Origin of the sequence: Micromonospora sp. NPDC005298 (genome assembly GCF_040607375.1) — a bacterium.
Classification (GTDB): domain Bacteria; phylum Actinomycetota; class Actinomycetes; order Mycobacteriales; family Micromonosporaceae; genus Micromonospora.
Genome location: NZ_JBEXGP010000023.1, coordinates 1 through 54,849 on the forward strand (window position 1 = coordinate 1; position 54,849 = coordinate 54,849).

Consider the following 54,849-nt stretch of genomic DNA (forward strand, 5'->3'; position numbering starts at 1 on the left):
AGGCGGCGCCTGGGGGGTCTGCAACGACCGGGCCGGGCTTCCCATTCCCACCCGTGCAGGGTGGGCCGAGCGGCCGTGGTCCTGCGATCGTCAGGATGTGTAACGACCCCCGGCCAGCCATGATTCCGCCGCACGGATGCCCCCGGTCACAACCCAGACAGCCCACAACCGGACACGACACCCAGCCTTGGCACCGTCGGACGGGATCAAAGCGGGTGATCACCCCGGTTGGCCGATCTGGGGGCATGCGGGACGGCGGGACACCGCCACGTCGATTCGATCATCGTCCGGGCAGACGGAAGGGTCTCACCCCGCGAGGCGGGAGCGGACCTTCTCGGCGGAGGCGTCCATGATCGTCCGCGCGTCGAGCCCCAGGCTCTCGATCGCGACGAACGCGGTGAACGCCACGTCGGCCAACTCCGCCGCCACGTCCTCGCGGGTGTGGGTGACGCCCTTGCGCGGATTCTGCCCGAGCAGCCCGATCCAGGCGGCGGACGCCTCCCCCGCCTCCTCGGTCAGTTTGAGGATGCGGCAGGTCAGTTCCGTCTGTCCGGTGCCGTTCGCCGCGTCCAGCCAGCCGCGCGCGGCTCGGGCCGCGTCCCAGATCGAGTCGTCCACGGCGACCAGTCAACCCGACCGCACTGCCCGCCGCCTGCCCGGGTCGTGCCGCCACACGGCCCGGCCCGACCGGCCGGACAGTCACGTCTGAGCGGTCGGTCAGCGCACCCATTGACTCCGGTCGACGGTCGGTCCTAGGTTCAGGGCGCTACCGGCCGGTAGGCAACCGTCCCGCCTGGTCGCCCCCGCGGGCGACATCCGTCCGATGGGGAGCATCGATGCTGTCCACACCCGTTCGTACCCTGCGCCGCCTGGTTGCGGCCACCGCGACCCTGATCCTGGCCGTCGGGTTGGTCGGCGCCGCGCCGGCCGCCGGCACCGGCCGAGACCCCGGGGGCGGCCAGCCGTTGCCCGGGTACACCATCGAGAATCCGCCTCTGGCCCCACTGGTCGTGGGCGGCAAACCGACGACCGTACGCCAGGGTGTGCACCGCCACGCCGGGTACATCATCGAGGTCCCCGCCCGGTGGAACGGCGACCTGGTGCTGTGGGCGCACGGCTACCGCGGTCAGGGCACGGTGCTCTCGCCGGAGCCTCCCGCGTTCGAGCTGCGCCAGCGCCTGCTGGAGCAGGGGTACGCGTGGGCGTCGTCGTCGTACGACCGCAACGGCTTCGACATCCGCTCCGGAGTGCTGGGCACCAGGGACCTGGCCGACCACTTCGGACGGACCGTCCGCAAACCGCACCGCACCTACCTGGCCGGCGTGTCGATGGGCGGGTATGTCATCGGTCGTTCCCTGGAGCAGTACCCCGGCCTCTACGACGGGGCGCTGCCCATGTGCGGGGTGCTCGGCGACCAGACGCTGCTCGACTTCTTCCTGGACTACAACCTGGTCGCGCAGTCCCTGGCCGGGGTGCCGGCCTATCCCACGCCGGCCGACTACCTGAGCAACGCGGTCCCGCGCATCCAGGTGGCCCTCGGCCTGGCCGGCCTGACCCCCACCGGGCCGGACACCACCACCGACCGGGGCAAGCAGTTGCGGGCGATCACGGTGAACCGTTCGGGCGGGCCGCGTCCCGGTGCCGACGCCGCGTTCGCGGTCTGGAAGGACTTCCTGTTCTCCATCAGCGTGACCAGCGGTGGCGACTCCCCCGCCCAGCGGCCCGGTCAGCTCTCCACCAACCTGCTCACCCGCTACACCCCGAACAGTCCCGTCGACGTCAACGCCACCGTGCGGCGGGTCGCCCCGGAGAACGTTGTGCAGCGACTCCTGCCGACGCTGACCGAGGTGCCGCGGATCGCGGGCCGGCCCACCGCGCCGGTGCTCAGCCTGCACGGCCTCGGTGACATGTTCGTGCCGTTCAGCATGGAGCAGGCGTACGCCACCGACGTGGCGCGCAACGGTCGCGGCCGGCTGGTGGTGCAGCGGGCCATCCGGACCACGCAGCACTGCGAGTTCAGCCCGGCCGAGGCGGGCGCCGCCTGGGACGACCTGGTGTCCTGGGTACGCACCGGCAGGCGCCCGGCCGGCGACACCGTGACCGATCCGGCGGTGGTGGCCCGACCCGACTACGGCTGCCGGTTCAGCGACCGGGCCGCGTACGCCGCCGGGGTCGGCACCCGTCGCCTCTACCCCGCCTGCTGAGGACAGCGAGAACCGGCCGGCTCCCGTGGGGGAGCCGGCCGGTCTCGTGTGCGGGTGTCACCAGAGCTGCTGGACGATGTCCGCCGCCTGCTCCTCCCACTGCGCGTACGCGTACGGGAAGGCGGAGACCTGCACGGTCTGCGCGGCGGTGGTCAGCGGCAGGTCCTGCCAGCCGCCCACGTTCTTGAGGGCGGTGAAGAACGCCGTGGCGGAGTACTCCGGGTCGGTGATCTGCTCGGGCGTGCCCCAACCGGACGACGGGCGCTGCTGGAACAGGCCCTGCGAGTCGTGGTCGTTGTACGCGCCGAGGTGGCCGAGGTTGTACAGCTTCGACTCCTGCAACGAGGTGGCGACGCCGACCACGGCGCCCCGGTCACCGACGCCTGTCTTCTTGGCGGCGTCGACGATCGCCCGAGCGTTGGCCAGCTGCGCGTCGTCGAGCGGGATGCGCGACTGGGCGCCCTCGATGCCGTGCGGGATCAACTGGTCGCGGCTGGGCTTGCCGGCCGGCGGCTTGCCGGTGGCGGAGCCGGTGGTGAGGCCCGACTCGACGGGCTGGTCCTCCTGGCGCGCCGAGGTGGCGTCCTTGCCGGTGGCGAGGTCGATGGCGGCGACGGCGCCCTGGTGCGGTCCGGAGGTGACCGGGGCGGCGGCCGCGGTGGGCGCGAGTGCGAGGCCGCCGAGGGCAGCCACACCCACCACGCTCAGCGCGGTCTTGCGGTACGAGTCCTTAGCGATGGCGGGGAGCCATCGAGTGAAGTCGACCTTCACGATGGTTGCCCTTTCGATCGTGCGGAGCGCTCCGGGGTGAACACTCCTCGGGAGATGACCGCGGAAAAGGGTTTGGGCTCCGGCGGTACGGGGGACACAACCAGCTTGACGTGTCGGGCATTCCGGAAATGCCCGAGCCAGCGCAGGCTGCGGCCCCGATCACCCCGGCGAACCGGACGATCGGCGCGGGCGGTACCGGACCTGGTCAGCCGGCGTACGGCGTGCCGAACCGGACGAGAACGTGCCAGAGCTGCTTGAGGTGCTGAAGGGTGTCCGCGATCGGGCCCCGGTCCGCCCAGCGGGCCGGCTCGGTGACCGCCGACACCGCTCCCCGACCGATCAGCGCCGCGTCCACCGGCGCCCCCGGCCGGGCGAACTCACGGTGCAGGCGGGCCGCCAGCACCGGGATCGCGGGGCCCCGGAAGTCCGGGTCGACCCGGTCGACCGCGAGCGTGAAACCTGCGTGCCACCGCAGCGGGAAACCGTACCGCCCGGCGATCTGTTCCAGCGCGACGCCGGTCGGGGTGCCGGCGAAGGACGGATCGGCCACCAGTTCCTCCACGTCCGTGGCGAGGTCCAGGGTGCCGTGGACCTGCGCCTCCACGTAGTCGTCGAGCGCGCGACCCATCGTGGCCGGTGTGCCGGGCGCGTCCAGCACCGTCCGGACCAGGGTGCCGACGTCCGTCGCGGAGCGTCCCAGGCAGACGCCGGTGGCGGCGGTGGCCGTCAGCAGCCCGGCGAGCACCGCCTCGAACGCGTCGGCGGTGCCCACCACCCCCGGGCCGAGGTGGCTGTCGCCGAGGCAGAACGTGGCCCGGGACAGCACCGCCGGACGCAGCCGCAGGTGGCAGGAGCCGAAGCGGGGGCATGCGCCGTCCGGGTGGTCGAGCAGGTTCAGCCCGCCGTAGGTGGGCCGGTCCGCCGGTGTCACCCCGGGCCGCTGGTACGCCCCGCCGAACATCCGGCGTTCCCAGCGGTCCCGGTCACCGCCGGGGTACGGGCTGAGCCCGCCGTTGGAGATCCCGGTGACGAACTGACTGCGGTACACCCCGTCGTCGGCGAGGGCGGCGGCGACCGTCCGCCCGTCCGCGCCCAGCCGGTCCGGATGGAAGTTCACCGTGAGCCGGCCATGCCTGACGACCGAGGTGAGCACCTGCTCGGGCCGATGGTGGACGTCGGCGGCGGCGAACTCCCGCACGATCGTGGCGAGCGCGGCGGGACGCTCGGCCACGGCCAGCGACCGCACGTACGCGACGGCGGCCGCCTGCGCGGTCGTGGCGTGCACCCCGCCGGCGTCAGTCGTCGCCGTCATCCGGCGCCCCCAGCTCCTCGAAGACCGTGATGTGCAGGTCCGCCGGGGCGTCCAGGCGGGAGTTGAGTGACCGCCAGGGGGTACGCGTCGGCGGCGCGACCTCGCTCGCCCCGGCGGCGACCAGCCGGGCGGTGGTCGCCGCTGCGTCGTCCACCTCGAAGGCGACCCGGATGCGCGGGGAGACCTGCCGGCCCACCTCGACCTCGTCGATCAGGCGTTTCTGCGCCGGGTTGGCGATCTCCAGGGTGGCCCGACCGGCGTCCAGGATCACCACCCGGGCGTCCCCCTCGCCGCTGAACGCGGCCTCCTCGCGCATGCGGAGCGCGTCGCGGAAGAACGCCACGGCGGCGTCGTGGTCGGCCGCCTCGACCACGAGACGCAACTGACGGACAACGGGTACGGGCTGCTCGGCGGGCATGCGCGCGATCATATCGCCGTAGGTTCACACCGTCGGGAAAGGAGCGACGATGGTCGACGAGGCGTACCAGCTGCATCCGGTCGGTCGGGTCTCCTCGCCGCTGACCGACGCGGCGAGCGCACCACGGCAGGGCGACGAGGGCGCGCCGCAGGCGTGGCTGGTCTTCGACCCGCAGGTCGAGCGTGCCCTACGCGACGTCCGGGTCGGCGCGGAGCTGCTGGTGCTGACCTGGCTGGACCGGGCGCGGCGGGACGTGCTGGCGGTGCGTCCACGCGGCGACCAGAGCCGCCCGGAGACCGGCGTGTTCAGCACCCGCTCGCCGCACCGACCCAACCCGATCGGCCTGCACCGGGTGCGGGTGCTGGCCGTGGACGGGCTGCGCCTGCGGGTGGCCGACCTGGAGGCGCTCGACGGCACCCCGCTGCTGGACGTCAAGCCGGTGCTGGGGGCGGCCGACGAGCGTTGAGCCCGCCAGCCGCCGCCAGGGCCGTCCCGGACCGCTCAGTGGCCCCGGGCCAGCCACTCCGGCAGGTGCGGGGCCTCCGCGCCGATCGTGGTGTCGTCACCGTGCCCGGGGTGCACCACCGTCTCCGGCGGCAGCGTCAGCAGGCGGGTACGGATCGACCGGACGATGGTGTCGAAGTCGCTGTACGAGCGGCCGGTCGCGCCCGGTCCACCCTTGAACAGGGTGTCGCCGGTGAACACCGCACCCAGGTCCGGGGCGTGGAAGCTGCACGCGCCGGGGCTGTGCCCGGGGGTGTGCAGCACCCGCAGCACGGTGCCGGCCACCTCGATGCCCTGCCCGTCGTGCAGCTCGCCGTGCGGCGGCAGGTACGGGTGGACCATGTCCCACAGCACCCGGTCGGCGGCGTGCAGCAGCACCGGCGCGCCGGTGGCCTCGGCCAGCTCGGGCGCCACCCGGACGTGGTCGTCGTGGGCGTGGGTGGCGAGGATCGCCCGGACCCGACGATGCCCCACCAGGGCGAGGATCGCCGCCACGTCGTGCGGCGCGTCGAGCACGACGCACTCGCTGTCGTCACCGACCACCCACACGTTGTTGTCCACGTCGAACGTCTGGCCGTCGAGGGAGAACGTGCCGGCCGTGACCGTGCGGTCGACCCGGGCGGTCATCAGAACACCACCACCGAACGCAGCACGTCACCGCCGTGCATCCGGTCGAACGCGTTCTCGACCTGGTCCAGCGCGATCTCCTCGGTGACGAAGGCGTCCAGGTCGAGTCGGCCCTGGCGGTACAGCTCGGTGAGCATCGGGAAGTCGCGGCTGGGCAGGCAGTCGCCGTACCAGCTGGACTTGAGGGCGCCGCCCCGGCCGAAGACGTCGAGCAGCGGCACCTCGACCTGCATCTGCGGGGTCGGCACGCCGACGAGCACCACCGTGCCGGCCAGGTCCCGGGCGTAGAAGGCCTGCTTCCAGGTCTCCGGGCGGCCCACCGCGTCGATCACCACGTCGGCGCCGAAGCCACCGGTGGCGGCGCGGATCGCCTCGACCGGGTCGGTCTCGGAGGCGTTGACCGTGTGCGTGGCGCCGAACTTGCGGGCCCAGTCGAGCTTGCGGCTGTCGGTGTCCACCGCGACGATCGTCGTGGCGCCCGCGAGGGCCGCGCCGGCGACCGCCGCGTCCCCGACGCCACCGCAGCCGATCACCGCGACGGAGTCGCCACGGGTGACGTTGCCGGTGTTCATGGCCGCGCCCAGCCCGGCCATGACCCCGCAGCCGAGCAGGCCCACGGCCGCCGGCCGCGCGGCCGGGTCCACCTTCGTGCACTGGCCGGCGTGCACCAGGGTCTTCTCGGCGAACGCCCCGATGCCCAGCGCCGGGGTCAGTTCGGTGCCGTCGGTGAGGGTCATCCGCTGCGTCGCGTTGTGGGTGTTGAAGCAGTACCACGGTCGGCCGCGCCGGCAGGCCCGGCACACCCCGCACACCGCGCGCCAGTTGAGCACCACGAAGTCACCCGGGGAGACGTCGGTGACACCGGCGCCGACCTGCTCGACGACGCCCGCGGCCTCGTGGCCCAGCAGGAACGGGTAGTCGTCGTTGATGCCACCCTCGCGGTAGTGCAGGTCGGTGTGGCAGACCCCGCAGGACTGGATCCGGACGACGGCCTCACCGGGGCCGGGATCGGGCACCACGATGGTGGTGACCTCGACCGGCGCGCCCTTGCTGCGGGAGATGACTCCCTGGACTTGCTGGCTCACTTCGCCTCCTGCTGGTGGTGTGCGGCAGGGCCGGCGCCGGGTGGGCGGGTGCGCCGGGCCCGGCGGTGGGCCCTGGGGCGAACCTACCGCGACCTGCACGACCGGCCCAGCCACCCGGCGGGTTATCGCCGGCCGTCCCGGGTACGCGGGCCGCATTCGACCACGGCCATCGGGAGTGACAATGAAGCTCGCGCACCTGCCGCTGCGGGTCAGCATCGGCGCGTACATCCTCAACTCGGGTCTGGGCAAGCGGAACCTGGAGGGGGCCGCCGCGGAGGGTATGCACGGGATGGCGGTGGCCGCCATGCCGCAGCTCGGTGAACTGGAGCCGGCGCGCTTCGCCAAGCTGCTGGCGTACTCGGAGATCGCCCTGGGGTCCGCGCTGCTCGCGCCGTTCGTCCCGGCGCCCCTGGTCGGGCTCGGGCTGACCGCGTTCGGCGCGGGGCTCGTGCAGCTCTACCTGAAGACGCCGGGGATGCGCGAGCCGGGCAGCGTCCGCCCGACCCAGCAGGGTTCGGGGCTCGCCAAGGACGTCTGGCTGGTCGGTGCGGGGCTGACCCTGGTGCTGGAGGGCTTGAGCCACGGCCGCCGGCGCTGACGCCGGTCGAGGAGCCGGGGTGACCAGATCCCCGTCGGTGCGGCCGTTCTACCGGCCGATGCGGCCCCGCCGCCGGGACGAGCCGAACCGGGCGGCCACCCCGCTGGAACTGTTCTTCGACCTGTGTTTTGTGGTGGCCGTGTCGCAGGCGGCCGGCAGGCTGCACCACGACGTCTCCGAGGGGCACCTCGCCCACGCGCTGACCAGCTATCTGATGGTCTTCTTCGCGATCTGGTGGTCGTGGATGAACTTCACCTGGTTCGCGTCTGCCTACGACACCGACGACGACGTCTACCGGATCACGACCCTGGTGCAGATCGCCGGCGCCCTGATCATCGCCGCCGGGGTGCCACGGGCGTTCACCGACGGCGACTTCACCGTCATCACGTACGGCTACGTGGTGATGCGGCTCGCCGCCGTCGTGCACTGGTCGCGGGCCGCCGCCGGTGACCCGGCGCACCGCCCGGCGGCCACGCGGTACGCCATCGGTGTCACAGTCGTCCAGCTCGGTTGGCTGCTGCGGCTGGCCCTGCCGCAGGAGTGGGGCACCACGTCGTTCCTGGTGCTGGGCGTGGCCGACCTGCTGGTGCCGGCGGTGGCCGAACGGCCCGGAATGACCCCCTGGCACCCCGGGCACATCACCGAACGGTACGGGCTGTTCACCCTCATCGTGCTCGGCGACGTGGTGCTGGCCACGTCGGTGGCCATCCAGACCGGGGTGGACGCGGGAGACCGTCAGCTCTGGTCACTCGCGGCGGCGGCCACGGTGATCGTGTTCGCACTGTGGTGGCTCTACTTCGACCGGCCCGTCGAGGCACCCGATCAGCTGCCGTACTCGCTGGTCTGGGGCTACGGCCACTACCTCGTGTTCGCGGCGGTCGCCGCCGTCGGCGCCGGCCTGGGTGTGGCGGTCGACCACGAGCGGCACCTCGCGCACATCTCCGCCACCACCGCCGGGTACGCGCTCGCCGTCCCCGTCGCCGTCTTCCTGCTCACCATCTGGGTGCTGCACGTCCGCCGGCAACAGCACGGCGCGGTGGTCGTGGCGTTCCCGCTGGTGGCACTGCTCGCGCTGCTCACGCCGCTGGGTCCGGCCCCGGCGTACGCGGTCGCGCTGCTGCTGGTGGCGCTCGTGGCGCTGACCGTGCTGCTGCGCCGCCGCGACGTGCTGCCCACCCCGACGGCCCTCGACGGCGGTTCGGGATGATCCGACCGGTATGGACCCGGACGCGCCCGGCCGGCCTGCCGACGGGCGCGTCGGCCCGGAGGTGGGCAGAATTGCGACATGCCTCGCCGCCGATGGTTGCTGGCCGATCAACTCGGGCCGCACTTCCTCGACGACCCCGATCAGCCGGTGCTGCTTGTGGAGATCCGGGACCTGTTCCGCAGCCGGCCGATGCACCGGCAGAAGGCGCACCTGATCCTCTCCGCGCTGCGCCACCGCGCGGCCGAGCTGGGTGACCGGGCGCTGGTGCTGCGGACCGACACCTTCCGGGAGGCGCTGACACAGGTCGGTGAGCCCCTCGAGGTGTGCCATCCGCACTCCCGGGCGGCGCTGCGCTTCGCCCGGTCGGTGCCGGAGCTGACCGTGCTGCCGCCGCGCGGCTTCGTCACCAGCCAGGCCGACTTCGCCGGTTGGGCCGACCGCACCCGACGCGGTCCGCTGCGGATGGCCGACTTCTACCGGCACGCCCGCCGCCGGCACGACGTGCTGACGGCCCCGGGCGGCGGCACCGCGGCGGCCCGGCGGATCCGCGCCGAGGGCCACGGCACGCCGACGCCGCCACCCGCGCCGCCGCCGATCGTCGAGGACGACATCGACGCGCAGGTGCGCCGTGACCTGGACCGGTGGGCCGCCGACGGGGTGCGCTTCGTCGGCCGCGACGGCCCCCGCCAGCACCCGGCCACGCACGCCGAGGCGCAGGCCCGCCTGGCCCACTTCCTGACCCACCGGCTACCCGGGTACGGCCGCTACGCCGACGTGATGAGCGTCGACGACCCGCTGTTGGCGCACTCCGCACTGTCGTCCTCGTTCAACCTCGGGCTGCTCGACCCGGAGCCGGCGATCCGCGCCGCCGAGGACGCCTGGCGCTCCGGCGCGGCCCCGCGCACGGCGGTGGAGCCGTTCATCCGGGGTCTGCTCGGCTGGCGGGAGTTCCTGTGGCAGCTGTACTGGTACTTCGAGCCGCCGTACCGGGGGGCGAACTGGCTCGCCGCGGCCGAGCCGCTGCCGCAGTGGTTCGCCGAGTTGGACGCCGACGCGGTGGAGGCCCGCTGCCTGGCCGACGTGCTCGCCGCCGTACGGGACCGGGCGTGGACCCACCACACCCCGCGCCTGCTGGTGCTCGGCAACTACGCGTTGCAGCGCGGCTGGCGTCCGTCCGAGCTGGCGGACTGGTTCCGTCGGTGCTTCGTCGACGGCACCGACTGGGTGATGAACGCGACTGTCGTCGGTATGAGCCAGTACGCCGACCTGGGCCGGGTCGACACCCGCCCGTACGCGGTGGGCGGCACCGACATCGACGAGATCAGTGACTACTGCGCCGGGTGCCGGTACGTGCCCGAGCGGGCGCTCGGCGACCTGGCCTGCCCGTACACCGGCGGTTTCGAGAGTTTCCTGCACCGCAACCGGGACCGGTTGGTGGCCGATCCGCGGCTCGCCGCCGAGCTGGACGGCCGCGACGACCCGGAGCACCGCGAGGCGGTGCTGGCGCAGGAGGAGAAGCGGGGCAGCACACCGCCGTGACCGGGCCGGCCGTCACACCGCGTCGCGGGCCGTGTCGGCGGAGCGCTGCGCGGGGACGGCCGGACGGGCGACGCCCCGGTTGAGGCCGTTCACCAGCAGCCTGTTGTACGAGGCCGGCAGGACCCGGGCGAGCAGGTCGGGCACCTTCGCCGACCAGCCGATCAGCACCCGGCCCCGGCGTCGCTCCACACCGCGCAGGATCACCTCGGCGGCCCGCTGCGGCGCGATGGTCAGCAGCTTCTCGAACTGGGCGCGGCCGACGGCGTACTCCTCGTGTGAGACGCCGCTGCCGATCCGGGCGTTCTCGGTGATCCTGGTACGGATGCCGCCGGGGTGCACCGACGTCACGCCGATGCCGTCGTCGACCAGCTCGTGGCGCAGCGCCTCGGTGAGGCCGCGCACCGCGAACTTGCTCGCCGCGTACGCGGTCTGCCCGGCCGGCGCGATCAGCCCGAACAGGCTGGAGATGTTCACCAGGTGCGCGCCGGGCTCCGCCTTGAGGGTGGGCAGCAGCGCGTGGGTCAGCTGCGCCACGGCCCGGAAGTTGACGTCGATCACCCAGCTGAACTCGTCGAACGTCACCTGGTCGAACCGGCCGCCGAGGCCGACGCCCGCGTTGTTGACGAGCAGCCGTACGCGGGGATGCCCGTGGCGGATCTCCTCGGCGACGGCGGCGGTGGCCGACGCGTCGGCGAGGTCCACGACGTGGGTGTGCACCCGCCGGTCCGGGTGTTCGGCGCGGATCGCGGCGGCGACCGCGTCGAGCCGTTCGGTGTCGCGGTCCAGCAGGACCAGGTCGCTGCCCCGGTGGGCGAGCGCGTGCGCCAACGCCGCGCCGATGCCGCTGGCCGCGCCGGTGACGACGGCTGTCGCGCCGGTGAACTCAAACCTCCGCACGGGTGCTCCTTTCCTGCCGGGTGGCGCGGGAGAACCGCACCCCCTCGTCGGTGAGCCGGCCGTGTCGCATCAGCAGCACGTCACGGGCGTAGTTCTGGTGGAGCCGCCACGGCGTCCGCGCGCCCTGGCGGGGCAGCGCGTCGACGCTGCGCAGCACGTAGGAGGAGCGCAGGTCGATCAGCGGCACCCGCTCGTCGTCGGGCGGCGGGAGCGGGGTGACGACCTGCTGGCCGGTGCGGTCCAGGTGTCGCAGCAGCCGGCAGACGTACCCGGCGACGAGGTCGGCCTTCAACGTCCACGACGCGTTGGTGTAGCCGAGGGTCAGCGCGAAGTTCGGCACCCCGGAGAGCATCATGCCCTTGTAGGCGACGGTGTCGGCCAGGTCGACCTCGACGCCGTCGACGCGCAGCGTCAGGCCGCCCAGGGCCAGCAGGGTGAGCCCGGTCGCGGTGACCACGACGTCGGCGGGCAGCTCGGTGCCGGAGGCCAGCCGCACGCCGTGCGGGGTGAACGTGTCGATGGTGTCGGTGACCACCGACGCCCTGCCCCCCGCCACCGCCGTGAACAGGTCACCGTCGGGCGCCACGCACAGGCGCTGGTCCCACGGGTCGTAGCGGGGCGAGAAGTGCCTGTCGACGTCGTACCCGACCGGGAGCTGGCCCGCGGCGGCCCGGCGCAGCATCCGCCTGACCAGCCGGGGCGACCGTCGGCTGAGCTGGAAGGTGAGCGTGGACATCAGCACGTTCTTCCACCGCACCACCGGGTACGCGGCCCTCGCCGGCAGCCGGCGCCGCAGCGCGTCGGCCAGCCGGTCCCGCGACGGCAACCCGAGGACGTACGTGGGTGAGCGCTGGAGCATCGTCACGTGGGCGGCCCGCTCGGCCATCGCCGGCACCAGGGTCACGGCGGTGGCGCCGCTGCCGATCACCACCACCCGTTTGCCTGTGTGGTCGAGGTCCTCGGGCCAGTGCTGCGGGTGCACCAGCCGACCGGTGTACTCCTCGACGCCGGGCAGCGGCGGGGTGTAGCCCTCGTCGTAGCGGTAGTAGCCGGTGCAGGCGAAGAGGAACGAGCAGGTCAGGACGACCGCGTCGCCGGTGTCGGTGCGCTGCGCGTGCACCGTCCAGCGGGCCGTGGCGCTGTCCCACTCGGCGCGCAGCACCCGGTGGCGCAGGCGGATGTGCCGCTGCACGTCGTACTCGCGGGCGGTGTCCAGGACGTACTCGCGGATCGTCGCGCCGTCGGCGATGGCCTTCGGCGCGGTCCACGGCCTGAACGAGTAGCCGAGGGTGAACATGTCCGAGTCGGACCGGATGCCCGGGTAGCGGAACAGGTCCCAGGTGCCGCCGATGGCGTCGCGGGCCTCCAGCACCGCGTACGTCTTGTCGGGGCAGTCGCGGCGCAGGTGGCAGGCGGCGCCGATGCCGGACAGGCCGGCACCGATGATCAGCACGTCGACGTGGTCGGAGGTCATGGGCTCTCCTCCCTCCGGGGCGGTGGACGGACACTAACACCGCGCCCACCGCCCCGTCGCCGGCCGGAGTCAGTCGGCCACCCGGCTGAACGTCATGATCCAGTTGGTTTCCCAGGTGCGCTCGCCGTCGACCGAGAACGCCTGCTCCCAGCGCGCGGTCGTCGCGCTGATGTCCGACCAGATGAACCGGCACCGGACCGGACGCCCCTCGTGCTGGTCGTCGGCGTAGAAGCGGCCCACGCCGTCGACGAAACGGCCCACCATGGGCGGCTGCTCCAGCACCCCGGCGCCGCTTGTCATCCAGTGGATCGACCACTGCCCGGTGGCCGGGTCGAAGATCCGCAGCGTCGCGCCGGCGGAGCCCTTCGTCGGGAAGGTGATCTCGTCGAAGTGACCGCCGCCGGCGAAGAAGCCGTGCGCGACCGACACCCCGGGGAACTCCTCCCACTCGTCGGACGCGACCAGCCGCTCGCGCAGCCGGCGGTTGACCACGTCCCAGGTGCCCACGAAGAAGTCGAAGTCGCCCATCAGCGGCCCACCGGCCCTTCCGCTCGGGTGTCGCACAGGTAGCCGGTCAGGTCGGGACGTTCCGGTGCCAGCATGTGCCGGACCCAGGCGGCCCGCTCGTGCTCGAACACCGCCAACTCCCAGACGCAGCCCACCGCGGGACGGTGGACCGGGACGAAACGCGTCGGGTCCCGGTCCGGGCAGTCGAGCGCGGGCTGCCCGGCCGCCGCGACGCGGACCTCGACCGCGTTGTCCCACACCCAGGTGTACGCCAGCAGGTAGGCGCCGGTGTCCGCGCCCCGGTGCAGCACCACCCACCCGGCGGACGGGGTGCCGTCGTCGGGGACGTCGGCCAGCAGCGCGGGCAGCAGGTCGTACGCGGCCTTCTCCACCTCCGGCTCGACGGGCCGTTGCGGCTGGTCGATGTGATAGCGCTTGAGCTGCCGACCGTCCACGGTGACCGGTCCGGGCGCTCGCAGATCCTTGTCGCGAAAAGCCATGCCGGGACGGTAGGACCACTCCCCTGACAGCTAGTGTCAGTGAAGTGCGGGCCAGTCGACTCCTCTCCGTCCTGCTGCTGCTCCAGGCACACGGCCGGCTCACCGCCGCGCAGCTCGCCGAGCGCCTGTCCGTCTCCCCCCGCACCATCTACCGGGACGTGGAATCGCTGCACGCCGCCGGCATCCCGCTGTACGGCGAGGCCGGGCACGCCGGCGGCTACCAGCTCGTCGACGGCTGGCGTACCCGGCTGACCGGTCTCACCGCCGAGGAGGCCGACCGGCTCTTCCTGGCCGGGCTGCCCGGCCCGGCCGACGAGCTGGGCTACGGCGACGTGGTGGCGGCACTGCGACTCAAGCTGCACGCCGCGCTGCCGGCCCCGCTGCGCGACCGGGCCACCCAGCTCCAGCAACGCTTCCACCTGGACACCCCCGGCTGGTACGCCGACGGCGACACCTCCCCCGAGCTGGCCCGTACGGCCGAGGCGGTCTGGCGCCAGCACCGCGTCGAGGTGCGCTACCGCAGCTGGAAGGGCGACGTGACACGGGTGCTGGAGCCGTACGGTCTGGTGCTCAAGGGCGGCCGGTGGTACGTGGTGGCCGACCAGCCGGGCCGAGGTCGACCGGCTACCTACCGGGTCAACCAGATCCTTGCGCTGACTCCCCTGACAGAGGGGTTCGACAGGCCCGCCGACTTCGACCTGCCGTCCTGGTGGCGGGCGCACGTGGCCCGGTTCCGGGCGGACCTGCACCGCGACGAGGCCACCGTCCGGCTCTCCCCCGCCGGCCGGCAGCGGCTGCGGGAGATCGGCAGCGATCCGGTGGTGGCCGCCGTGGACGCCAGCGCCGGTCCGCCGGACGCCCAGGGCTGGGTCACCGCGGTGCTGCCGATCGAGTCGCTCACCCACGCCCACGGCGACCTGCTGCGCCTCGGCGCGGACGTGGAGGTGCTGACGCCCGTCGCGCTCCGCGAGCGGCTGGCCGCCACGGCGGCGGGACTGGCCGCCCTCTACGCCCCCGCCGGACATTCGGACAACCGCGCCGATACGGCAGGTGATCCGCGGTGACGTGGGCCGCTCGTGGTGGCCGCTGGCACGGGTCTGGGAGAGTGTGTGCTCGTGGACGCGCTCTCGGTACGGGGACTCAGCCGTAACTTCGGCAACCTGGTGGTGCTCGACGACGTGAGCTTCACGCTCCCGCCGGGGCGGATCGCCGTGGTGCTCGGCCCCAACGGCAGCGGCAAGACCACCCTGCTGCGCTGCGTCGTCGGCGCCGACCGGCCCGACGCGGGCGAGGTGCGGGTGCACGGTTACCGGGCCGACGAGACCGACCCGCAGATCCGGGCCCTGATGGCCGCCGCCCTGGACGACATCGACTTCTTCCCCGACCTGTCGGTGGTCGAGCACCTGGAACTCGTCGCGTACGCCCACGGGGGCAGCGCCGAGCCGGTCGAGGAGGTCATCACCGAGCTGGGGCTGGGCCCGGCCCGCGACCAACTGCCGGTCACCCTGTCCAGCGGGCAACGCCGCCGGCTCGCCCTGGCGTCGTGCTTCGTCCGGCCGCGCCGGGTGCTGATCCTCGACGAGCCGGAGCAGCGCCTCGACGTCGCCGGCCGGCAGTGGCTCGCCGACCGGCTGCGCCGCGAACGCGACGCCGGCACCACTGTGCTGCTGGCCTCGCACGACCCGGAACTGATCGACGCCGTCGTCGACGAGCGGATCGAGATCGGCCGGTGACCGCCCCACCGGCCACGATCGCCGGGACGCCGGCCGGGCTGCCCACGGCCCGCCAGGTCCGTACCCACCTGCGCCGAGCCCGTCGCCGGCACCACGAGCACTCCCTCGGCGACGTGCTGGGCGACGCGTACGTCATGGTCCTGTTCGTCGGCATGTACGGCTGGTTCGCGATCAGCGCGAGCCGGGACATGCTCGACTCCCCCACGGTGGGGCGGGCCGAGCCGGGTGTGCGGTGGTGGCTGGCGGTCGCCGCGCTGCTCACCGGCGCCGGGCTGGCCTGGCGTGGCCTGCGCGCGTTCGGCCCGCTGCTGGTCACCCCGGCCACCCAGAGCTGGGTGACGAGCGCGCCCGTCGACCGGCGGGCCTGGCTGGCACCACGCCTCGCGGTCCTGCTGGCCGGCGCCACCGCCGGCAGCGCCCTGCTCGGCGTGGCCGTGGCGGCGCTCGGCGGCGTCGCCGACCCGGCCGCCCTGGGCTGGGCCGCGGGTGCCGGCGCGGGCTGGGGTGCCGCCGCGCTGGCGCTGAACGTCGTCGCCCAGAGCAGTCGGGCGGGACGACGGTGGCCGACCGTGGTCGGTGCTGCCCCCATGGTGGCCGCCGCCGTCATCACCGCCCTCGTGGTGCTCACCGGCCGCCTCGGCGACGGGCTGCCCCGACCGGCGTCGACGCCGACGATCGTCCTGGTCGCCCTCGGGGTGCCCCTCGCGGTGGCGGGCACGGTCCTCGCGGTACGGGCACTGCCCCGGGTCGACCGGGCCACCCTCACCACCGGCGCGCAGTTCGCCAACGCCGCCGCCACGGCCACCATCCTGCTCGACCCGAGCCTGCTCGCCGGCCTGGTGGAGAGCCGCCGCTGGCGACGCATCGGGCGGGTCCGCAGCAGCCGCTTCCTGCCCGGCCCAGGCTGGTGGGCGCTGCTCCAGGCCGACGTACGCCGGCTGCGCCGCCACCCCAGCGCCCTGCTCATCTGGGCGGCCCTGATCGGCGTCCAGTACGCCGCCGCGCTCGCCCTGCCCGGATTGGCCGGCGCCGCGCAGGTGGTGTTCGCGTACCTCGCCGCCGCCCGGCTGACCGGCGGGCTGCGCGCGATCAGCCGGTCGACCGGGTTGCGTCGGGCGCTCGGCGGCAGCGACGCCCTGCTGCGCGGCATCCACGTGGTGGTGCCGGCACTCGGCGCGGGCCTGTGGTGGGTGGCGACCCTGCCGACCGTGGAGCCCGGGCCGGCGTGGCTCGCGCCGACGCTGGCGCTCGGCGTGGTGGCCGCCGCGTTCCGCGCCGCCACCCGACCGCCGATCGACTACGGCGGCGCGACGGTCAACACGCCGTTCGGGATGGTCCCGGTCGACCTGCTGCGGCAGGGCGCACGTGGACCGGCGCTGCTCGCCGTGATCGTGCTCGTCCAGCTGTTCCTGGGCTGACCGGGCCGCTCGTCGCCCGAGGCGTGCCCGTCCTCGCGTCCCGGGCGTGCTCAGACGGTGTCGCCGGGAACGAGGTGGCGGTAGCCGGGGACCGTCTCGCCGAACCAGCCGGCGACGCCCGCCAGGCCACGCTCGTTGAGCTGCGCGTCGTGGATCGGGTACGCCCGTTCGGCGCCCACCGTACGGGCGAAGCGGATCGCCTCGTCGAGACGCAGCCACGACCCCTGCGCCGGGACGAGCAGGGTGTGCACCGCCCCGTCCGGCACGTGCAGCGAATCCCCCGGGTGGTACAACCCGTCGCCGATCAGGTAACCCAGGTTGGGACAATCGGGCTGACCCTCGTGGATGGGGGCGTGCCGGCCACCGTGGGCGCTGACGCTGATCCCGGCCGCCGTGAAGCGCTGCCCCGCGCGGACCCGGGTCACCGGCAGCGGGGCGAGGTCGGGCAGGCGGGCGCCCTCCGGGGCGTACACGGGGACACCGAGGCCGGCCAGCCGCAGCACGTCCACGTGGTCGGTGTGCTCGTGGGTGACCAGAACGGCGTCCGCACCGGCCAGGGCGCTCGGCTCGCTCCAGGTGCCCGGGTCGACGACGAGCACCCCGCCCTCGTGTTCGACACGCACGCACGCGTGGGTGAAGCGGGTGATTCGCATCCGGCGACGGTACGCCGCACCGGCTCGGGGTACTGCCCACCCATGCCCCAGCGATACGCGAACTACCCGAGGATCGCCCTGGTCACCGGCGCGGACTCCGGCATCGGCAAGGCCTGCGCGGTCGCCCTGGCCCGGGACGGCTTCGACGTCGGCATCACCTGGTACGGCGACCCGGACGGCGCCGAGCGGACCGCGACGGAGGTCCGCGCCACCGGTCGGCGCTGTGAGGTGGCCGAGGTGGACCTGACCGCGCTGCCGGACGCGGCCGCCGTCGTGGACGAGCTGGCCGACCGGCTGGGCGGCATCGGAGTGCTCGTCAACAACGCCGGCACGGGCGCCTCGACGCCGTTCGTCGACACGGCGTGGGAGCAGTGGCGCGAGGTGCTCGCCGTCGACCTCGACGCGCCGTTCCTGTGCGCGCAGCGGGCCGCGCGACGGATGCGGGCCGCCGGCGCCGGCGGCCGGATCGTCAACATCACGAGCGTGCACGAGCACGCTCCCAGGGTGGGCTCCGCCGCGTACTGCGCCGCGAAGGGTGGGCTGGGCCTGCTGACCCGGGTGATGGCACAGGAGCTGGCCGCCGACGGGATCACCGTCAACGCGGTCGCCCCCGGCGAGATCGCCACCCCGATGACCGGTCAGGAGGACGTCGACCCGTTCACCGAGCGGAGGCCGGGCGTACCGGTGGGACGGCCGGGTGACGCCCGGGAGGTGGCCGCCGTGGTCGCGCTGCTCGCCTCGCCCGCCGCCGCGTACGTCACCGGGGCGTCCTGGCCGGTCGACGGCGGCATGCTGCTGATGGGGCCGCAGGCCAACGCGCTCACCACCGACGACTGGCGGACGGTCTGAGCGGACGCGCGGGACGGGGCGGCGCGGCCGGTCGTGAAGGGGACAGCGGGCGGCAAAGCGGGCACGTATCCTCCGCATTCCGGTGATCGGCGGCGGCGCCGACCGACGGCGAAGGGGGACCGGATGCCCGGATGGGCTGGTCGGGGTGGCCGCCAACGGCGTGCCCTCCTCGTCGGCGGGCCGCTGCTCGCGATGGCCGTGGTGATGCTGCTGGCGGCCTGGCGCAGCACCGGCTTCCTCAGCGACCTCCTGCTCAACCTGGGCGCCAGCGTCGTGCTCGCGGCCATCTCGTACGTCATCTTCGACCCCCTGTTCGAGGAGGCCCGAAAGGCGCGGGTGCAGGAGCACCTGAGCTTCGACCAGCAGGCCTTCGTGGCGCGGCTGCACCGCTCCGCCCGCCGGGTGCGCATCCTGGACACCTGGACGATCCTGCTGGAGCAGCGGCACCGCGAGGAGACCCTGACCGCCGTCCGCGCGGCCCTCACCAACGGCGCCCAGGTGCAGTTGCTCCTGCTCGACCCGGACTGCACCGCCGCCCAGCAGCGCTCCGAGGAACTGGAGCGGCAGCGGGTGAACGTACCGCGACAGATCCGCACCAACCTGCGCCACCTGGCCGCCTTCGCCGACACCCTCGACGCCCGGCTGCGACACCGGCTGCAGGTCCGGCTCTACGACGCGTCCCCGTCGATCCAGCTCTACCAGTGGGACGGGCGGGCCCTGATCTCGTTCTTCCCGATCGGGAAGCTGTCGTTCAACGTGCCCCAGCTCGAGGTGGACATGGACAGCCCGTGGGGCGGGTTCGTGCACGCCCGGTTCGAGGAACTGTGGGAGCACCAGCAGGCCACCCTGGACCTGGAGCGGTACTGGTCGGTCACGGTCACGCTGCGCCACGACGACCTGGACGTGGTCGAGGTGCGGGTGCCCTACGTGACGGTGGACGGGCAGCACTACGTCGACTGCCGTGGTTTCCGGGTGACCGGGCCGCTGACCGTGCGGGCCGTCCTGCCGCCCCGCGCACCGGGTGCCACCCCCACGGTATTCGCCCTGGCCGAGCCGGTCGACGAGGACCGTACGCCGGTCGCCGTCGTGGCACGGCAGTTCGACCAGAAGTACGGGCACGGCGACGGGGAACGGGCGATCCGCCGACTGGTGCCCCCGCCGGGCGGTCCGCGTACCCCCTCTCCCCGCACCTCGGCCGCCGGCGACACGCACGGACGGTGACCCCGGCCCGGTCGGGCCGGTCGGCGCGCGGGACAATCGGGGTGCCGCCTCCGACCACCAGGAGCCCTTCCGTGTCATCCAGCACCGCCCCACCGCCCGGCTCGGCGCGGTTGCGCGCCGACTGCGGACGCTGCTTCGGGCTGTGCTGCGTGGTGCCCGCGTTCGCCCGCTCGGCGGACTTCGCCATCGACAAGCCCGCCGGGCGGCCCTGCCCGAACCTGGGCGCCGACCACCGCTGCGGCATCCACACCGAGCTGCGGCAGCGCGGGTTCCCCGGCTGCACGGTGTTCGACTGCTTCGGCGCCGGGCAGCAGGTCGCCCAGGTCACCTTCGGCGGGCGGGACTGGCGCGACGCGCCGGAGACGCTGCCGGCGATGGCGGAGGCGTTCACCGTGCTGCGTCCCCTGCACGAGCTGCTCTGGTACCTCACCGAGGCGGTCGCGTCACGCCCGCCGGCCGGCCTGCGCGCCGACCTGGAACGCGCCCACGCCGAGATTGAGGCGCTCACCGCGGGGGACCTCGCCCGGCTCCGTCTGGTGGACGTCGACGAGCGGCGGGAGCGGATCAACCCGCTGCTGTCACGGGCCAGCGAGGCGGCGCGCTCCCCCGGCGGCGCCGACCACCGCGGCGCCCCGCTGCTCGGGGCCGACCTGCGCCGGGTCGACCTGCGCCGGGCCAACCTGCGCGGCGCGCTGCTGGTCGGTGCCGACCTGCGCGGCGTCGACCTGGGCCTGGCCGACGTGACAGGCGCGGACCTGCGCGGCGCCGACCTGCGGGGCGCGGACCTGCGCACGACCCTCTTCCTGCACCAGGCCCAGCTCGACGCCGCGCGGGGTGATATCCGCACCGGGGTGCCGGCGGCACGTACCCGCCCGGCGCACTGGACGGCACTGGCGCTCACCCCGGTACGCCAGGCGTCGCGGACCGGCGGACGGCGGAGCCGGCCCCGCTGAGCGTGAGGTTTCGACGCTGACCACGCCGGGTAGCCACCGCCGACGCGTACGGCATCGACGGGGGGCACGGCGTGGGCTACCGAAAGCGCGACGGTGAGCTGCCGGCGGACCCGGCACATGCCGAGGACGAGGCCGGCCAGGTGCCGTTGGTGCAGGTCGAGGCGGACACCGAGGTCCCACCGCCGGACGACACCGACGTGCCACCGGACATCGTCACCGAGGACAACAGCTCGGGCATGACCGGCGGCTCGTCCGGCAGCAGCGGCGGTGGGTCGAGCATGCCGGGGCATCCGGACGCCACCCGCTGAGGGGGTTCAGCGGCCGGCCAGCGCGCCCCGCGCCTCGGTCATGCCCTTGTTGGCGAGCCGGTCGGCGCGCTCGTTCTCCGGGTGCCCGTTGTGGCCCTTGACCCACAGCCAGGTGACCTGGTGCCGCTCGCAGGCCGCCTCCAGCCGCTGCCACAGGTCGGCGTTCTTCACCGGCTGCTTCGCGGCGGTCCGCCACCCGTTGCGCTTCCACGACGCGAGCCAACTGGTGATGCCGTTGCGCACGTACGTGCTGTCGGTGTGCAGCTCCACCGTGACGGGACGGTTCAGGCTCTCCAACGCCTGGATGGCCGCCATCAGCTCCATCCGATTGTTGGTGGTCGGCGTGGCCTCGCCGCCGCACAGCTCCCGCTCGTGGTCGCCGTAGCGCAGCAGGGCACCCCAGCCACCCGGCCCCGGGTTGCCACTGCACGCCCCGTCGGTCCAGATCTGCACTCCCCTGCCGGCCGCCGCGTCCACCATGCCCGGCAACCTACCGGGCAGCGGCGCCTCCCCGGACGCTCGGGGGGCCGCCGCGCCGGGCGGGAACCACTAGGGTCGGCGGGATGGATCGGCACGTCGCGTTCGACCGCCTGCACAACTTCCGCGACCTCGGCGGCTACCGCACCGAAGACGGGCGCACGGTGCGGTGGCGCCTGCTCTACCGCTCGGACTCGCTCGGCAAGCTCGCCGACGCCGACCTGGACCGGTTCCGGGCCCTGGGTGTGCGTACGGTCATCGACCTGCGGTATCCGTGGGAGATCGCCGGGCGCGGTCGGGCACCGGACGTCCCCGGGATGGCGTGGCACAACCTCAGTGTCGAGCACCGCCCGTACGACCAGGCGACGATCGACCCGGCGCTGGACCCGTGGCGTCACCTCGCCGACCGGTACGCCGAGGTCGCCGAGGACGGGGTGGACGAGCTGCGCCAGGCACTCGAGCTGATCGCCGCCGCCGACGGTCCCCTGGTCTTCCACTGCGCCTCCGGCAAGGACCGCACCGGCCTGCTGGCGGCGCTGCTGCTGGCCCTGCTCGGGGTGGACGAGGACCAGATCGCCGCCGACTTCGCGCGCACCGAGCTGGCCACCGAACGCCTGATCGCCGACTGGCGGGCCCTGAACCCCGACCGTGAGCTGCGCTGGCCGGGGTACGGGCGGGCGCCGGAGGCGATCATCCGGCACTTCCTGGCCGACCTGACGACCGCGTACGGCTCCGTCGTCGGGTACGCCACCGACCGGCTCGGCGTGGACGAGGCGCTGACCACCCGACTACGTGAGCGTCTGCTGGACCGGTGACGCCCGGGCGGAACAGCCGATAATCACGCGCGCCGCCCGGGCCGGTCTGCCAGAGTCGATCGTCATGGACGACGGGAACTGGGACGGCCTGCGGGCCGAGGTGCGGCGACGGGTCGACGACCTGATCGCCGCCGGCAGCGAGTCGGGCGTGCAGGTGGCGGCGTACCTCGACGGCGAGCCGATCCTCGAGGTGCACGCCGGGTTGGCCGACCGGGCCACCGGCCGGGTGTTGACCGCCGACACGCCCGTCTGGAGCGCGTCGACGGGCAAGGCGTTGACCGCGACCGTAGTGCACGTCCTCGCCGAGCGCGGGGAGCTCGACTACGACCTACGGATCGCCGACGTGTGGCCGGAGTTCGCCAGGCACGGCAAGGGCGGCGTCACGCTGCGGCACGCGCTCACCCACACCGCCGGGGTCCCCGCGCTCCCGGCGGACGTGACACCGCGGGACTTCACCGACTGGGACCGGATGTGCGCCATCGTCGCCGACGCGGAGCCGATCGCCCCGCCCGGGGAGCTGAAGGCGTACCACGCGTGGACGTTCGGCTGGCTGGTCGGCGAGGTGGTCCGCCGGGTCACCGGCCGGCGCGTCTCGCAGGTGCTCGCCGAGGACGTCGCCGGGCCGCTCGGGGTGCGCGACGAGCTGTACCTCGGGGTCCCGGAGACCGAGCTGGGACGGCTGGCGCCTGTCGAGGACCGCAACCTGTCCGCGCTGTTCGCGTACGCCGCAGCGAACCTGCCGAACTTCGACCGGGTCGCCCCGTCCGGCGTGCGGCCCGGCGCGGAGATCGGCGCCCGCGTCGACGTGCTCGCCGCCGACGTGCCGGCCACCGGCACGATGACGGCCCGCGCGGCGGCCCGGATGCTCGCCGCGCTGATCGGCGAGGTGGACGGCGTGCGGCTGATCTCGCCGATCCGGCTGCGCGCCGCCACCACACCGGACCGGGCGGGTCCGGAGTGGGTGTTCGGCCAGGAGAGCACCTGGGGCCTCGGGTACGCGGTGGATGCCGACGGGTCGTTCGGCGCGGCCGGCAGCGGCGGCAGCCTCGCCTTCGCCTACCCCGGGTTGGGGCTGACCGTCGCGGCGACGAAGACACTGCTCGGCGCCGGTGACGGCGACCCGATGGAGGACCTGCGGGTGCTCGTCCGCGACGCGGTGGCCGCCCGGCGCTGACCCGCCCGGGTCAGCCGGGCGGCGCGGCGCCCACGACGGCCGCCGGGATGGCCGGCGCGGGCCGGGTGGGGCGCATCCGGTCCCGCAGGCGGTGCGCCGCGTCGCCGGCCGTGGCGGTGATCATCGGCAGCAGCCGGGTGGAGTTCATGACCGCGACCTCCTCGGCCGGGGTGGTGACCCCGTCGAGGAAACGCAGCACCCGTTCGGCGGGGTTGCGGTCGAAGAGCCGGTCGAAGAACTCCGGACCACCGACCCCACCCCGGTCCAGGGCGCGCAGCGCCACCGCGTCCATCCAGCGGTGCCGGCGCGGGTACGCGGGTGCCGGCACCGGCGGGCAGCCGGCGGCGAGCGCGCGGGCCACCTGGTCGGCCTGGCGGTACATGGCGGAGAAGGTGAACCCGGTGGACGGGCGGGTCGCGCCGCCGGCCGTGCCGAGGCGTACCACCCGGGGTGTCGGCCGGGCCGGGAACGGCGCGTCGGTCATCGGGATCACCCCGTTCTCCACCTCGCGGACCCGCAGGCCGGTCGGGTCCAACCCGAGCAGGTCCCGGTAGCCGGCGAGCGCGGTGTCGTACCCGGCGTCGGTGAGCAGGTCCGGGGAGAACTCGGTGTACTCGACCAGGGCGTAGCGGTCGCTGACCGGCAGCACGTACCCGAACGAGACGCCCCGGGGCGGCTGCGGGGTGCGGAAGTCCATCAGCACGGCCCGCGCCGGGTCGAAGACGGGCCGGTCCGCCTCCAGCCACCAGCCCCGGAAGTGCTGCAACCAGGTGGTACGACCCGCCCGTGCCGGTGGGCGGGGCCGCGAGTCCAGGACCCAGTCGGCCCGTACGACCGAGCCGTCGCCGGCGCGCACCAGCACGCGGGAGCCGTCGTCCGTCACCGTCTCGGCGGGCGCGACGATCCGGGTGGCGCGCAGGCGTCGCTCGGCCTCGGCAGCCCGGTCGTAGACCGGGCCGGAGCGGAGCATGGCGTACCGCAGCGGGGTGAGGTCCAGGACGCGGCGCCGCTCGGGCGTGGCCACCTCGACCTGCTGCCAGCTCGCGCTGAGCAGTGGGTCCAGGTCGGGGTGCGGGCTGCCCCAGAACGCCCAGGTGCGGTCCTGGCCGCGCCGGCGCACCGGGTCGACGACGGCGATCCGCAGGTCGCGCACGTCGTGCCGGTCCAGTGCGGCGAGCAGCAGCGACGCGGCGCCTCCGCCGCCGAGCAGCGCGAGGTCGACGTCGAGCGGCGCGGAGTCGGTCACCCGCACCACGCTGCCACACGGCCCGGCCGGCCCACGCGCCGCCACCCGGGCGATCAGCGGCCACCTCGGGACCCGGTGGAGACCGGCGAGCGGTGCCGGCGTGGCACGGGTCTTGGGACAGGCGACGTGATACCTCGCCATCGCCCCAGGGACGACAGCCCGACCGCAGGAGACATCGACGGAGCACCGGTGCCGGTCGGCCCGTCCGGGCCTTCGGGCAGCTCTCCCCGCCTTCGGGTGGACACGTGACGGCAACGAGGATTTCTCATTTTCACCTGATCGAGGTCCCAACCCACCTAGTGTTGGGCACACCGGTGCTAGTCACGGAGTTGGCCACCCGAACGACGTCCCACGCAGTCAGCGGACGAAAAGTGAGGGAAGACGCGTATGAAGCTCTCAACAGCACTCTGCTCAGCGGCGCTCGGCGTGGGCCTCGGCACACTCCTGCTGCCAGGCGCCGCGCTGGCCGACACCACCGTGTCACCGGCCACCACCCCGGTCGGTGGGACCGTCGTGCTCACCGCGACGACCTGCAACCCGAAGTCGGGTGACGCCCTCTTCCGCGTCACCGGCCCCGACCGCGACCAGAACGTCCGATCCACCACGGCCGCCGCCGGCGGCGGCCTCAGCGCCGAACTCTTCACCGCCGGGTTCACCCTGGGCACGTACACGGTGGCCGCCACCTGCGGCGACGGCAGCGCGGCGGGCAGCGCCACGTTCACCGTCACGCCGATCGGCGGCGCACCGGCCGGCTCCGGCGGCGACAGCCGCGACACCGGCGCCCTCGCCGCCGGCGGCACCCTGCTCGGCACCGCCGTCGCCGGCGCGGTCGTCCTGTTCCGCCGGCGCCGCCCGGTGTCCGCCGTCGCCTGACCGGCGACCCGCTCCATCCCTGAGGACGGGTGCCCGTGCCGGTGATCCCGGCGCGGGCACCCCGACGATCCCATACGGAGGTGTGCGCGTGTGGTGGCGGCGGACCCTGCCGGCGGTGGTCGCCCTGCTCGGCGTGACCGGGCTGGGACTGATCACCGTCGGCCTCACCGCCGACCCGGCGCGGCCACCACGACCGCCGGCCCACGCGCCCACCCGCACCCACCCCGCGCCGGACCTGCCACCGCTGCCGCGCGCCGCGCCGGTGCGGGTACGGATCCCCGCCATCGACGTACGCGCCGAGATCGTCCCCGTCGGCGCGGACGCCGCCGGGGTGCTGGAGGTGCCACCCCTGGACCGGCCCACCGTCGCCGGCTGGTACCGGCACGGCGTCAGCCCTGGCGAGACCGGCAACGCCGTCCTGGTCGGACACGTCGACTCACCGGCCGGCCGGGCGGTCTTCTTCGACCTCGGTCGCCTGCGCGCCGGCCAGGAGATCGAGGTCACCCGCGCCGACTCCCGGGTCACCACGTTCACTGTGGACGACGTGCGCGCGTACCCCAAGGACCGCTTCCCCAGCACGCTGGTCTACGGCCCGGCGGACGCCTCCGGACTGCGCCTCATCACCTGCGGCGGGCCCTTCGACTCCGCCACCGGCAACTACGTGGACAACATCGTCGTCTTCGCCACCCGCACCGCCTGAGCCCCGCCGCCCGCCTGTCGCACGCCCGACCCCGTTGGGCAGAATGCGGTGACACCATCGGTGATCGGGGCGGTACGCCGACGACGGGGGAACACGGTGGTGGACCAGCGGGCGGTACGGGACCGGGCCCGTCGGGGCGTACGCGCGCTGGCCCGTCGCCTGCTCGGACGGGCCGAGGACGACTCCCCCGCCCCTCGCCGATCCAATCCGGACGCCGTGGTCGACTGCGCCGTCTACGTCAACGGACGGCGGGAGCCGGGCCGCCCGCACTACGCCGACGCGTACGCCCGGACCCGACGTGGACGCGACGCCTTCGTGTGGCTGGGCCTGCACGACCCCGGCCCGGCGGTGCTCGCCGCGGTGGGCCGGACCTTCGGCCTCGACGAGCTGACCGTCGAACAGGCGCTCGCCGACGGGCACCGGCCCACCGTGCAGCGACACGGGTCGGTGACGGTGCTGGTGCTGCGCACCGCCGGGTACGTCGAACACGACGAGCTGACCGACACCTCCGAGGTGATCGACACCGGCGACGTGATGGTGCTGCTCGGCGACCGGTTCGCCCTCACCGTGCGGCACGGCGCCGCCGGGGCGCTGCGCAGCGTACGGGCCGACATCGAACGCCGCACCGCGCTGCTGGCCACCGGCCCGTGGGCGGTCGCGTACGCGGTCTGCGCCCGGATGGTCGACTCCTACCTGGAGGTGGCCGGGCACGTGGAACGTGACCTGGAACGGGTGGAGGAGGCGGTGTTCGCCCGCGACCGCTCCGCCGACATCCAGCACATCTACCAGCTCAAACGGGAGGTGGTGGAGTTCAAGCGGGCGGTCCTGCCGTTGCAGGCTCCGCTGCGGACACTGCTCGCCCCGGACGGCTCGGCCGGCCCTCCCCGTGCGTTGCACCGCTGGTTCGTCGACGTCGACGGGCGGTTGAGCCGGGCGGTGGACCGGGTGGCCGCGTACGACGACCTGCTCACCTCGATCGTCCAGTCCCGCCTGGCGCAGCTCGCGGTCGAGCAGAACAACGACATGCGCAAGATCGCGGCGTGGGCCGCCATCGCGGCGACCCAGACCGGCGTCGCCGGCATCTACGGCATGAACTTCGAGCACATGCCGGAGCTGGCCTGGCGCTACGGCTACGCCGGCGCCCTGACCCTGATGGCGGTGGCCGCCCTGGCCCTGTACCGCCTGTTCCGCCGCTCCGGCTGGCTGTGACGGCGGCGCCCCGGCACGCTCAACGGTGTCGGGAGAGGAAGGCGCGGATCCGGGCCCGGGGGTTGTCGGTCAGTTCGGGGCCATGGGTGAACGCGGCGGTGTCGTACTCCAACTCGCCGAGGACGTGGGCGGTCCGCCGGGTCATCCGGAAGTCGCTGCACAGCATCTTCGGCGAGTAGCGGACCCCGAGCACGTTGAACATGGCGTCCCCGGTGACCAGCAGGCGGGTCGGCTCGTGCAGCAGCGACACGTGACCGGGCGAGTGACCGGGGGTGTGCACCACCCGCAGGCCACCGCCGACGTCGAGCACGTCGCCGTCGGCAAGTGGCTGCGCCACCTCGACCGCCGGGAAACGGCCGCCGGCGACCCGGGAGAGGATCCGGCCGACGGTCACCGCCGGGTCGCTCGTCGGCGCGCGCCCCTTCTCGGCGTACGGCACGTCGGCGGCGTGCGCCGCGACCGGGGCACCGGTGCGGCGGGACATCTCCGCCGCGCCACCGGCGTGGTCGGGGTGCGCGTGGGTGAGCACGATCCGGGTGACGTCCGCCGGCACCTTGCCCATCGCCGCGAGCCCGCGCACGATCCGGGCCGGCGCCTTCGCCACCCCGCAGTCGACGAGCGTGACGCTGCCGTCGTCGTCGACGAAGGCGTACGAGTTGACGGCCGACCGGCCGATGGTGGGGATGCGCCAGACGTTCGGGGCGAGCGGCACCGCGGGCGAGCGCGTCATGCCGCGAGTCTAGGGACGAGCGTCAACCCGTCGGCCTGCGTCGGGGCCCGCGGACGGGTGCGGCAGGATGTGGGCGTGGGCAAGGGTGGTGCGCGGCGGCGGGCGAACGCGACGACGGGGCGGGCGTGCCCGTGCGGATCCGGGCAGGCGTACGCGCAGTGCTGCGCCCCGGTGCACGGCGGCGCGACCCAGGCGCCGACGGCCGAGGCGCTGATGCGGTCCCGGTTCAGCGCCTTCGCCCTCGGCGACAGCGGCTACCTGCTGCGCAGCTGGCACTCCTCGACGCGACCCGCCCTTCTCGACCTGGACCCGGGGCAGCGGTGGACCCGCCTGGAGATCGTCGACACCGAGCGGGGTGGTCTGCTCGACAGCGCCGGCACCGTCACGTTCCACGCCCACTACCGGGACGCTGGCCAGGCCGGCACGCTGACCGAGCGAAGCCGGTTCGTCCGTGAGGACGGGCGGTGGGTGTACCTCGACGGCGAGCAGCGCTGACGGCTGCGCCGAGCGCCCGCCCCGGCGTACGATGACGTCGGCGCCGTCCCGCGCCGCACCTCCCTCCCGGCGCTCACGCCGCCGGCCACGCGGAGGCAGAGGGGGCCCGGAGCCCTCGCGACGAGGTGCCACATGCCCCACTCCGGCGGGGTCGGCGGGAGCGTGGGTCCCGGTGACCGCGCCGTCGACCGGGAGCATGTGATGACCAACCAGCGATCGTTCAAGAACCGGGTCCGCGCCCGAATGGCGAAGACCGGCGAGAGCTACACCACCGCCCGCCGGCACCTCATCGGTCGGGCCACCGCGCCTGCCTCCGACCCGGTGCCGCCGGCCGCCGCCGCGCAGACCGAGCGGATCTCCGACGACCTCGTCCGCGAGCGGACCGGACGCGGCTGGGCGCAGTGGTTCGCCGTGCTCGACGCCGTGTCCGCCGCCACCCGGACACACACCGAGATCGCCCGCCATCTGGTGACCGAGCACGAGGTGCCGGGCTGGTGGGCGCAGAGCATCACCGTCGGGTACGAGCAGGCGCGCGGCCTACGCGCACCCGGCCAACGACGCGGGGGCGGCTTCGAGGCAAGCGCCAGCCGGACGGTGGGGGCGCCGGCACCGCGGCTGTTCGAGGCCTTCGCCGACGACGCGGCGCGCGCCCGTTGGCTGCCCGACGTCGAGGTACGCGTACGCACCGCCACCGCGCCGCGCAGCTTCCGGGCCGACTGGGCCGGTGGTCCCACCCGGATCGTGGTGGGCTTCGACGCGGTCGGCGAGTCGAAGACCCGGGTCAGCGTCCTGCACGAGAAGCTGACCGGAGCCGAGCAGGCCGCGGAGTTGACGGCGTACTGGCGGGAACGGCTCACCGCGTTGAAGGTGCTGCTCGAGTCGAACGGAGACCTCCGATGACAATGACCTTCGTCAACCTGGCGGTGCGCGACCTGACCCTCGCCGCGGAGTTCTACCGGGCGATCGGCTTCACCACCGACCAGACAGGGCCGACCGGCGACAGCATGCTGCTCACCATCTCCGACACCACCCGGCTGGTGCTGCACGTCCGCTCGGCCTTCGAGGCGTACACCGGGGTCGCCGTCACGGACACGGCGACCAGCCGCGAGGTCGTCGTGGGGTTGTCGGCGTCCAGCCGCGAGCAGGTCGACGAGCTGGTCGACCGGGTTGTCGTGGCCGGCGGGGAGTCGCTGGGTCCGGGTCTCACCAACGGTCCGATGTACATGCGCGGCTTCCGGGACCTCGACGGCCACCAGTGGTCGTTCCTGCACATGGCGGGCTGAGCGTCGGTGCCCGGCGGCGGCCCGATCCGGCCGCCGCCGGGCGCGGTCCTCACGTCGAACCGGGCACGGCGACGCCGACGGGCACGGCCGCCGGGCGCCGGCGGCGCCGCAGCAGGACCAGGGCCAGGAGGAGGTACGGCCCGGCTGTCACCGCGAAGGCCACCGCGTTGCCCACCGCCGTGGCGAGCAGTCCGTAGGCGGTGTACGTCCCGATGATCAGCAGGTCGGTGGCCATCCCGGCCAGGGACGTGACGGTGGCGCGGCTGTCGCCGGTGATCCGTGCCTGGAGCCGCGCGTCGGCCAGCACGGTGGCCAGTTGCGCGGCCCCGAAGGCCACCGCGAGCAGCACGAAACCGGCCGGATGCCGGAGCAGCGCGCCCCCGGCCAGCGCGACACCGACCAGGCCCAGCAGCGCCCCGTAGCCCCGGCCGCCCAGCCGCTCCCCCGCCGGGGCGAGCAGCCCGCCGACGGTCACCCCGGCCCAGAGCAGCAGGAGCAGCAGCGGCACGGCGCGCGCCCCGACACCGGTGTCCAGGGCCAGCAGCGGGATGTACTCGTCCAGGGCGCCCCAGTCGGCGGCGACCACGGCGACCAGCAGCACGGCGGACCGCACCGCAGGGCGGGTGTGGACCTGCGCCACCCCTGCCCGCAGCGTCTCCCACCAGCCCAGGTCGCCGTCGTCGGGTGCGGCAGACTCCCCCGCGACGGGCGCGGCGCGGTGCTCCGGGAACCGGGCGGCGACCGTGGCGGCGAGCAGGCAGGCCAGCACGCTCGCCGCGCCCACCACCGGGTACCCGCCGGCCGCGAGCACCGGGCCGGCGAGCACTCCGGAGAGCACCACGCCCAGCACACCCGCCGTCCGGGCACGCCCCAGCACCCGGGCGTACCGGCCGGCCGCGCCGAGCCGGTCCAACTCGGTCCAGACCAGCGCCTCCAGCGCGCCGGAGACCAACGCGCCACCGGCGCCCCAGAGCAGGAAACCGACCGCGAACGCCGGGTACGACGGCAGCAGCACCCAGAGCGCGTACCCGGCGGCGGTCACCAGCGGGGCGAGACACAGCAGCAGTCGGCGGGACACCACGTCGGCCCACGCGCCGGAGGGCACCTCGAACAGGATGCCGGCCGCCGACCAGAGCACGAAGAGCGACGAGATCTGCCCCACCGACAGCCCGGTGTCGGCGAAGAACACCACGTACAGCGGGTAGAGCAGGACGAGGTCACTGAGGAACGCGTACCCGTAGAGGGTGCGGGTCAGCCGGCGGAGCGCCGGGTCGGGCACGCGCGGGATCATGTGGATCATGGGGCCTTCCCGTGGGAGTGGAGACGGACACCGGACGTGCGGTGTCCGTGGCGGTCCACGGGATCGGCCTACGCCGCTGGATCAACATCGCCAGGTCATGTCGGCGATGCTAGACAAGCCTCTCGGCCTCGGCCAGCGTTTTCGGGGCGTGGCGTAACGACGAGGCGGGGCGGGATCCCGGAAGATCACGCCCCGCCGTGCCGCTGACGGTCAGCGCCGGTCGACCGGCGGGATGACAGTGGTGGCCTCGCTGTCGTCGCCGAGGCGCTGCCCGGGCACCGTGGGGTCGGTGCCACCGCGGACCACCTGCGTCGCCTCCGGGTCGGCGCTCACCACCTGCGTAGCGTCCGGGTCGGTGGGGCGGGCGACCACCTGGGTGGCCTCCGAGTCGGCGGGGCGGGCGACCACCTGGGTGGCCTCGGAGTCGGCGGAGGGTCGTACGACCTGGGTGGCGTCCGGGTCGACCGCCGGCCGGGTCACGACCTGGGTGGCGTCCGTGTCGGCCGGCCGCGTCACGATCTGGGTCTGCTCCGGATCGCTGGCGGGGGCCGACGCGCGGGCCAGTTCGGCCTCGGCGTCGCGGCGTCCCTCCCGGTAGGCGCGGGCGTGCGAGGCGATGAGCTGCGACTCCTGCTCCGCGCGGGTCAGCCACGACTCCCAGCGGCTCTGCATCGGACGGATCAGTCCACCGCCGACGCCCACGACGAGGATGCCGCCGATCGTGGCCAGCACGGCGATCAGCACGGGCGTGGTGACGGCGGTGGCCACGCCGATCTGGTTCAGCGCGGCGATGACGCCGAGGCCGAGGATGAACACCGAGGCGATGGTCGCCAGCACCCGGCCGTACGACAGGCCGCCGAGCGCGCCGCCGATCAGGTCCTTGACGGCGCTGGCGATGGCCGCGGCCACCACGACGATGACGATCGCCACGAACGCACGGGGCAGCCACGAGATGACCGCGCCGAGCAGGTCGGAGATCGGGTTGGGTCCCCAGATGCCGAAGGCGAGCTGGAGGGTGAACAGCAGCACCGCGTAGTAGACGAGTTTCGCGACGATGTCGCTGGCGTCGTACCGGGATCGGCTCAACGCGCGGCGGACGCCGCCGCGCTCGACGGCGCGGTCGAAGCCGACCCGTTCGAGGACCTTTTCCACGATCTTCAGCACGGCCTTGGCGATCAGCCATCCGGCCACCAGGATCGCCAGGAAGGCGACGGCCTTGGGCAGGAAGAGCATCACCGAGCGGAGGGCGTCGCCCACCGCGTCGCTGACGTTGTCACTCATCTGGTCATTCCTTCACGCGGGGACAGCCGGAACGGTCGGCCCCGACCTACCCCCGGTGGCCCACGGGGAAACCCGACCTGCGGTGGGCGAGGTCTAGGTAGCTGGTGTTAGACGGCGGTTGACCGGGTCCCGGTCGACCGCCGTTATCGCGTGGTGGTGTCGGTTCGGTGCGCTGGTTCGAGGGTTTCGGGTGTTGAAACCGTTGCTGGGGCGGCGATGCAGGCCCTTCGGAGCGTTTGCCGGGTGGGATCAGCCGGGGCCTGTGGTCCTCAGGCGGGGTTGAGGGCCTAGCCGTGGAGGGTGTGGGTGAGGCCGAGGGTGGCGAGTCGGGCGAGGTTGACCGCGGCGGCGAGGAGGGTGAAGTCGGCGGCGACGCGGTGCCGGCCGCGCATGAGGGCGCGTCGTCCGCCGTGGCGGCGGCGCATGAGGTGGGCGATTTTGCGTTCGACTTTAGGTCGGGTGGCGCGGTAGTCGGCTTGCCAGGCGGGATCTTGCTGGCGGGTGCGGGCGGCGGTGAGGTGGGCTTCGTGGTGGCCGATGGTGATGCTGCGGCCGGTCTTGGAGTCGGTGCACTGCCCGCGGAGGGGGCAGGTGGCGCAGGCGGTGCCGAAGTCGGCTTTGCCGGCGTGGCGGGCGTGGCCTTTGACCGGCCGGATCGGGATGGTGGTGCCGGCCGGGCAGGTCACCGTGGCATCTTGGAGGTTGATGTCGAAGCGGTCCTTGGTGAACTTCCCGGTCGGTGCGACGGGCGGCTGGACCTTGGTCTTGGCGTCGATCCCGGCGCTGTCGAGCCGCTGGAGGACCTCGCCGGCGCCGTAGGCCGCGTCACCGTAGACGGCGGCGGTGTTGGTGGCGGTGGCGGTGTCGGTGGCGGTGTCGGTGGCGACGGCCGGGTCAGTGAGGTCGGCGATGAGCCCGGCGACCGGTTCGACATCCCCAACGTTGCCAGCGGTGACCACGGTCGCGGTGACGGCCTCGACGTCCGGGGCAACGATGTGGCCCTTGTAGCCGTCGAAGCCGCGGTGGCTGGTCTTGTGCCCGTGCCGGGCCTCGGGATCGACGGTGGAGATCACCCGATCCGGGGCGACTTTCCGGGCGATCCGCAAGGTCCCGTCATCGCCTGATTCCAGGTCCTGACCCAGGACGGTGGCCAGCAGCCGCATCGCCTGACCGACCGACTCGGGTAGGTCCGTGAGCCCGTCGAGGACGGCCAGCAGGGCGTAACCGTCGCGGGCACGGGAGTCGACGAGGGCGTCGCGGGCGGTCTTGTCGTCCCAGTCAATGACCGGCTTGCCGGTCGTGGTGTAGTCATCACCGCTGGACAGCACCGCCCGCAACCGCCCGACCAGGTCACCGCCGGCGGCGGCGAGCAGACCCCGAATCGCCGAGCGGATCAACGTGATCGTGTCCATCGTCGCGACCGCGTCATACAAGGGCGTGGAGTCCAGGACCCGCCGCCGGCCCAGCAGCCCGGCGGCCCGAGCGGCATCCAACGCCACCTCGAAGATCCGGGTCCGGGCGGTCCGAACGACGCAGCCGTTCCCGCATGTCGACCAGCACCGTGTGGGCGAACCCCACCCGGCCTGCCCCGTCCCAGCCACCGACCCCCGCGGCGTAACGCCAACGAGCGTCGAACATGAGCCGGTCCACCGCCTCCCGATCCGACAACCCCTCGAGGCGTTGCAGCACCATCACCGTGGCCACCACCGACGGCGGCACCGACCGGCGACCCACCGCCGCGAACAGGTCGGTGAACAGCCCGTCCGGGAACAGCGCCTCCCGATGCTCATGCAAGAACGTGAAGATCGAGTTGGCCGGTAACGCCTCGTCGCAGAACCGGCTCACCGGATCCAGCAGGTCCAACTGCTGTGAAGCCACACCCAACGCCACACCAACAAACTACCTGAAATAGATAGAAAACGATGGCCGCCACGCCAGTGACGGCCATCGTTTAACACCAGTCGCCTAGGCGTCGTTCTTGCCCCAGTTGCCGAGTGCGACGATCGCCTCGCGCAAGGCGAACCCGCGATCGGTCAGCGCATAGGCCCGGGTGTTGTGTCGAAGGGGCAGGCGGAACAGCACGCCAGCCGCTTCGAGCTCGCGCAGGCGTGTCGCGAGCATGTTCGTCGGCACACCGAGGTCGCGCTGCAGATCGCCGTAGCGTTGTGGCCCGTCGAGCAGCCGTTCCACGATGAGCAGGGCCCACCGTGCTCCGACGATGTCGAGGGCCGCGGCGAGGTCGCTCACGCGGTCGGATCGGCGTCCGCCTTCATCCAGAACGGTGAGTAGTGGTAGCCGTCGGGGTCGTCGAATTGACGCTGGTACATGAAGGGGTAGTCGTCGGTGTCACCGATCCGCCCGCCAGCGGCGCCCGCGCGGTCGATGAGCTCGTCGACCGCCTCGCGGCTGCCCAGGTCGAACGAGACCGTGACCTTCGAGGGCGTCTGAGGTCCGCCAATCAGCTCTTCGACTCCGCCGACGCTCGCGTACATCTCGCGGCTGCCGAGCATGACGTACTGCTCGGGGGCGATCGCGAAGCACGATACGTTGTGGTCGGACATCTCGGCGTTAAGGGCCCAGCCGAGGGCGGTGTAGAAGGCGGTTGCGCGCTCAACGCTCTCGACCGGGCAGGTGATGAAGAGGCTCATGGGGCCATGCTTGCAAAATGCAAGTAGTCCGTCAAGCGGCACGCGTCCCGCACATGGGTCGGTTACTGCCTACGTCTGACATGACGGTCGGCTACCGCGTGCGGCGTCAGCGTCGGTCTGCACCGCGGTTAAGAGGTTTGCCAGGTGCCATCCAGTGTCCAGCGACGGAACCGGGAGTAGGCGCCCTTCCAAGAGCCAAGTTCGTCAGGAAGGTCCCGCCATGGTGAGCCGGTGCGGTACTTCCAGGCGATCGCCTCGATCACCTCGCGGTGGTCAGCCCATCGGTCGCCGCGTCGCGGCGACCGGTCCGGCAGATACGGCTCGATCCGAGCCCACATGTCATCAGAGATCCATCGACGAACCGGCACGCTTCGTCAACGAGCCGCCTTGATCCGAGAGACGCTCCCTAGCGCGCGGGCGAGACTTGGCAATATTCTCCGGAGTGCGTGCGGCCACTGGAGCTACTTTTCATCCCCCCCGCCGTCGGCCGCAGGAGGAGACTTTCATGCACGTCGAGCATTCCGAAATGGACCGCCGGACGCTGCTGCGCGCCGGTCTCGGCGCCGCCACGGTCGCCGTCGTCGGGAGCGAGCTCGCCTTCCCCGCCGCGGCGCAGGCCGCCCCGGGCACCGACCTGGACTGGATCATCAGCTGCGACGAGTGGGCCGCGCGGCCGCCGAAGGACCCGCTGTCGGTCAGCGCCATCCCCACCAACAAGATCATCGTGCACCACATGGCGTTCCCGAACGTCACCGACTACTCCCGCGAGCAGGCGGTGAAGCTGGCCCACGACTGCCAGGACCTGCACATGGACGGCAACGGCTGGTCCGACACCGGCCAGCACTTCACGGTCAGCCGCGGCGGTTACGTGCTGGAGGGCCGCCGGGGCAGCCTGGAGCGCCTCGAAGCCGGCGACCGGCAGATGATCTCGGCGCACTGCCCGGGAGAGAACGGCCGGGCCATCGGCATCGAGAACGAGGGCACCTACGTCACCGAGACGCCCCCGAAGGCGCTGACCGACTCGCTCGTCAAGCTCTGCGTCGCCGTCTGCCGGCAGTACGGCCTGCACGCGTACGACATCTTCGGGCACTGGGACTTCCGCACCACCGCGTGCCCGGGGGCGGCCTTCTACCGCCAGTTCCCCGAGCTGCGGCGTCAGGTGCACGCGGCCCTGGGCACCAGCGCCGGTGACGTGCCCGCGCGCCGCTGGCCGGACCTGTGGCGGTTCGTCAACTCGCCGTCGGTCCGGGTCGTGCAGCACCTGCTCGCCTTCCGGGGCTACGCGGTGACGGTCAGCGGCACGTTCGACGCCGCGACCGTCGCGGCCGTGCAGGACTGGCAGGCGCGCAACGGCATCCCCGTGGACGTGGACGCCACGCTCACCACCCCGACCTGGGAGACCCTGGCGCCGGAGCTGGACCAGCACGCCACCGGCGCGCCCGTCACCGCCGTACAGGAGATCCTCGCCACCAAGGGGTACGCGGTCACCGTCACCGGCGCGTACGACCACGCCACCCGGGCGGCCGTTCAGGACCTCCAGGTGCTGCACGGCCTGCCGCGCAACGGCAAGCTCAGCACGAGCACGTGGTGCGCGATCGTCGGCGGCACGGTCCGTCAGAGTCTGCGGCACCGCTGAGCCGAACGGCGGCGGTGCGGGGCGCACCCGCACCGCCGTCGAGGTGAGCTGCCGTCCCGTCGACCGGATCGTCGCCGGCACCCGGTCCCGGCGCTGACCAGCGCCGTTTCACCCGTGGGCCGGTTTGGGCCGCCGCCCGGCCGGAAAGAGACCCGGGCATGACATGGGCCCGTCGAGCCGTACCCGCCGTCGCCGCCGCCATGGCGGCGCTCGCCGCGCGGGACCTCATCCAGCGCGACCACGCGCTGCTGCGCACCTTCCCGGTGGTCGGTCGCGCCCGCTACCTGCTGGAGGCCATCGGGCCGGAACTCCGGCAGTACATCGTGGCCGGCAACAACGAGGAGCGTCCGTTCACCCGGGACCAGCGCCGCTGGGTGTACGCGTCGGCGAAGCAGCAGAACAACTACTTCGGGTTCGGCACCGACAACGACATCGAGTACACCCCCGGCTATCCCATCATCAAGCACCGTACGTTCGGCCGGGCCGTGCCGCCGTCCACTCCGGGCGCCGGGCACGACGTACGGCTGCCGTGCGCGAAGGTGCTCGGCGCCGCCCGGGGACGGGCCCACGCGTTCCGGCCGGAGTCGGTGGTGAACATCTCCGGGATGAGCTTCGGCTCGCTGTCGGGCAACGCGGTCACCGCGCTCAACAAGGGGGCGGCGCTCGCCGGCTGCCTCCAGAACACCGGCGAGGGTGGCCTGTCGCCGTACCACCGCAACGGCGGTGAGCTGGTCTTCCAGCTCGGTACGGCGTACTTCGGCTGCCGTGACGAGCACGGCCGGTTCAGCCTGGACCGGCTCAAGGACCTGGTCGCGGGCGCGCCGGTGCGGGCGCTGGAGATCAAGCTCAGCCAGGGGGCCAAGCCCAGCCTCGGCGGGCTGCTGCCCGGGGCGAAGGTGTCCGCCGAGATCGCCGCGACCCGGGGTATCCCGGCCGGCCAGGACTGCGTCAGCCCGTCCCGGCACGCCGAGTTCTCCGACTGCGACAGCCTGCTCGACTGGGTGGAGTTGCTGGCCGCCGAGACGGGCCTGCCGGTCGGCATCAAGTCGGCGGTCGGTGACCTCGGCTTCTGGCAGGAGCTGGCCACCCTGATGCGCGACACGGGCCGGGGCGTCGACTTCGTGACGATCGACGGCGGCGAGGGCGGCACCGGCGCCGCGCCGCTGATCTTCACCGACTCGGTGTCGCTCCCGTTCCAGCAGGGCTTCTCCCGGGTGTACAAGGTCTTCGCCGAGCACGACCTGCACGAGCGGGTGGTGTTCGTCGGCGCCGGCAAGCTCGGCCTGCCGGACAACGCCGTCGTGGCCTTCGCGCTCGGCTGCGACATGGTCAACGTGGGTCGCGAGGCGATGCTCTCGATCGGCTGCATCCAGGCGCAGAAGTGCCACACCGACACCTGCCCCACCGGGGTCGCGACGCAGAACGCCTGGCTGGCCCGGGGCCTCGACCCGACCCTGAAATCGGTCCGGGCGGCCAACTACCTCGGCACGCTGCGCCGCGACCTGGTCAAGGTCGCCGAGGCGTGCGGCGTCGAACACCCCGGCCTGATCGGCACCGACGCCGTGGAGATCCTGGACGGCCGCACCGGCTCCACCCCACTGCACGAGGTGTACGGCTACCGGCCCGAATGGGGACTGCCGTCGCCCGCCGACCAGGCGGAGATCATCCGACTGATGACCCCGGAGGTTCCCCAGGGCGGCAGCGCCCCGCCGTCGGCGACAGCCGTCGGCTGAGGCGTGACAAACCCGTTGAGACGCCGGTCGGGGCCTCCTAGAGTGGCGCGGTGCTGATCAGACGCGAGACACCCGCCGACGTGGACGCCGTCCGGGCGGTGCACGTCGCGGCCTTCGCCAAGGACGGTGTCGACGTACCCGTCGAGGCCACCCTCGTCGACGCGCTGCGCGCCGACGAGAGCTGGGTGTCCGCGTACTCCCTGGTGGCGGTCGATCCGGACGGCCAGGTGGTGGGGCACGTGGTGGCCACGCGCGGCCGGGTGGCCGGTGCGCCGGTGGCGGTGGGCCTCGGGCCGCTCGGCGTGCTGCCCGGCCGGCAGCGGCGCGGGGTCGGCAGCGCCCTGATGCACGCGGTGCTCGGCGCGGCCGACGCGCGGGACGAGCCCCTCGTCGTGCTGCTGGGGCACCCCGACTACTACCCGCGCTTCGGGTTCCGGCCGGCCGTGGAGCTGGGCGTCACCCCGCCGCAGCCGTGGGGTCCGCGGTACTTCATGGCCCGACCGATGCACGCGTGGCGCGACACGATCCGGGGCGAGTTCCGCTACGCCCGCCCGTTCGACGAGCTGTGATCGCGCCGCGCGTCCGCCGGCGACGCGCCACCGACCTGGACGGATGTGTCGCGGCGCTCGCCGAGGTCCACCGGGTCGACGGGTACCCGATGAACTGGCCCACCGACCCGCACCGGTGGTTGTGCGGACCACGACCGGCACGGGCCTGGGTCGCCGTCGCCGCCGACGCGGCCATCGTGGGACATGTGGCGGTGCACCGGGTGCCCGAGCCGGCCCAGGGGCCGCCCACCCGGCCGACAGCCGAGGTGGCCCGCCTCTTCGTGGCGCCCACCGCGCGCGGGCGGGCGCTGGGCGACGCGCTGCTGGCCCGCGCCCGGCAGTGGGCGCACGAACGCGCGACGGACCTGGTGCTCGAGGTCGCCGTGCGGGACGCCGCGGCGGTCGCGCTCTACGAACGCACCGGATGGCGGTGCGCCGGCAGCCGCACGGCAGAGTGGACCGCCCCGGACGGCGGCGCGGTGTCGTTGCGACGGTTCACCGTCCCGGCCCGGCCCGCCCCGGCCGAGGACTGACCGGTTCCGATCCGGCGGGTTCGGCCATCGCCGCGAGGCGGCGTGCCAGACGGGCGGCGGCGTCCCGCAGCTCCGCGGGCTCCACCACCCGCACCTCGTAGGTCAGGCGGGCGATGTGCGCGGCCAACCAGTCCAGATCGTCGCCGCCGACGACCAGCACACACCACCCGTCGCGGTCGTCCTCGACGCGGCCCACCTGCGGCGGCACCGACGCCCGCACCTCGTCGGGGTGGGCGCGTACCCGCACCCGGGCGACGTACCGGTACGGCGACCCGGTGACCGAGCGCTGCACGAAGGCCACCGGATCGGGATGCGCGCGGGGCCGGAAACGCCAGGTCGTGGCCACCGCCGTACGCATCCGGTCCAGCCGGAACGTGCGCCAGTCGGCCCGGTCGACGTCCCAGGCCATCAGGTACCACCGTCGGCCGGTGGTGACCATCCGGACCGGCTCGACCGTCCGCTCGCACTCCCCGTCCCGTCCCGGGTAGCCGAACCGCACCCGGACCGCGTCGCGGCAGGATCGCGCCAGCGTCACCAGCAGCTCGGCGTCGATCTCGACCACCGGCCCGACGAGGGTCTCGGTGGAGCCGTGCACCGCCCGTACCTCGGCGCGCAGCCGCGAGGGCATCACCTGGTCGAGCTTCGCCAACGCCCGCAGGGCGGCCTCGCCCGCACCGGCGACCGTGCCCCCGGTGGCCAACCGCAGGGACACCGCCGTCGCGATCGCCTCCCCGTCGTCGAGCAGCAGCGGCGGCAGCCGGGTGCCCGAGCCGAGCCGGTAGCCGCCACCGACGCCGGACACCGCGCGCACGGGATAGCCGAGATTCCGCAGGCGTTGGACGTCACGCCTGACGCAGCGGTCGGTGACCCGCAACCGCGCGGCGAGCTCGGCGGCCGTCCAGGACGGTCGTCGTTGCAGCAGCGCCAACAACCGCAGGACGCGCTCGGTGGTCGCCTCGACGGTCACCCGCCGATCGTTGCACAGGTTGAGGAACGATCCTGTCCGCGATTTCCGGGAGGCTGGGACCATGACCGACGAGATCAGGGGAGCTGCCATGCCACGCGACGTGCAGATCACGTTCGACTGCGCCGATCCGGCCGGGCTGGCGACGTTCTGGGCCGAGGCCCTCGGCTACCAGGTGCAGGGCCCGCCCAGCGGCTTCGAGTCGTGGGAGCAGGCACTGGACGCGATGGGCGTGCCGCCGGAGAACCGCAACGACGCCTCGGCGGTGGTCGACCCCGAGGGGTCCCGGCCACGGCTGTTCTTCCAGCGCGTACCGGAGGGCAAGCAGGTCAAGAACCGCGTCCACCTGGACGTCCGGGCGGCGCCCGGCCTCGCCGGAGACGAACGGATGGCGGCCCTCGAAGCGGAGGCCGACCGGCTCGTCGCGTACGGCGCCACCCGGCTCGGTCGGCACGAGCCCGCTCCCCCGCTCGGCGCCGGTCACCTCGTCATGGCCGACCCCGAGGGCAACGAGTTCTGCCTCGACTGATCGACTCGTGACCGCGTTCGCCCAGGTCACTGTCGCCACGACCGACGCCATGCGAACATATGTACGTGTCGCCCGGGGCCACCATCCTGCACGCCGACCTGGACGCCTTCTACGCGTCGGTCGAGCAGCGCGACGACCCGCGCCTACGGGGCCGCCCCGTGATCGTCGGCAGTGGGGTGGTCCTCGCGGCCAGCTACGAGGCGAAGGCGCGGGGCGTCCGCAGCGCGATGGGCGGTCAGCAGGCACGTCGCCTCTGCCCGGACGCGATCGTGATGCCACCGCGGATGTCGGCGTACACGGCCGCGAGCCGCGCGGTGTTCGAGATCTTCAGGCGGACCACCCCGCTGGTCGAGGGGCTCTCCATCGACGAGGCGTTCCTGGACGTGGGCGGGCTGCGCCGGCTGGTCGGGGCGCCGGCCGACATCGCGGACCGGCTGCGTCGGGAGGTCCGCGAGCAGGTCCGCCTGCCCATCACGGTGGGCGTGGCCCGCACGAAGTTCCTGGCGAAGGTCGCCAGCGGGGTGGCCAAACCGGATGGGCTGCTGGTCGTCGCACCCGACGGCGAACTGGCGTTCCTGCATCCGTTGCCGGTCGAGCGGCTCTGGGGCGTCGGCCCGATCACGGCCGAGAAGCTGCGCGAGCGTCGGATCCGTACCGTCGGCGACGTGGCCCGGCTCGGTGAGGCGGCGCTGGTCTCGCTGCTCGGCGCGGGCGCGGGCCGGCACCTGCACGCCCTGGCACACAACCGTGACCCACGGGGAGTGCAGGTGGGTCGCCGACGCGGTTCGATGGGCGCGCAGCACGCGCTGAGCCGTACCCCGCACGCGGCGGCGGAGCTGGACGCGATCCTCGCCGGCCTGGTCGACCGGGTCACCCGGCGGATGCGGGCCGCCGGGCGGGCCGGACGCACGGTGGTGCTGCGTCTGCGCTTCGGCGACTACACGCGGGCCACCCGATCGCACACCGTCCGCAAGGCGACCGCGGACACCACGCCGGTGCTCGCCGCCGCGCGGGCGCTGCTGCGGGCCACCCAGCCCGAGATCGACCGGCGGGGCGTCACCCTGATCGGCGTCTCGGTGGGCAACCTCGACGACAACCCGGTCCAGCCGGAGCTGCCGTTCCAACCCGACCCGGGCGCCGAACTGGACGCGGCGGTCGACGCGGTCCGCGACCGGTTCGGATCGGCGGCGCTCACCCGGGCGGTGCTGCTCGGCCGCGACCCCGGTGTCGAGATGCCGCTATTGCCCGACTGATGGTCGCGTTTCCTGCGATCGGTGACACATCACAGCAGGTCGGCGGTTTAGCCGACGGCCCACGGGTGACCCTTGGAGGGAACAGCCTGACGAGGGGGGCCCATGATGTCCGACGACACCAGCAACCGACCGAGCCGTCGCGTCGAGCGTCCGCACGACGTGACCGACCCGCTGCTCTGGCAGCTCGCGGTCGACGTGCTGGGCGCCCATGAGCCGGACGACGAGGGGCACTGCCGCAATCTCCAGTGCGCCGGGCAGGGGTGGCCGTGCGAGGCCCGCACCGGCGCCGAGCAGTCGCTGCGGCTGGCCCGCGGCGAATCCGCCTCGGTCGAGAAGACCGACGGGGGCAGCGACGCCGAGAGCCGCACCGGCTGGCGCGGTGAGGCGGTGCCGGCTCCGCGCTGGGGCCGCAACGCCGGGGTGGCGGCATCACAACGGGAGCAGAAGGCCTCGGCGTCGGCGGCCTGACCGCGACCCCGGGCGGCACACACGCGAACGCTCGACCGGTGAGCCGGCCGAGCGTTCGCGCGTCGTACGTCAGAGGCTGAGTCGCTGACCCGGGAAGATCAGACCCGGGTCGGCGCCGACGATCTGCCGGTTGCGCTCGTACAGCGCCTGCCAGCCACCGGTCGACCGGTGGTGGTCGGCGATCTCCGACAGGGTGTCGCCCGGCTTGACGGTGTACGTCCCGCCGCTCGACGCGGGCGCGGTGCGCTCGTGGTCGCGCGTCGCCGGCTGCTCGCCGCGCGTGGACCTGCTGGGCTTCGCGGTCGACTCGGTGGACCTGGTCGACTTGGTGGACTTCGTCGACTTGGTGGACTTCGTCGACTTGGTGGCGGAGCCGCCCGACGAGCCGCCCTTCTTGCCGCAGGTCGGCCAGGCGCCGATGCCCTGCCCGTCGAGCACCTTCTCGGCGACGGCGATCTGCTCGCCGCGGCTGGCCAGGTCGGCGCGTGCGGCGTACTTCTTGCCGCCGTAACCGGCCCAGGTGCTCTGCGAGAACTGCAAGCCGCCGTAGTAGCCGTTGCCGGTGTTGATCTTCCAGTTGCCGCCGGACTCGCACTTGGCGATCGCGTCCCAGTTGACGGCGGCCTGCGCCGGGGCGGCCGGGCCGAAGAGTGCGACAGCGCCGGTGACCGCGCCGACGGCCAGGGTGCCGACGGCGAGGCGGCGGGTGCTGACCCGTCGATGACGGGGCGTGTGAACAGACGTCATGTGAGTTTTCCTCCACGCCGGCGAGGTGAGCTGTCGGGTTCGGGCCGAGGAGCCCGGCCGCACGGTGGCGGCTTCACCCCGAGGTGACATGCACCGAGGAACCTGGGTCCCCCGCTCCCGCCCGGTTGACTGGGTTCCGACGACCGGGGGCGGGATTTGGCGTTGCCGGCCGTGGTGTCCGCAGTGGCGAACCCGACCGACGTTAGGCACGGTCGGTGACGATCGCCCACTCGCTGTGAAGTTCTTCACCGGCCCGCGCTCGGCGTTCCGGCCACCGGTTGCGGGGCATCGAACACTGTGCAGTGACCATGATGGACCGTTTACGATCAGCGGTCGGGGACGCCGTGCTCCCGGTGTCCGTAGAGCGGCGCGACGTCCGTGCCGCCGACCCGCCGAAGATCGGTGCAGCGCTCGCCGAGGGTCGCGCCGTGGGTGGCGCGAGACGGGACCTGACCGGCCGGCGGGGCCCTGCTGGGCGGACCGCCGGCCGGAGGGTGGATCCGGCTACAGGGTGCGGGCCAGCCGGTCGGCGAGCGTCCGGGTGAAGCGGGCCGGGTCGGCCAGCTCGCCACCCTCGGCGAGCACCGCCAGGCCGTACAGCAGCTCCGCCGTCTCGGTCAGGGCCGGCGAGGCGTCGCCCTGCTCGTGGGCCTTGCGGAGCCCGGCGACCAGCGGATGACCGGGGTTGATCTCCAGGATCCGCTTGGTGGACGGCACCTCGTGCCCCATCGCCCGGTACATCTTCTCCAGCGTGGGGGTGAGGTCGTGCGCGTCCCCGACGACGCAGGCGGGTGAGGTGGTCAGCCGCGACGACAGGCGGACCTCCCGGACGCTGTCGGCGAGGGTCGTGCCCAGCCATTCGACGAGCGCGGCGAACTCCTGCCGCTGCTGCTCGCGCTCGGTCTCGGCCTGCTGCTTCTCCTCGTCGGTGTCCAGGTCGACCTCGCCCTTGGCGATCGAGCGGAACTGCCGGCCGTCGTACGCGCCGACCCGCTCGACCCACACCTCGTCGACCGGGTCGGTCAGGAGCAGCACCTCGTGGCCCTTGGCCCGGAACGCCTCCAGGTGCGGCGAGTTCTCGATGGTGGCCCGGGAGTCGCCGGTGGCGTACCAGATGTCGCTCTGGCCGTCCTTCATCCGCGAGACGTAGCCGGCCAGGTCGGTGGGCTCGGCGGCGTCGTTCGTGGACGCCACCGACAGGATCTCCAGCAGGGTGTCCCGGTTGTCGGTGTCGTCGATCAGCCCTTCCTTGACGACGGTGCCGAACTCGGTCCAGAAGGTGCGGTACCGCTCGGGGTGGTTGGCCTTGAGGTCCTTGACCGTGGTGAGGACCTTCTTCACCAGGCGGCGGCGGACGATCTGGATCTGCCGGTCCTGCTGGAGGATCTCGCGGGAGATGTTCAGCGACAGGTCGTGCGCGTCGACGACGCCCTTGACGAAGCGCAGGTAGGTGGGGACCAGCGCCTCGCAGTCGTCCATGATGAACACGCGCTTGACGTAGAGCTGGACGCCTCGGCGGCCCTGCGGGGCGAACATGTCGAGCGGGGCGTGGCTGGGCAGGAACAGCAGCGCCTCGTACTCGAAGGTGCCCTCGCCCTTCATGTGCACGACCTCGAGCGGGTCGGCCCAGTCGTGGCTGACGTGCTTGTAGAACTCGTTGTACTCGGCGGCGTCGACCTCGTCGCGGGGCCGCGCCCAGAGTGCCTTCATCGAGTTGAGGGTCTGCACCTCGCTGGTGGCGTCCGCGCCGTCGACGCCGGGGCGTTCGACGGTCATCCGGATGGGCCACGCGATGAAGTCGGAGTACCGCTTGACGATCTCGCGGATGGTCCACTCGGCGGTGTAGTCGTGCAGGTTGTCCTCGGTGTCGGCGGGCTTGAGGTGCAGGGTCACCGAGGTGCCCTGCGGCGCCTCGTCGACGGCCTCGACCGAGTACGTGCCCTCGCCGGCGGACTCCCAGCGGGTGCCGCCGGTCTCGCCGGCCTTGCGGGTGAGCAGGGTGACCCGGTCGGCGACCATGAACGCGGCGTAGAAGCCGACCCCGAACTGGCCGATCAGGTCCTGCGAGGCGCGCGCGTCGGCGGACTCGCGAAGCTGGCGCAGCAGCTCGGCGGTGCCGGACTTGGCGATCGTGCCGATCAGACCGACCACCTCGTCGCGGGTCATCCCGATGCCGTTGTCCCGGACGGTGAGGGTGCGGGCGTCCCGGTCGACCTCGATGGCGACGTGCAGGTCGTCGGTGTCGGCGACGAGGTCCTTGTCGACGAGGGTGGCCAGCCGCAGCTTGTCCAGCGCGTCGGACGCGTTCGAGATGAGTTCCCGCAGGAAGACGTCCTTGTTCGAGTAGATCGAGTGGACGACCAGTTGGAGGAGCTGACGCGCCTCGGCCTGGAACTCCAACGTCTCGGCCTGGTTGCTCACACCGTCTCCCTTCTGTCACGTGCGGAGGTTCGCGCAAAGGATACGAGTCGTCACCGGGTGGGCGGTGGGGGCCTCGGGGTCGTATTCCCGATCCGGGAGGGGCATCGTCGTGACCTAGCTGACTTTGGTTAATAGAAGTCAGGTCGGCTAGCCTGACGGGCATGAAGATCTCCGGAAGCACCGCCCTCGTCACCGGCGCCAACCGTGGCTTCGGCCGCCACCTCGCCGTCGAACTCGCCGCGCGGGGCGCCACCGTCTACGCCGCCGCCCGCAACCCCGACACCGTCGACCTGCCCGGCGTGACACCCGTACGCCTCGACATCACCGACCCCGCCTCGGTGGCCGCCGCCGCCGAGCTGGCCGGCGACGTGAACCTGCTGATCAACAACGCCGGCATCGACTCGGGGACCGACCTCCTCGACGGCGACCTGGACCTCGTCCGGCTGGAGCTGGAGACCCACTACCTGGGCACCCTGTCGATGGTCCGGGCCTTCGCGCCGGTCATCGCCGGCAACGGCGGCGGCACGATCCTGAACATCCTCTCCGTGCTGTCCTGGATCAACTTCCCGAAGCACGGGGCCTACGGCGCCGCGAAGTCCGCCGAGTGGGCGATGACCAACGCGCTGCGCGTCCAGCTCGCCGACCGGGGCGTCCGCGTCGCCGGACTGCACGTCGGTTACATGGACACCGACATGACCGCCGCTATCACCGACCCGAAGTCCGACCCCGAGACGGTCGCCCGGATCGCCGTGGACGGCATCGAGACCGACGCGTACGAGATCCTCGCCGACGACGTCAGCCGCCAGGTGCGGGCCGGCCTGGCCGGCGGCGCCACCGCGCTCTACCCGCAGCTCCCCTGACCCTCGACGCGGCGGGCCGCCGCCGGGTGTCCCGGCGACGGCCCGCCTCTCGTCGGGTACGCGGTCAGCTCGCCTGCAACGTCACGTCGTCGATCACGAAGCTGGTCTGCAGCGAGGCGTCCTCGGTGCCGGTGAACGTCAGCGTCACCGTCTGCCCGGCGTACGCGGCCACGTTCAGCGTGCGCTGGACGTAGCTGGTGGAGGCGTTCAGGTTCGAGTACGTCGCGAGCGTCGTCGAACCCACCTTCACGGTCAGCTTGTCGTACGCCGTCGAGGTAGTCGTCTCGGCGGTGTCGATGCGCGTCCAGAACGACAGCGTGTAGCTGGCGCATCCGGCCGGCACGGTCACCGCCTGGGACAGAGTCTCGGTACGGGTGCTGCCGTACCCGTTGAGCCACGCCTTGTACGACCCGGTCCGGGCCGGCTTGCTGCTGGAGTTGGTGATTACCCCGGAGGACGCGGTCCACGGCGTGGTGCCGTTCTCGAAGCCGCCGTTGCCGATCACCTGGCCGCCCGCGCATCCGCCGGTGCCGGTCACCGTGAGGGTGAGGGTGGCGCTGCGGGTGACCGAGCCGGTGCCGGTGACCGTCACGGTGAAGGTGCCGGTCGCCGCGCTCGACGACGCCGTCAGGGTCATCGTCGACGAGCCCCCGGAGGTCACCGAGGTCGGGCTGAACGACACGCTCACCCCGCTGGGCGCGCCGGAGGCGGAGAGGCTCACCGACTGCGCGGAGCCGGCAGTGGTCGCCGTGGAGACCGTGGCGGTGGTGCTGGCGCCCTGGGCCACGGTGCGGGTCGTGGGGCTGACCGCCACGGAGAAGTCGTTGGTCGGGGTGCCGCCGCCCACCGCGAGCTGCCACAGCGCGTACGCGACGCCGTCGGCCGCCCGGTTCAGCACCGTGGCGCTGACGTTGGCCGTGGTGTCACACGAGCGGTGGTAGCAGGGGTCGTACGCCGAGTTGGCCGTGCCGCCCCACTTGGACGCCTGGGCGCTGGTCTTGCGGGCGCTGGCGCCGGCCGCGTAGCCGGAGGTGGGGATGCCGGCCTGCTGGAAGTAGTAGTCGTCGGAGCGACCCTGCCCCTCGACGTTCTCCTCCGGCGCAAGACCCAACGAGTCCCAGTACGCCTTCAGCGGCGCCGCCGTGGTCGAGGTGACCCGGTTGATGAAGTAGCCCCCGTTGGTCGAGCCGACCATGTCGAAGTTGTAGTAGCCCTTGATGTAGCCGCGCTGGGTGGTGTTGAGCGAGTTGACGTAGAACCGGGAGCCGTTGAGCCCCTGCTCCTCGTCGGTCCACCAGGCGAACCGGACCTTCTTCGTCATGGTCGGGTTCTGCGCGGCCAGGACCAGCGCGTTCTCCAGCAGGGTGGCCGAGCCGGTGCCGTTGTCGTTGATGCCCGGGCCGGCCGAGACGCCGTCGAGGTGGGCGCCGAACATGACCACCTGGTCGGCCGGGCCGCCCGGCCACTCCGCGATCAGGTTGTTCGAGGGGTACGTGCAGCTGGAGCAGTACTGCTCGCTGACTGTGTAGCCGGCCGACTGGAGCCTGCTCTTGACGTAGTTGAGCGAGGCGGTGTAGCCGGCCGAGCCGGCCCTCCGGTTGCCGCCGTTGCTGGTGGCGATGGAGTTGAACTGGGTCAGATGGGCCTGGACGTTCGTGACGGAGATGTCCGGTGCGGCCAGGGCGGCGGCGGACGCGGCGATCGGCCGGGCCAGCGTCGTCGTCGTGGTGGGCGACGCGGTCGCCGGCTGGGCGGCCACGGTCACCGTCATGGCGAACACGGCGAGCGCGGTTCCCGCGCTCAGCGTTCTGCCTCTCATGGGGGCTCCTCGGGGGTTGGAGAGATAACCGCGACACTGACAGATATCGATGTTGCGGGCATCGGTCGTTCGTCCGGAACCACCACCGCTTCGACGGTAGGTGCCGGCGTCGGCACAGGTGAGTAGAGATGCCAGGATGGGTAGGTAACACCAGCGGGGTCGACGGGCCCGGAACGGGGGGCTTGCGATGGGGCCGGGTCGCACGTGACACGACCCAGCACGGATCTGTTCACCGACGGCGGCGACACGGGCCGGCTGATGGCGGCCCTGGACTGGGCCGGTACGCCCCTCGGTCCGGTCGGCGACTGGTCGCAGAGTCTGCGCGCCGCGGTCCGGGTGGTGCTCTCCTCCCGCTACCCGATGCTGCTGCTCTGGGGCGAGCGCTTCTCCCAGCTCTACAACGACGCGTACTCGGCGTTGATCGGCGACAAACACCCCGCCGCGCTCGGCGGTGACGTGCGCGTCACCCTGGCCGAGGGCTGGGACGTCCTCGCCCCGCTGATCGAGCGGGCCATGGCCACCGGCGTCGCCAGCTGGGTGCCCGCCCTGCAGCTGCTGCTGGAGAGGGCCGGCTACCGCGAGGAGGCGTACTTCAGCGTCTCGCACGCCCCGGCGCGCGACGACGACGGCCGCACCGTCGGCGTGCTGACCGTGTGCAGCGAGGTCACCGAGCAGGTGGTCGGCGAACGGCGGCTGCGGCTGCTGCGCGACCTGTCCGTACGCGGCGACGGGCGCACCGTCGACGTGGACGACACCTGCGCGCGCCTGATCTCCGCGGTCGGCGGTCACCCGCTGGACGTGCCGTTCGCCGCGATCTACCTGCGCGACGGCGCGGTCCTGCGGCGGGTCGCCTGCGTCGGCGGGAAACCGGACGACGCCACGGTGCCGCGTCGGCTGCCCGACGCCGTGCACCTGGACGACCCCGGCCGGATCGGACACGCGTGGGGTCTGCCGGACGCCGCCGAGGGCCGACCGACCGAGGTGAGTGGTGTCGCCGAGCAACTGGCGCTGCCCGGCGGCCCGTGGGACGACCCGGTACGCGCCGCGCTAGCGCTGCCGCTGCCCTCGGCCGACCAGCAGCAGCCACTCGGCGTCCTGCTCGCCGGGGTCAGCCCCAACCGTGGGCTGAACGAGGCGTACCGGTCCTTCTACCAACTGCTCGCCCAGCAGGTGTCCATCGCGCTGCGCAACGCGCGGGAGTACGAGCAGGAGCGCCGCCGGGCCGAGGCGCTCGCCGAACTGGACCGGGTCAAGACCAACTTCTTCACCAACGTCAGCCACGAGTTCCGTACCCCGCTGACCCTCATGCTCGGCCCGCTCGGTGACGCGCTCACCGACGCCGCCGCGCCGCTCGCGCCGGTGCAGCGGGAGCGGGTGGAGACCGCTTGGCGGAACGCCACCCGGCTGTTGACCCTGGTCAACAGCCTGCTGACCTTCTCCAGCCTGGAGGCCGGGCGGGCGTCCAGCGACGCCCGCGTGATCGATCTCGCGGCACTCACCACCGAGCTGGCCGGCGTGTTCCGGGCGGCCGTCGAACGGGCCGGGCTGGTGCTGGAGGTCGACTGCCCGCCGCTGCCCGGCCCCGTCACGGTGGATCCGGTCAACTGGGAACGCATCGTCACCAACCTGCTCTCCAACGCGCTGAAGTACACGTTCATCGGGCGGATCCGGGTCGCGCTGGACGCCGATGAGGAGGAGGTCCGGCTCACCGTCACGGACACCGGCATCGGCATCGCCGAACAGGACCTGCCGAAGCTCTTCGAACGGTTCCACCGGGTGCAGGGCACCCGCTCCCGCAGCCACGAGGGCACCGGGATCGGCCTGGCCCTGGTCCACGAGTTGACCCGCCTGGAGGGCGGGCAGGTCCGGGTGTCCAGCCAGATCGGCGTCGGCACCACCTTCACGGTGGCGCTGCCCCGGTCGGCGTCGCGCCACGCCACGGCGACCGGACCAGCGCCGGACGGGCGGGGTGACGCGGCCCGCGCCGCCGCCGCCGAGGCCATGGGCTGGCTGGCCGACCCGGCCGGCGACGTACCGCGGACCGCCGCGGCGTCCGGTCCGGGCGCCGACGAACTGGCCGGCGCGGACATCCTGCTGGCCGACGACAACAGCGACATGCGGGCGTACCTGAGCCGGCTGCTCACCGCGCAGGGCTGGCGCGTGCGGGCGGTCAACGACGGCCGGCAGGCCCTGGACGCGATCCGCAGCGATCCGCCGGACGTGGTCCTGACCGATGTGATGATGCCGGTGCTCGACGGGTTCGACCTGGTCCGGCAGCTGCGCGCGGACCCGTCGACCCGGACACTGCCGGTGCTGGTGCTCTCCGCCCGGGCCGGCGAGGAGGCCAGCGTGGCCGGCCTGAGCCTGGGCGCCGACGACTACCTGGTCAAGCCGTTCGCCGCCGCCGAACTGATCGCGCGGGTGCGGGTCGCCATCCGCCGGGCCTGGTCCGGCACGCCGACCGACCCGTCGCCGGTCGGCGGCACCGCGCCGACAGGCGACGGCGCGCCCCCGGCCGCAGTCGCCACCGAACCTCCCGCGCCGACCGTCGACGCCCCGGCGGCCGGGCCGGACGACCCCGACCCGTCCCGCACCGCCGCCGAGCCGGTCACCGGAGCGCCGACCGGACCGGCCGGCGAGGACCTGGACGCCGCCTGGACGTACCCCTCGGAGCCCACCTCGGCCGCCGCGCTGCGCCGGGACGTACGGGTGGCGCTGGCCGATCTGGACGTCGGCGCGGACCTGCTGGAGGATCTGCTGCTCGCCGCCTCCGAGGCCATGAACAACGCCGTCGAGCACGCGCAGCGACCCAGCCGCCCGGAGGTGCGGGTCCGGCTCCAGGTCGGCGGCGGCCTGATCCGGATCTCGGTCCGCGACTTCGGCACCTGGCGGGACCGCCGGCCGGCGATGGACCGGGGGCGCGGCGCGCTGCTGATGAACGCGTACGGCGACGTGCGGCTGGTCTCCACCGCCGAGGGGACGACGGTGACCATCGAGCGTCGGCTCGCCGACCCGGCCTGAGTCGACCGGCGTTCCTCTAGAGGCGGCGACCGGTGGCGTCACGGGCGACGATGCCGTCCAGCCGCCGCCCCGGGGTCAGCTCGGCCGGCTCGAACCAGAAGATCACCACCTGCGGGTCGACGCTCCACCGGGCGAGGCGGGCCTCGACCTGCTGGCCGTCCACGGTGCCGACGATCCGCGTGGCGGGGCCGACGAAGTACCCGAAGGCGGGCACCGGCGCGGCGGACGACCGCTCGTCGTAGCCGATCTGGTGGAACCCCGGGCTACGGTCGGACCCCTGAACGTCGTTGACCAGGATGTCCGTGGTCAGGGCGCCGTCCGGGGCGCGGCGGCCGGCGGCCAACCCGATGGACACCTGCGGCTGGCCGGGCACCGACACACCGACGACGTAGTACACCCGCTGGTCGGCGCCGTGCCGGACCCCGCTGTCGACGATCCGGCCCAACGGCTCCGGCGGTGGTGTCGACGGCGGCGGCGTCGGTTTCTCCGATGTCGGCGTCGTCGGGACGGCGACCGGCGTCGGGGCGACGGCCACCGGCGGCGGACGGTCGACCGGCGGCGGGTCCCCCGGCCGCGCGCCGACCGCCACCATCACGAGGACGGATGCCAGGGCGGCGGCCAGCGTCGCCGCTCCGGCTCCGGCGACCCGTCGACGGGTCCGCAACCGTCGCCCCTCGCGCATGACGGCGGCCAGGTCGAGGGGGGCGGCCGTGTGCTCGATCGCCCGCATGGCGTCGCGGAGCCGGTCCAGCTCGGTCATCGCCGCGCCTCCTTGTTGTCGACCGCGAGCGGGCCGGCGGCGCGCAGCTTCTCCAGGGCCCGGGAGCTGGTGCTCTTGACCGTGCCCACGGAGATGGCGAGTTCCCTCGCCACCTGCGCCTCCGGAAGGTCGAAGTAGTAGCGGAGCACGACGATGGCCCGTTCGCGAGGGCTCAGCGCGCCGAGGATGGCGGTCAGCCAGCGGCGCGTGACCACCTCGTCGGCCACGTCGTCGCCCCGCCGCTCCGGGACGTCCTCGGTCGGATACTCCCGCAACGGGCGCCGCCACCCGTCCACCAGATGGTTGACCAGGATGCGGCGGGCGTAGCCGTACGCATCGTCGTCGCGGATCCGGGACCAGGAGGCGTACGTGCGCACCAGCGCGGTCTGCGCGGCGTCCTCGGCCCGGTGGTGGTCCCCGGTCATCAGGTACGCGGCGTGCACCAGGCGCGCGCTCGCCCCCTGCGCGAACTCGACGAACTCCGCGTCACCCCGCGCCACCGCGTGCCCTCCCCGTGCCACACCGGTACCGACGGGCGGGGCCGGCGAAAGGTTGAGTCCGAGACGCATCAACTTTTCGCCGCGATCACCCGTCTTCTCCCCCGCGTCGCCACCGCGCGACGCGCGAGGGGAGAGACATGTCGACGAAGGCTACCCGCCGCGGCTACGCCACCTCTGCGGCGTTGCTGGTGGTGGCACTGCTCACCGGGTGTGACCTGCCGGTGGCCGGTGCGAACGACCCGGGCCCGGCCAGCCCTGCCACGGCCGGCCCGACGCTCGGCGGGCAGCCCGCGGCGGGGCAGGTGCCGACCGACCGGCCCGCAGTCGCCGGGACGGCTGGCGCCGCGCCCCCGCCCGTCGTGGTCAGCTACCCCGCCAGCGGCGGCAACCGCTGGACGACGGCGGCCGCCCAGGCGACCGCCGGCTCCGGCACCCGCGGGCGCCTGCTGCGCTACCGGGTCCTGGTGGAGCGCGACATCCGCGGGCTGCCGGCGGCCGAGATCGCGGCGGAGGTGTCGGCGACGCTCGACGACCCGCGCGGGTGGACGGCCGGCGGGAGGTGGCGCCTGCGCCGGGTGGGAGCGGGCACCCCTGCCGACTTCACCATCTACCTAGCCACCCCCGGCACCCGCGACACACTCTGCCAGGACGTGCCGGACGGCTACACGTCGTGCCGCAACGGCGACCGGGTGGTGCTCAACGTGGCCCGCTGGGTCAAGGCGGTCTCGGGCTACGGCGCGAACCTGGCCACCTACCGGCAGTACATGGTCAACCACGAGGTCGGTCACCGGCTCGGGCTGGGACACGAGCGTTGCCCGCGACGCGGGCGACCCGCACCGGTGATGCAGCAGCAGACGTTGGGCCTGCACGGCTGCACCGCCAACGCCTGGCCGTACCCGGACGGCACGGCCCGCTACGCCGGACCGTTCGGGGCGTACCGCGATTCGATCCCGGCACCCGAGGGGGCCCGGCCGGCGCACTGAGCGCGGCCGTTCAGGAGCGGCGCCGGCGCTCCTGTTCGAGTCGTTCGTCGAGGCGGCCCAGCTCGTAGATGGCGTTGAGGTTGGTCGGCAGCCGGCTGACATTGTCCGGTACCAGGCCGGGATCCGGATCGGGAGCGGGCGGCGCGGGGGTCGGTGCGGGCGTGTCGGTCGCCACGGCCACCGGGCGGCGACGCCACAGCAGCAGCAGTGCCAGGACACCGAGGACAGCGGCGAGCACCAGGTAGTACGCGGGCGGCCAGCCGCCCCGGGTGGGGGTGGTGAGCGTCGGCGGGGCGGCCGGAGCGGGCGCGCCGCCGTCGCGCGGTGACTCGGCGCTGCCCCGGGGGTCCGGGACGTTCGCGGGACGATCGCGCGGGCCGGGTGCCGCCGACGCCGAGGGTGTCGACCGGGCGGGTGGGGTGCTCGCGGGCGCCGCCGGAGCCGGCCGGCCGGGGGGCGCCGACGTGCTGGGCGTGGGGGCGGCGGTGGGCGCCGGCGCCGGGGTCGCACCCGGCGCGGCACCCCCGCCCAGCAGGTCGTCGACGATCCGCCCGACGCCCCCCAGCAGGTCGCTGATCGGCCCCGAGGTGGTCGACGGGGACGGGGCGGGCGTCAGGGCGAGGGTCAGCACCAGGGCGACGACAGCAGGCATGGTCCACCTCGGAACGTGTCGATGTGCCAGGCACCGTACCGCACAGCGGTCACACGTGGGTGACACCCCGTGGTGGTCGGGGACGCCGTTCGCGCCCCCGACCACCCCGTTCCACAGTGCTCAGACCGGTAGGCCACCGACCTGGGTGGAGATCCAGGACCGGATGGACGGCAGGTCCACGTAGATCGACGGGCCGGTGGCGCAGGTGGAGTTGTTGTTACCGGCCCGGCTGGTGGCGCCGATCAGGTTCCAGACCCCGTTGACCTGGCGCACCTGCGGGCCTCCGGAGTCGCCGTAGCAGGCACCCGAGTTGCCGTTCGTGTTGTTCGTGCAGATCTCGTACGGGCCGTTGATGCCCGAGCACCGGCTGTCGGCCACGATTGACGTGTCCAGCTCGTTGGCGACCGCCGGGG

General features: G+C 73.4%; 59 protein-coding genes and 1 riboswitch (1 of these 60 only partly in view). Of the genes, 30 read left to right on the forward strand and 29 right to left on the reverse strand.

Annotation, left to right across the window (positions count from 1 at the left end; all coding sequences use genetic code 11):
* Window positions 1–306: 306 nt before the first annotated feature.
* Window positions 307–618, reverse strand: coding sequence for a MazG-like family protein (locus ABZS77_RS24600; RefSeq protein WP_354827144.1), 312 nt, complete (start codon window positions 616–618; stop codon window positions 307–309).
* A 218-nt stretch (window positions 619–836) separates the two neighbouring features.
* Here ABZS77_RS24600 and ABZS77_RS24605 point away from each other — a divergent pair, with 218 nt between their 5' ends.
* Window positions 837–2,204: a hypothetical protein gene (locus tag ABZS77_RS24605; protein WP_354827147.1), complete on the forward strand. Its 1,368-nt coding sequence runs from the start codon at window positions 837–839 to the stop codon at window positions 2,202–2,204.
* A gap of 57 nt (window positions 2,205–2,261) precedes the next feature.
* Here ABZS77_RS24605 and ABZS77_RS24610 read toward each other — a convergent pair whose 3' ends face one another.
* The 3 genes from ABZS77_RS24610 to ABZS77_RS24620 all read right to left on the reverse strand — a co-directional run bounded on the left by ABZS77_RS24610 (window position 2,262) and on the right by ABZS77_RS24620 (window position 4,705).
* Window positions 2,262–2,975: a hypothetical protein gene (locus tag ABZS77_RS24610; protein WP_354827149.1), complete on the reverse strand. Its 714-nt coding sequence runs from the start codon at window positions 2,973–2,975 to the stop codon at window positions 2,262–2,264.
* A 205-nt stretch (window positions 2,976–3,180) separates the two neighbouring features.
* On the reverse strand, window positions 3,181–4,287 hold the full coding sequence (locus ABZS77_RS24615) for a DUF3626 domain-containing protein (RefSeq protein ID WP_354827151.1): 1,107 nt from the start codon (window positions 4,285–4,287) through the stop codon (window positions 3,181–3,183).
* On the reverse strand, window positions 4,271–4,705 hold the full coding sequence (locus ABZS77_RS24620; protein ID WP_354827154.1) for a VOC family protein: 435 nt from the start codon (window positions 4,703–4,705) through the stop codon (window positions 4,271–4,273). Before ABZS77_RS24620 ends, ABZS77_RS24615 begins: the two co-directional genes overlap by 17 nt.
* A 49-nt stretch (window positions 4,706–4,754) precedes the next feature.
* Here ABZS77_RS24620 and tsaA point away from each other — a divergent pair, with 49 nt between their 5' ends.
* Window positions 4,755–5,171: a tRNA (N6-threonylcarbamoyladenosine(37)-N6)-methyltransferase TrmO gene (tsaA, locus tag ABZS77_RS24625; protein WP_354827156.1), complete on the forward strand. Its 417-nt coding sequence runs from the start codon at window positions 4,755–4,757 to the stop codon at window positions 5,169–5,171.
* A gap of 35 nt (window positions 5,172–5,206) precedes the next feature.
* Here the strand turns inward: tsaA and ABZS77_RS24630 are convergent, their stop codons facing one another.
* Entirely contained in the window at window positions 5,207–5,836 is a 630-nt protein-coding gene (locus ABZS77_RS24630; protein WP_354827159.1) for an MBL fold metallo-hydrolase, read from the reverse strand.
* Window positions 5,836–6,921, reverse strand: a complete 1,086-nt coding sequence (locus ABZS77_RS24635; protein ID WP_354827161.1) for an S-(hydroxymethyl)mycothiol dehydrogenase — start codon at window positions 6,919–6,921, stop codon at window positions 5,836–5,838. Before ABZS77_RS24635 ends, ABZS77_RS24630 begins: the two co-directional genes overlap by 1 nt.
* Window positions 6,922–7,102: 181 nt before the next feature.
* On the opposite strand from ABZS77_RS24635, the gene ABZS77_RS24640 reads away from it, so the two are divergent.
* The 3 genes from ABZS77_RS24640 (at window position 7,103) to ABZS77_RS24650 (ending at window position 10,265) form a co-directional block, all read left to right on the forward strand.
* Window positions 7,103–7,519 carry a hypothetical protein gene (locus ABZS77_RS24640; RefSeq protein WP_354827164.1) on the forward strand — a complete coding sequence of 139 codons (417 nt, stop codon included), beginning with the start codon at window positions 7,103–7,105 and terminating at the stop codon, window positions 7,517–7,519.
* Between the two features lie 19 nt (window positions 7,520–7,538).
* Window positions 7,539–8,726: a low temperature requirement protein A gene (locus tag ABZS77_RS24645; RefSeq protein WP_354827167.1), complete on the forward strand. Its 1,188-nt coding sequence runs from the start codon at window positions 7,539–7,541 to the stop codon at window positions 8,724–8,726.
* Window positions 8,727–8,804: 78 nt separating this feature from the next.
* On the forward strand, window positions 8,805–10,265 hold the full coding sequence (locus tag ABZS77_RS24650) for a cryptochrome/photolyase family protein (RefSeq protein ID WP_354827170.1): 1,461 nt from the start codon (window positions 8,805–8,807) through the stop codon (window positions 10,263–10,265).
* Window positions 10,266–10,277: 12 nt separating this feature from the next.
* Here the strand turns inward: ABZS77_RS24650 and ABZS77_RS24655 are convergent, their stop codons facing one another.
* The 4 genes from ABZS77_RS24655 to ABZS77_RS24670 form a co-directional block, all read right to left on the reverse strand.
* Window positions 10,278–11,162, reverse strand: coding sequence for an SDR family NAD(P)-dependent oxidoreductase (locus ABZS77_RS24655; RefSeq protein ID WP_354827174.1), 885 nt, complete (start codon window positions 11,160–11,162; stop codon window positions 10,278–10,280).
* Window positions 11,149–12,636, reverse strand: coding sequence for an NAD(P)/FAD-dependent oxidoreductase (locus tag ABZS77_RS24660; RefSeq protein ID WP_354827177.1), 1,488 nt, complete (start codon window positions 12,634–12,636; stop codon window positions 11,149–11,151). The genes ABZS77_RS24655 and ABZS77_RS24660 overlap by 14 nt, the downstream gene beginning before the upstream one ends.
* Before the next feature lie 69 nt (window positions 12,637–12,705).
* Window positions 12,706–13,164, reverse strand: coding sequence for a hypothetical protein (locus tag ABZS77_RS24665; RefSeq protein WP_354827179.1), 459 nt, complete (start codon window positions 13,162–13,164; stop codon window positions 12,706–12,708).
* Window positions 13,164–13,643, reverse strand: coding sequence for a hypothetical protein (locus ABZS77_RS24670; protein WP_354827182.1), 480 nt, complete (start codon window positions 13,641–13,643; stop codon window positions 13,164–13,166). The genes ABZS77_RS24665 and ABZS77_RS24670 overlap by 1 nt, the downstream gene beginning before the upstream one ends.
* Before the next feature lie 44 nt (window positions 13,644–13,687).
* Here ABZS77_RS24670 and ABZS77_RS24675 point away from each other — a divergent pair, with 44 nt between their 5' ends.
* Genes ABZS77_RS24675 through ABZS77_RS24685 form a run of 3 tightly spaced genes read left to right on the forward strand, consistent with a single transcriptional unit; the run spans window position 13,688 to window position 16,794 of the window.
* Window positions 13,688–14,707, forward strand: coding sequence for a WYL domain-containing protein (locus tag ABZS77_RS24675; protein ID WP_354827185.1), 1,020 nt, complete (start codon window positions 13,688–13,690; stop codon window positions 14,705–14,707).
* A gap of 45 nt (window positions 14,708–14,752) precedes the next feature.
* Window positions 14,753–15,376, forward strand: coding sequence for an ABC transporter ATP-binding protein (locus ABZS77_RS24680; protein WP_354827187.1), 624 nt, complete (start codon window positions 14,753–14,755; stop codon window positions 15,374–15,376).
* Window positions 15,373–16,794: a DUF6297 family protein gene (locus ABZS77_RS24685; protein WP_354827191.1), complete on the forward strand. Its 1,422-nt coding sequence runs from the start codon at window positions 15,373–15,375 to the stop codon at window positions 16,792–16,794. Before ABZS77_RS24680 ends, ABZS77_RS24685 begins: the two co-directional genes overlap by 4 nt.
* Window positions 16,795–16,844: 50 nt before the next feature.
* On the opposite strand, the gene ABZS77_RS24690 is transcribed toward ABZS77_RS24685, so the two are convergent.
* Window positions 16,845–17,447 (reverse strand): MBL fold metallo-hydrolase, encoded by a 603-nt coding sequence (locus ABZS77_RS24690; RefSeq protein WP_354827194.1) that lies wholly within the window; start codon window positions 17,445–17,447, stop codon window positions 16,845–16,847.
* 42 nt (window positions 17,448–17,489) lie between these two features.
* Between ABZS77_RS24690 and ABZS77_RS24695 the strand changes: the two genes are divergently transcribed.
* From ABZS77_RS24695 to ABZS77_RS24710, 4 genes are all read left to right on the forward strand, one after another.
* Window positions 17,490–18,296 carry an SDR family oxidoreductase gene (locus ABZS77_RS24695; RefSeq protein WP_354827197.1) on the forward strand — a complete coding sequence of 269 codons (807 nt, stop codon included), beginning with the start codon at window positions 17,490–17,492 and terminating at the stop codon, window positions 18,294–18,296.
* 123 nt (window positions 18,297–18,419) lie between these two features.
* Window positions 18,420–19,517: a DUF5919 domain-containing protein gene (locus tag ABZS77_RS24700; RefSeq protein WP_354827200.1), complete on the forward strand. Its 1,098-nt coding sequence runs from the start codon at window positions 18,420–18,422 to the stop codon at window positions 19,515–19,517.
* 71 nt (window positions 19,518–19,588) lie between these two features.
* Window positions 19,589–20,470 carry a pentapeptide repeat-containing protein gene (locus tag ABZS77_RS24705; protein ID WP_354827203.1) on the forward strand — a complete coding sequence of 294 codons (882 nt, stop codon included), beginning with the start codon at window positions 19,589–19,591 and terminating at the stop codon, window positions 20,468–20,470.
* Between the two features lie 71 nt (window positions 20,471–20,541).
* The gene (locus tag ABZS77_RS24710; protein WP_139582895.1) at window positions 20,542–20,778 is read left to right on the forward strand and encodes a preprotein translocase YidC; all 237 of its coding nucleotides are present in this window, start codon (window positions 20,542–20,544) and stop codon (window positions 20,776–20,778) included.
* A gap of 6 nt (window positions 20,779–20,784) precedes the next feature.
* Here ABZS77_RS24710 and rnhA read toward each other — a convergent pair whose 3' ends face one another.
* Window positions 20,785–21,258, reverse strand: a complete 474-nt coding sequence (gene rnhA / locus ABZS77_RS24715; RefSeq protein ID WP_354827205.1) for a ribonuclease HI — start codon at window positions 21,256–21,258, stop codon at window positions 20,785–20,787.
* Between the two features lie 83 nt (window positions 21,259–21,341).
* Between rnhA and ABZS77_RS24720 the strand changes: the two genes are divergently transcribed.
* Together ABZS77_RS24720 and ABZS77_RS24725 are read left to right on the forward strand one after the other, a co-directional pair.
* On the forward strand, window positions 21,342–22,070 hold the full coding sequence (locus tag ABZS77_RS24720) for a tyrosine-protein phosphatase (protein WP_354827208.1): 729 nt from the start codon (window positions 21,342–21,344) through the stop codon (window positions 22,068–22,070).
* Between the two features lie 64 nt (window positions 22,071–22,134).
* Entirely contained in the window at window positions 22,135–23,244 is a 1,110-nt protein-coding gene (locus ABZS77_RS24725; protein WP_354827212.1) for a serine hydrolase domain-containing protein, read from the forward strand.
* Window positions 23,245–23,254: 10 nt separating this feature from the next.
* Here the strand turns inward: ABZS77_RS24725 and ABZS77_RS24730 are convergent, their stop codons facing one another.
* Window positions 23,255–24,490, reverse strand: a complete 1,236-nt coding sequence (locus tag ABZS77_RS24730) for a lycopene cyclase family protein (RefSeq protein WP_354827215.1) — start codon at window positions 24,488–24,490, stop codon at window positions 23,255–23,257.
* A 387-nt stretch (window positions 24,491–24,877) separates the two neighbouring features.
* On the opposite strand from ABZS77_RS24730, the gene ABZS77_RS24735 reads away from it, so the two are divergent.
* The 3 genes from ABZS77_RS24735 (at window position 24,878) to ABZS77_RS24745 (ending at window position 27,272) form a co-directional block, all read left to right on the forward strand.
* Complete coding sequence (locus ABZS77_RS24735) at window positions 24,878–25,363, forward strand: hypothetical protein (protein ID WP_354827218.1); 486 nt, start codon at window positions 24,878–24,880, stop codon at window positions 25,361–25,363.
* An 88-nt stretch (window positions 25,364–25,451) separates the two neighbouring features.
* Window positions 25,452–26,063: a class F sortase gene (locus tag ABZS77_RS24740; RefSeq protein ID WP_354827220.1), complete on the forward strand. Its 612-nt coding sequence runs from the start codon at window positions 25,452–25,454 to the stop codon at window positions 26,061–26,063.
* Window positions 26,064–26,162: 99 nt separating this feature from the next.
* Window positions 26,163–27,272 (forward strand): magnesium and cobalt transport protein CorA, encoded by a 1,110-nt coding sequence (locus ABZS77_RS24745; protein ID WP_354827342.1) that lies wholly within the window; start codon window positions 26,163–26,165, stop codon window positions 27,270–27,272.
* A 19-nt stretch (window positions 27,273–27,291) separates the two neighbouring features.
* Here ABZS77_RS24745 and ABZS77_RS24750 read toward each other — a convergent pair whose 3' ends face one another.
* On the reverse strand, window positions 27,292–28,002 hold the full coding sequence (locus ABZS77_RS24750) for an MBL fold metallo-hydrolase (RefSeq protein ID WP_354827223.1): 711 nt from the start codon (window positions 28,000–28,002) through the stop codon (window positions 27,292–27,294).
* Between the two features lie 75 nt (window positions 28,003–28,077).
* Here ABZS77_RS24750 and ABZS77_RS24755 point away from each other — a divergent pair, with 75 nt between their 5' ends.
* The 3 genes from ABZS77_RS24755 (at window position 28,078) to ABZS77_RS24765 (ending at window position 29,780) form a co-directional block, all read left to right on the forward strand.
* A complete protein-coding gene (locus tag ABZS77_RS24755; RefSeq protein ID WP_354827225.1) occupies window positions 28,078–28,497 on the forward strand; it encodes a YchJ family protein in 420 nt (139 codons plus the stop codon).
* Between the two features lie 201 nt (window positions 28,498–28,698).
* Complete coding sequence (locus ABZS77_RS24760) at window positions 28,699–29,397, forward strand: hypothetical protein (protein ID WP_354827227.1); 699 nt, start codon at window positions 28,699–28,701, stop codon at window positions 29,395–29,397.
* Complete coding sequence (locus ABZS77_RS24765; protein WP_354827230.1) at window positions 29,394–29,780, forward strand: VOC family protein; 387 nt, start codon at window positions 29,394–29,396, stop codon at window positions 29,778–29,780. Before ABZS77_RS24760 ends, ABZS77_RS24765 begins: the two co-directional genes overlap by 4 nt.
* Window positions 29,781–29,829: 49 nt before the next feature.
* Here ABZS77_RS24765 and ABZS77_RS24770 read toward each other — a convergent pair whose 3' ends face one another.
* The 7 genes from ABZS77_RS24770 to ABZS77_RS24800 all read right to left on the reverse strand — a co-directional run bounded on the left by ABZS77_RS24770 (window position 29,830) and on the right by ABZS77_RS24800 (window position 35,347).
* On the reverse strand, window positions 29,830–31,080 hold the full coding sequence (locus ABZS77_RS24770; RefSeq protein ID WP_354827232.1) for an MFS transporter: 1,251 nt from the start codon (window positions 31,078–31,080) through the stop codon (window positions 29,830–29,832).
* 210 nt (window positions 31,081–31,290) lie between these two features.
* Entirely contained in the window at window positions 31,291–32,361 is a 1,071-nt protein-coding gene (locus tag ABZS77_RS24775) for a hypothetical protein (protein WP_354827235.1), read from the reverse strand.
* 287 nt (window positions 32,362–32,648) lie between these two features.
* Window positions 32,649–33,773 carry a transposase gene (locus ABZS77_RS24780; protein WP_354827237.1) on the reverse strand — a complete coding sequence of 375 codons (1,125 nt, stop codon included), beginning with the start codon at window positions 33,771–33,773 and terminating at the stop codon, window positions 32,649–32,651.
* Window positions 33,774–33,786: 13 nt separating this feature from the next.
* Window positions 33,787–34,251 carry a transposase gene (locus ABZS77_RS24785; protein WP_354827240.1) on the reverse strand — a complete coding sequence of 155 codons (465 nt, stop codon included), beginning with the start codon at window positions 34,249–34,251 and terminating at the stop codon, window positions 33,787–33,789.
* Between the two features lie 75 nt (window positions 34,252–34,326).
* Complete coding sequence (locus ABZS77_RS24790; RefSeq protein WP_354827242.1) at window positions 34,327–34,608, reverse strand: helix-turn-helix domain-containing protein; 282 nt, start codon at window positions 34,606–34,608, stop codon at window positions 34,327–34,329.
* Window positions 34,605–35,009 carry a VOC family protein gene (locus tag ABZS77_RS24795; RefSeq protein WP_101408982.1) on the reverse strand — a complete coding sequence of 135 codons (405 nt, stop codon included), beginning with the start codon at window positions 35,007–35,009 and terminating at the stop codon, window positions 34,605–34,607. The genes ABZS77_RS24790 and ABZS77_RS24795 overlap by 4 nt, the downstream gene beginning before the upstream one ends.
* A 128-nt stretch (window positions 35,010–35,137) precedes the next feature.
* Window positions 35,138–35,347, reverse strand: a complete 210-nt coding sequence (locus ABZS77_RS24800; protein WP_354827245.1) for a transposase — start codon at window positions 35,345–35,347, stop codon at window positions 35,138–35,140.
* Between the two features lie 167 nt (window positions 35,348–35,514).
* On the opposite strand from ABZS77_RS24800, the gene ABZS77_RS24805 reads away from it, so the two are divergent.
* The 4 genes from ABZS77_RS24805 to ABZS77_RS24820 all read left to right on the forward strand — a co-directional run bounded on the left by ABZS77_RS24805 (window position 35,515) and on the right by ABZS77_RS24820 (window position 39,459).
* Window positions 35,515–36,645: an N-acetylmuramoyl-L-alanine amidase gene (locus ABZS77_RS24805; RefSeq protein WP_354827248.1), complete on the forward strand. Its 1,131-nt coding sequence runs from the start codon at window positions 35,515–35,517 to the stop codon at window positions 36,643–36,645.
* 158 nt (window positions 36,646–36,803) lie between these two features.
* Window positions 36,804–38,378, forward strand: a complete 1,575-nt coding sequence (locus ABZS77_RS24810) for an FMN-binding glutamate synthase family protein (RefSeq protein ID WP_354827251.1) — start codon at window positions 36,804–36,806, stop codon at window positions 38,376–38,378.
* 50 nt (window positions 38,379–38,428) lie between these two features.
* Window positions 38,429–38,947, forward strand: coding sequence for an N-acetyltransferase (locus ABZS77_RS24815; RefSeq protein ID WP_354827253.1), 519 nt, complete (start codon window positions 38,429–38,431; stop codon window positions 38,945–38,947).
* Window positions 38,944–39,459, forward strand: a complete 516-nt coding sequence (locus tag ABZS77_RS24820; RefSeq protein WP_354827256.1) for a GNAT family N-acetyltransferase — start codon at window positions 38,944–38,946, stop codon at window positions 39,457–39,459. The genes ABZS77_RS24815 and ABZS77_RS24820 overlap by 4 nt, the downstream gene beginning before the upstream one ends.
* Here ABZS77_RS24820 and ABZS77_RS24825 read toward each other — a convergent pair.
* Window positions 39,422–40,426, reverse strand: coding sequence for a WYL domain-containing protein (locus ABZS77_RS24825; protein ID WP_354827259.1), 1,005 nt, complete (start codon window positions 40,424–40,426; stop codon window positions 39,422–39,424). The genes ABZS77_RS24820 and ABZS77_RS24825 overlap by 38 nt on opposite strands.
* A gap of 88 nt (window positions 40,427–40,514) precedes the next feature.
* On the opposite strand from ABZS77_RS24825, the gene ABZS77_RS24830 reads away from it, so the two are divergent.
* The 3 genes from ABZS77_RS24830 to ABZS77_RS24840 all read left to right on the forward strand — a co-directional run bounded on the left by ABZS77_RS24830 (window position 40,515) and on the right by ABZS77_RS24840 (window position 42,673).
* A complete protein-coding gene (locus ABZS77_RS24830) occupies window positions 40,515–40,952 on the forward strand; it encodes a VOC family protein (RefSeq protein WP_354827344.1) in 438 nt (145 codons plus the stop codon).
* A 65-nt stretch (window positions 40,953–41,017) separates the two neighbouring features.
* Complete coding sequence (dinB, locus tag ABZS77_RS24835) at window positions 41,018–42,205, forward strand: DNA polymerase IV (protein ID WP_354827262.1); 1,188 nt, start codon at window positions 41,018–41,020, stop codon at window positions 42,203–42,205.
* 102 nt (window positions 42,206–42,307) lie between these two features.
* The gene (locus tag ABZS77_RS24840; protein WP_354827265.1) at window positions 42,308–42,673 is read left to right on the forward strand and encodes a hypothetical protein; all 366 of its coding nucleotides are present in this window, start codon (window positions 42,308–42,310) and stop codon (window positions 42,671–42,673) included.
* A gap of 69 nt (window positions 42,674–42,742) precedes the next feature.
* Here the strand turns inward: ABZS77_RS24840 and ABZS77_RS24845 are convergent, their stop codons facing one another.
* Complete coding sequence (locus ABZS77_RS24845; RefSeq protein ID WP_354827267.1) at window positions 42,743–43,420, reverse strand: transglycosylase family protein; 678 nt, start codon at window positions 43,418–43,420, stop codon at window positions 42,743–42,745.
* Between the two features lies 1 nt (window position 43,421).
* A riboswitch (cyclic di-AMP (ydaO/yuaA leader) is annotated at window positions 43,422–43,592 on the reverse strand.
* A 332-nt stretch (window positions 43,593–43,924) separates the two neighbouring features.
* The gene (gene htpG / locus ABZS77_RS24850; protein WP_354827270.1) at window positions 43,925–45,841 is read right to left on the reverse strand and encodes a molecular chaperone HtpG; all 1,917 of its coding nucleotides are present in this window, start codon (window positions 45,839–45,841) and stop codon (window positions 43,925–43,927) included.
* Between the two features lie 161 nt (window positions 45,842–46,002).
* On the opposite strand from htpG, the gene ABZS77_RS24855 reads away from it, so the two are divergent.
* Window positions 46,003–46,701: an SDR family oxidoreductase gene (locus ABZS77_RS24855; RefSeq protein ID WP_354827273.1), complete on the forward strand. Its 699-nt coding sequence runs from the start codon at window positions 46,003–46,005 to the stop codon at window positions 46,699–46,701.
* Window positions 46,702–46,765: 64 nt separating this feature from the next.
* Here ABZS77_RS24855 and ABZS77_RS24860 read toward each other — a convergent pair whose 3' ends face one another.
* Entirely contained in the window at window positions 46,766–48,520 is a 1,755-nt protein-coding gene (locus ABZS77_RS24860; RefSeq protein WP_354827275.1) for a M28 family peptidase, read from the reverse strand.
* A gap of 204 nt (window positions 48,521–48,724) precedes the next feature.
* Here ABZS77_RS24860 and ABZS77_RS24865 point away from each other — a divergent pair, with 204 nt between their 5' ends.
* The gene (locus tag ABZS77_RS24865) at window positions 48,725–51,541 is read left to right on the forward strand and encodes an ATP-binding protein (protein WP_354827278.1); all 2,817 of its coding nucleotides are present in this window, start codon (window positions 48,725–48,727) and stop codon (window positions 51,539–51,541) included.
* A gap of 16 nt (window positions 51,542–51,557) precedes the next feature.
* Here ABZS77_RS24865 and ABZS77_RS24870 read toward each other — a convergent pair whose 3' ends face one another.
* Together ABZS77_RS24870 and ABZS77_RS24875 are read right to left on the reverse strand one after the other, a co-directional pair.
* Window positions 51,558–52,301: a hypothetical protein gene (locus tag ABZS77_RS24870; RefSeq protein ID WP_354827281.1), complete on the reverse strand. Its 744-nt coding sequence runs from the start codon at window positions 52,299–52,301 to the stop codon at window positions 51,558–51,560.
* A complete protein-coding gene (locus ABZS77_RS24875) occupies window positions 52,298–52,801 on the reverse strand; it encodes a SigE family RNA polymerase sigma factor (RefSeq protein ID WP_354827284.1) in 504 nt (167 codons plus the stop codon). Before ABZS77_RS24875 ends, ABZS77_RS24870 begins: the two co-directional genes overlap by 4 nt.
* A 137-nt stretch (window positions 52,802–52,938) precedes the next feature.
* On the opposite strand from ABZS77_RS24875, the gene ABZS77_RS24880 reads away from it, so the two are divergent.
* Window positions 52,939–53,784 (forward strand): DUF3152 domain-containing protein, encoded by an 846-nt coding sequence (locus tag ABZS77_RS24880; protein WP_354827286.1) that lies wholly within the window; start codon window positions 52,939–52,941, stop codon window positions 53,782–53,784.
* A gap of 10 nt (window positions 53,785–53,794) precedes the next feature.
* Here the strand turns inward: ABZS77_RS24880 and ABZS77_RS24885 are convergent, their stop codons facing one another.
* The gene (locus tag ABZS77_RS24885) at window positions 53,795–54,436 is read right to left on the reverse strand and encodes a hypothetical protein (RefSeq protein WP_354827289.1); all 642 of its coding nucleotides are present in this window, start codon (window positions 54,434–54,436) and stop codon (window positions 53,795–53,797) included.
* Between the two features lie 120 nt (window positions 54,437–54,556).
* A protein-coding gene (locus ABZS77_RS24890) for a trypsin-like serine protease (RefSeq protein ID WP_354827347.1) crosses the window boundary here: on the reverse strand, window positions 54,557–54,849 show its final stretch. 403 nt of this gene lie beyond the right edge of the window; the window shows 293 of its 696 coding nt (coding positions 404–696); its start codon lies off the right edge, out of view; its stop codon occupies window positions 54,557–54,559.

Coding starts and splice junctions, on each gene's coding strand:
- ABZS77_RS24605 (WP_354827147.1), top strand. CDS start 837: ATGCTGTCCACACCCGTTCGTACCCTGCGCCGCCTGGTTGCGGCCACC.
- ABZS77_RS24615 (WP_354827151.1), bottom strand. CDS start 4,287: ATGACGGCGACGACTGACGCCGGCGGGGTGCACGCCACGACCGCGCAG.
- ABZS77_RS24620 (WP_354827154.1), bottom strand. CDS start 4,705: ATGCCCGCCGAGCAGCCCGTACCCGTTGTCCGTCAGTTGCGTCTCGTG.
- tsaA (WP_354827156.1), top strand. CDS start 4,755: ATGGTCGACGAGGCGTACCAGCTGCATCCGGTCGGTCGGGTCTCCTCG.
- ABZS77_RS24630 (WP_354827159.1), bottom strand. CDS start 5,836: ATGACCGCCCGGGTCGACCGCACGGTCACGGCCGGCACGTTCTCCCTC.
- ABZS77_RS24640 (WP_354827164.1), top strand. CDS start 7,103: ATGAAGCTCGCGCACCTGCCGCTGCGGGTCAGCATCGGCGCGTACATC.
- ABZS77_RS24650 (WP_354827170.1), top strand. CDS start 8,805: ATGCCTCGCCGCCGATGGTTGCTGGCCGATCAACTCGGGCCGCACTTC.
- ABZS77_RS24660 (WP_354827177.1), bottom strand. CDS start 12,636: ATGACCTCCGACCACGTCGACGTGCTGATCATCGGTGCCGGCCTGTCC.
- ABZS77_RS24665 (WP_354827179.1), bottom strand. CDS start 13,164: ATGGGCGACTTCGACTTCTTCGTGGGCACCTGGGACGTGGTCAACCGC.
- ABZS77_RS24670 (WP_354827182.1), bottom strand. CDS start 13,643: ATGGCTTTTCGCGACAAGGATCTGCGAGCGCCCGGACCGGTCACCGTG.
- ABZS77_RS24690 (WP_354827194.1), bottom strand. CDS start 17,447: ATGCGAATCACCCGCTTCACCCACGCGTGCGTGCGTGTCGAACACGAG.
- ABZS77_RS24695 (WP_354827197.1), top strand. CDS start 17,490: ATGCCCCAGCGATACGCGAACTACCCGAGGATCGCCCTGGTCACCGGC.
- ABZS77_RS24700 (WP_354827200.1), top strand. CDS start 18,420: ATGCCCGGATGGGCTGGTCGGGGTGGCCGCCAACGGCGTGCCCTCCTC.
- rnhA (WP_354827205.1), bottom strand. CDS start 21,258: ATGGTGGACGCGGCGGCCGGCAGGGGAGTGCAGATCTGGACCGACGGG.
- ABZS77_RS24720 (WP_354827208.1), top strand. CDS start 21,342: ATGGATCGGCACGTCGCGTTCGACCGCCTGCACAACTTCCGCGACCTC.
- ABZS77_RS24725 (WP_354827212.1), top strand. CDS start 22,135: ATGGACGACGGGAACTGGGACGGCCTGCGGGCCGAGGTGCGGCGACGG.
- ABZS77_RS24735 (WP_354827218.1), top strand. CDS start 24,878: ATGAAGCTCTCAACAGCACTCTGCTCAGCGGCGCTCGGCGTGGGCCTC.
- ABZS77_RS24750 (WP_354827223.1), bottom strand. CDS start 28,002: ATGACGCGCTCGCCCGCGGTGCCGCTCGCCCCGAACGTCTGGCGCATC.
- ABZS77_RS24760 (WP_354827227.1), top strand. CDS start 28,699: ATGACCAACCAGCGATCGTTCAAGAACCGGGTCCGCGCCCGAATGGCG.
- ABZS77_RS24765 (WP_354827230.1), top strand. CDS start 29,394: ATGACAATGACCTTCGTCAACCTGGCGGTGCGCGACCTGACCCTCGCC.
- ABZS77_RS24770 (WP_354827232.1), bottom strand. CDS start 31,080: ATGATCCACATGATCCCGCGCGTGCCCGACCCGGCGCTCCGCCGGCTG.
- ABZS77_RS24775 (WP_354827235.1), bottom strand. CDS start 32,361: ATGAGTGACAACGTCAGCGACGCGGTGGGCGACGCCCTCCGCTCGGTG.
- ABZS77_RS24780 (WP_354827237.1), bottom strand. CDS start 33,773: ATGGACACGATCACGTTGATCCGCTCGGCGATTCGGGGTCTGCTCGCC.
- ABZS77_RS24795 (WP_101408982.1), bottom strand. CDS start 35,009: ATGAGCCTCTTCATCACCTGCCCGGTCGAGAGCGTTGAGCGCGCAACC.
- ABZS77_RS24800 (WP_354827245.1), bottom strand. CDS start 35,347: ATGTGGGCTCGGATCGAGCCGTATCTGCCGGACCGGTCGCCGCGACGC.
- ABZS77_RS24805 (WP_354827248.1), top strand. CDS start 35,515: ATGCACGTCGAGCATTCCGAAATGGACCGCCGGACGCTGCTGCGCGCC.
- ABZS77_RS24810 (WP_354827251.1), top strand. CDS start 36,804: ATGACATGGGCCCGTCGAGCCGTACCCGCCGTCGCCGCCGCCATGGCG.
- ABZS77_RS24830 (WP_354827344.1), top strand. CDS start 40,515: ATGCCACGCGACGTGCAGATCACGTTCGACTGCGCCGATCCGGCCGGG.
- ABZS77_RS24840 (WP_354827265.1), top strand. CDS start 42,308: ATGATGTCCGACGACACCAGCAACCGACCGAGCCGTCGCGTCGAGCGT.
- ABZS77_RS24845 (WP_354827267.1), bottom strand. CDS start 43,420: ATGACGTCTGTTCACACGCCCCGTCATCGACGGGTCAGCACCCGCCGC.
- ABZS77_RS24855 (WP_354827273.1), top strand. CDS start 46,003: ATGAAGATCTCCGGAAGCACCGCCCTCGTCACCGGCGCCAACCGTGGC.
- ABZS77_RS24860 (WP_354827275.1), bottom strand. CDS start 48,520: ATGAGAGGCAGAACGCTGAGCGCGGGAACCGCGCTCGCCGTGTTCGCC.
- ABZS77_RS24870 (WP_354827281.1), bottom strand. CDS start 52,301: ATGACCGAGCTGGACCGGCTCCGCGACGCCATGCGGGCGATCGAGCAC.
- ABZS77_RS24880 (WP_354827286.1), top strand. CDS start 52,939: ATGTCGACGAAGGCTACCCGCCGCGGCTACGCCACCTCTGCGGCGTTG.
- ABZS77_RS24885 (WP_354827289.1), bottom strand. CDS start 54,436: ATGCCTGCTGTCGTCGCCCTGGTGCTGACCCTCGCCCTGACGCCCGCC.